The following is a 56102-nucleotide window of genomic DNA, read 5'->3' as shown; positions in this document are numbered from 1 at the left end:
ATAATCATTGAGCGCCTCTGGCGGTCCCTGAAGTGTGAGTGCGTCTAGCTGCACGCTTGGGAGACCGGCTCGCAAGCCAAGGCCGGCGCCGGCCGATGGATCACCTTCCACAACAACCAACGGCCCCACGCCGCCCATGGCGAACAGCCGCCCGCCGTGGTCAACTTCAACCAGATCGAAATCGGCCAGCAGAGGCAGAGAGTAGCTTAAATAACCCCGGAAACTGTCCAGGTGATGGGGAGGAGCTTAGAACGGCTTGATGCCGCGCTGATCAGTGACGGGGCGACGACCGCGATACTGGACCAGATGTAGACCCGAAAAGAGCTTCACGACATCGCCCCCCTCTAACCGCAGGGCTTCATGATGTGTATCCTTCGCAGACAGCGTTCTTCAACAACGCCCATCACAATGCCGATTGCGTTTATACCAGTATTGAACCGTATGCCAGATTGTTCCCCCCAAGGGAAAATGTAGGGCTGTCACGCGAGATCAGCGATGGATGGGAGCACGGTGATGACGAGTATGGGATCAGGTTCAAGATCCAGGCAACTGGCCCGCGTGGTGCTTGTCGTGTCGGCACTGATGGTCTCTACGGCTGATATGGTGGTGGCACAGGCCTGCGTGGCAGATCCCGCCGCGGTCACGGCCTACCCGGTGACCGCGGCCATGACCACCACGCCATTGCCCGATGCCATGGCCAGCAAACTTGACGCCGCCGTTCGCGCGTCGCTGGGCCAGGCCGCCGCGCCGGGCATCATCGCGGGCGTCCTCACGCCCGACGGATACTGGACGGGGGCCTGGGGTGTGGCCGATCCGGACACCGGCGCGCCGATGGAGGTGGGCATGCATACCCGCATCGGTTCCGTCACCAAGACCTTCACGGTCACTTCGCTGTTGCAGCTTGTGGAAGAGGGGAAAGTGTCGCTCGAAGACACGATCGACCAGTATGTTGACGGCGTGCCCAACGGCGATCGCGTGACCCTGCGCCAGCTTGCGAACATGACCAGCGGCGTCCTGAGCTATACCGCGTCGGAAGAGTTCTTCATGCGCTACCTGGAACAACCTGGTCTTGTCTACACGCCTGAGGATCTGCTGGGCTTCGCTCTGCCGGGCTCTCCCATCTTCGAGCCGGGTGCGGAGTATGACTATTCCAACACCAACACCATTTTGCTGGGCCTCGTGATCGAGAAGGTGACCGGCCAGAGCATTGCCGACGTCTTCGCGGACCGGATCTTCCAGCCGCTGGGCATGGACAACACCTCGTGGCCGGGCACAAGTACGGAGATGCCGGAACCGTTTCCTCAGGGCATCACCCTGCAGGGCAACGCGGATGCGTCTGCTGCGCCTGTCGTCACGACGCACTGGAACCCGTCCGGGCTGGGGGCTGCGGGTGCGCTGATTTCGAACATGGGTGACTTGATGACCTATGGGCGGGCCTATGGGACAGGGCAGGGTCTGCTGAAGCCCGAGACACAGGAAATCCGCCTGACGTCCTTCGCCGAACCTGCAGGCTATGGGCTTGGCATGCGCTGTGCGGAGGGCTGGGTCGGCCATACCGGGGATCTGCCCGGCTTCAACACGGCCGTGTTCTACGATACGGAGTCGGACTTCACGGTTGTCGTGCAGGCCAACAGTGACATCAAGTCGGGCGATTGCAGCGGTGCTCCCGTGCTGCCAGACAATCCGACGGGCATCAGTTGCGCTTTGCCGGCCAGACGCGTCTTCGGCGCCATTGCCGAAGCACTCGGGCGCGGGTTCTCCGGGCCGCTGCCGCGATAGAATGATCTGGACCTGTGCACATGTCAGCCAGCCCTGTCTGACGGACGGGCGCCGGACCCAGCCGGGCACCACTTCAGGCGACAGCTGGTGCAGCCCGATCGGCGAAGGATCGGGACCGAAGGGGGCCCGGCGCAGCTGGGGAACGGTGGCGGTTTCCTCGAAGACATATGTGCCCCAATGGGAGGCGGTACGCACAAGGACCTTCATGTCGCTGCCGTCGTGGATGATCGCGACCAGGTCCCGGGGGTCGAGAGCTTCCCAACGACCCAGAAAGGCCAGCCGGACGCCGAACCTGAAGATTGCCGCCTGACGTCAAACCGATGCGATGGCTTGGCCCGGCGGCAGATTGGTCGAAAATCCGGGACCGCCTCTCAAGTCCCCGCGTCATGAGGGGTTCGAGCGAAAGCTGCGAGTTTGAATGTCTGCCGGCCGGCCGACTTGGTGTTCCCGCAAAGTCCCTGCGAACGTCGATGCGCCCTCCGCTCAGGTCGAACCGGGTTCGGCGGCATCAACCTGGCGGAATGTTCATTCCATTTTCTGGAAGGGCTGCGTTCGCACGTGCCAAGAGGGTCCGGAATCCGCCCATGCAGACAGGTGCTCACGACTTGCCGGTCACGTCCTTGCGAGACCTGGCCGTGTCGAAGCTGACGGTCATCCAGCAGCGCGCCGGAAAGAAAGGCTACCACGATCTGCATGCCAGGATCCACCAGGCGGACATGACGCTCGAAGCCATGCTGGTCGACGCCCACGAGGCCCATGGCACGCGCCATACGCCCATTGCCGCGCTGCAGGCGCTTGCCCGTTTCGACGATGGCGACGTGCAGACACTGCCGGAGGCGATCATGCCGCCAACTTGCAATCGCGCATGGTTTTCATCATCCCTGTCACAGCCAGACGCCTTGGGGGCGCAGCCGCAATGCCGGGCACCCCAGGGAGATACCTCATGATCAATGCCACGCTGCGTCAGGCGCCGGTCGGCCCGCGAACGGGCTCGTGATCCAGGACCCGACCCTAAAGTCGCTGTTCCAGATCAGCTAGCATCGCGGTCTTCATCGAGGCCAGCGGCATGGACCGCATCGAAAGGCCGTACATATGACCGCACCGCTCCCAAATCACCATCGGCTGAGAAAGCTCTTGCCATGCGGGCCGTTCCACATATGTCGCGCGGCACTGCAGAAATGGCAACCGGGCCCGAACCTTGACCGGCAGGCGCCGGGACGCACCCGGCACTACTTGACCGTGGATCTGCTGCGGCTGCGCGAGGAACTGCGCCGGATCGGCCAGTTGGACATGCGCCCAGGCGCCAACTGCGGTTCCCGTTCCAGTTCGTCGAACATCCATTCCGTGAAGGCATTCACCACCGGCACCTGCCGGACCTCGCTTCGGCAGGCGATGTAAAAGACATTGGCCGCCGGCACGGACATCCTGAATGGCGCCACCAGTTGCCCCCGTGCAAGAAGATCCGCCGTGGAGATCGAATCCCCCATGGCAATACCGTGCCCGTGGACAGCGGCCTCGATCGCGAGGCGCGCGTCACCCATGGCATGTTCGGCATGCAGAGGCAGCGACAGTGCGTCCGCCGACGCCAGCCATTGACGCCACTCCCGCCCTTCGTCGGCATGAAGGATAACCTGTTTGCCAAGGTCTCCGACGGTCCGGATGGGCTGGTTGTTCATCAGCGTCGGGCTTACCACGGGAAAGAGCGCAAGATCCGACAACCGTCGGAACCAGTACCCGGTCCAGTTCCTTTCGCCGTAGACGATCTGGATATCGGCACCGCCGTTCCAGCGTTGTTCCTGGTCGCTTGCGGAATCGAATGTCAAGCGTATCCCGGGATAGCGCGACGTGAATTCGCCAAGCCTCGGCATGATCCAGAAGGACAGCAAGGCCGGCATGCAGGCGATCGACAATTTGCCGGAGTTGACAGGCCGCCCCATACGTTCCGTTGCCGACGTGATCGCCTCGAACGCATGGGTGACAGCTGGCAGGAGATCGAGCCCCTGGCTGGTCAGTTTCAACCGGCGCCCCACACGATCGAACAGGCGGACGCCAAGCGCATCTTCAAGGGTCGTGATCTGGTGGCTGACCGCGCTGTGGGTCACGTGAAGTTCCTGCGCGGCACGGGTCATGGAACCCTGTCGGGCGGTCACCTCGAAAACCCGCAAGGCTTTCAATGGCGGCAGCCTGCTCATTTCCCAGCTCCTTATATGTCAAAAAAACTTACAATAACCCGTGAAACTATATCAATTGTTTTTTCATGTTCAACGGCGCAATCTTTCCCGAACCGGGACAACAATCGGCCCTGCCCCAAGCGTGCCGAAGCGGCTCAAGGATCTGATAACATGCCTATTTCCAAGGATGCGCTTGCGGCGCTCCGGTCCCGTTTCGGCGATGCGCAAGGCGGTGACATCTTCCGGCCGGACTTCCGCGCGGTTGCAGATCACATTTTCTCGGAAGGTGGCAAACGCCCCGCCCCCTGGAGCGGTGTGCCAACCTTACTTGGCGCCCCGTACCAGCTCATCGACTGGACCGATCCCGACTTCAGGGACCTGCAGGTCGCGCTCCTCGGCGTGCCGATGGATCTGGGCGTGACCAACCGGTCCGGTGCCCGGTTCGGACCCCGGGCGCTGCGTATGATCGAACGGATCGGGCCTTACAACCACGTGTTGCGCTGCGCCCCCCTTCACCAGACCAAGGTGGCCGACATCGGCGATGTCCCGTTCCGCAGCCGCTACGAGCTGGAACTGAGCCACCAGGATATCGAGGCTCATGTGAACCTGATCGTCGATGCCGGGGTGCTTCCACTGTCGGTCGGCGGCGACCACTCCGTCAGCTATCCCATCCTGAAGGCCGTCGGCCGCACGGCGCCGGTCGGGATGATCCATATCGACGCGCATTGCGACACCGGCGGCGCCTATGACCTGACCCGCTTTCACCACGGCGGTCCGTTCCGGAACGCGGTGTTGGATGGCGTGCTGGATCCGACCCGGACGATCCAGATCGGAATCCGGGGTGCGGCGGACTATCTTTGGGAATTCTCGACCGAGTCCGGGATGACCGTGATCCATGCCGAGGACATGCCGTCGCTTGGCACGGCCGAGATCATCCGCCGCGCGCGGGAGGTGGTGGGCGACGGACCGACCTACCTGTCCTTCGACATCGACAGCCTTGATCCGGCCTTTGCCCCCGGGACCGGCACCCCCGAGATCGGCGGTCCGTCGACCCGGGACATCCTTGAACTCCTGCGCGGGCTCAAGGGCATCAACCTCGTGGGTGGAGACGTGGTCGAGGTAGCGCCTCAGTACGACCCGACCTCCAATACCGCCCAGGCCGGAGCCCAGGTGTTGTTCGAAATCCTTAGCCTGATGCAGTTCAGCCCCTCGCTGCCCTGCAGGGACACGTGAAGACCAAGAAAAACCAGACCCCAATCCCACAGCGGAGAAACGACATGAAGAAGACGATCCTAGCAGCCACCCTGGCGTCGATCATTGCCGGCGCCGCATCGGCCGACTGGCGCGACGCCCACGACAGCCTGACCATCGGCGTACCGCCGATCGAGAACGCCGAGGAAGGCCAGGCCCGCTATGCCCCGTTGGCCGAGTACCTGTCCGACGTGCTGGGGGTGCCGGTGACCCTGCGCATGGCCAGTGCCTATAGCGGGATCATTCAGGCCATGGACGCTGAAGAGGTGGACATGGCCATGTTCGGTGCGGCCGCCTTTGCTGCTGCCGACGACGTGCTGGGCGGCGATCTGGAGCCCTTGGCCCACGCGGTGTCGTCCGCTGGCAACCGTGGCTACTATGCCGTGATCATCGTAGGCGCCGACAGCGATATCGAAAAGCTGGAGGACCTTAAAGGCAAGACACTTGCCTATGCCGACCCGAACTCGGCGTCGGGCTATCTTGTTCCCAGCTTCTATTTGGGCAAACTGGGCATGGGCGACGGGTTCTTCGCCTCGACGGGCTTCTCGGGCGGGCACGAGAACAGCATCCTTGCCGTCGTGCGCGGGACCTATGACGCCGCTGCCACCTGGCACTATTCCGAAGCCAGCGGCGCCGTGCAGCGGATGGCCGATCGCGGCGAGATCGAACCCGGAGCGACCAAGGTCATATGGGAAAGCCCGCTGATCCCGTCGGACGCGTGGTCGGTGCGCGCTTCGATGCCGGACGACCTGAAAGCCGCCCTGTCGGATGCCATGACCGGCTTCGCGGAAGCCAACCCGGAGTCCTTCGCGGTTGTCAGCGCCGGTTCGTGGTCGGATATCGTGCCGGTCGGGCGGGACGCTTACGAAGACAGCATCGAGATGCGCAAGGCGATGCTGAAGACCCGCGGCAGCAACTGACGACTGCGACCGACACGTGACCGACGCAAAGACCCCGCAGGAGCCATGCAGATGAGTGGCAGGCCGATACTCTCCCGATCCGAATGGCCATTGCGCCGCGTCGCGTTGCCCGCCGGCATATCCGGCGGGCTGTGGCTGACCGAAATGCCGGGACGGTTCGCGCTCATGTCGGATTTCGTGTCGGCCGCGACCGAGGTCGGGATTTCGGGGCTGGTCTGTCTTGTCGATCCCGATCACCTGCCGGAAGCGTCACCCGACTATGCCGCGGCGCGGGCCGATGGCAGGCTGGCGATGGAGTTGCTGGACTTCGCCATCCCCGACTACGGAACACCTGGCGATCCGGCGGCCTTTGCCGCCTTCACGAAGAACCTGGCCGACCGTCTGGGACGCGCCGAAAGGCTGGCGATCCACTGCGCCGCAGGGGTCGGGCGCACCGGCCTGGCTGCCGTGATGGTGATGCGGGACCTGGGCCTGGCGCCCGATGCCGCGCTGGCCACGATCCGCGCGGCCGGGTCCAAGCCCGAGAACCCCGAACAGATGCAATACGTACTGGATCCCACCCATGCTTGAGCTTTGCTCTCTCAGTCGAAGCTTCGCCGATGTCCGGGCGGTAGACGCGGTGTCGCTGTCGGTCGCCCCCGGGGAATTCGTGGGCGTCATCGGCCGGTCCGGCGCCGGCAAGTCGACGCTTCTGAGGCTGATCAACCGGCTTGTCGAACCGACCGGGGGAGAAATCCGTTTCGACGGTGAAACGGTCAGCGGCCTGCGCGGACGGTCACTGCGCGACTGGCGGCGGCGGTCGGCCATGATCTTCCAGCAGTTCAACCTGATCGATCGGCTCAGCGTTCTCGACAACGTGCTGGTCGGGCGGGCCGCGTCGCTGCCCCGCTGGCGTAGCTGGACCATGGCCTGGCCCCCGGCCGATCGTGCCGTCGCGATCGAGGCGCTGGACAGGCTGGGCATTGCCGACCTTGCCCTGAAGCGGGCCGACCAGCTTTCGGGCGGCCAGCAGCAGCGCGTCGCCATTGCCCGGGCGCTGGTACAGAACCCGCAACTGATCCTTGCCGACGAACCCGTTGCCTCGCTCGATCCGCACAGCACGAAGCTGGTCATGGACTCGCTGGCCCGCATCAACCGCGAGGACGGGCTGACAGTCCTGGTCAACCTGCACCATCTGGAACTGGCCCGCGAATATTGCCGCCGTGTCGTAGGCGTGGCTGCGGGCCGGGTGGTCTTCGACGGGGCGATCGACGATCTGGACGCCGAAGCGATCCGGACCATCTACGGCGCGGCGCCGCAATGACTGCGGCGTCCGGAACCGTCGCCCGGATCGAGGCCCTGCGCAGCGCCGAAATGCGCCGCAAGCGCGGCTGGACGCTGCTGTTCGGCGCAATTCTGGCCCTACTGGTCGCGCTGTCCGCATACCAGGGCGAAGTGTCGTGGTCCAAGCTGGTCAACGGGTTGCCGCGGCTGGGGACCTATATCGGCCGTATCCTGCCCGACCTGTCCCTTCGCAGTCTCGGCCCGGACCTCGCCGACTGGATGTGGAACCTGCCGACATGGCTCTCGCTGCTTTTCGACACGCTGCTCATCGCATTCGTGTCCACCGTGATGGGCGCCGTGATCGGTTTCTTCCTGTCGTTCCCGGCCACGCGGAACCTCGGATTCGGCCCGGTGACGGCCCAAGTGGTACGACGGTTCCTGGAACTTCTGCGCACCGTGCCCGAACTGGTCTTCGCGCTGTTCTTCGTCTTCGCCTTCGGGCTGGGGCCGATGGCCGGCGTGCTGGCGATCACGCTGCATACCGCCGGGGTCCTCGGCAAGATGTTCGCCGAGATCAACGAGACGGTCAGCGACCGTTCGCTGGAAGGCATCGTCGCGGCCGGTGCCACGCGCGACCAGGTGATCCGACTTGGCGTCGTGCCACAGGTTGCCCCTGCCTTCATCAGCTACGTCCTGCTGCGTTTTGAAATCAATGTCCGCGCGGCATCTGTCATCGGTTTCGTCGGCGCAGGCGGGATCGGGCAGGAGCTGATGTTCGTCATCAACCAGTTCATCTACCACGATATCAGCGCGATCCTTGCCCTGCTGATCCTGACCGTCGCGCTGGTCGATATCGTCAGCGAAGCCATCCGTCACCGCATCATTTCCTCCGAGGTCGCCCATGTCCCCGCTGCCGCAAGCCAGGCTTGAAGCGCTCCATGCCCGCTACAGGGGCACTGTCTATCCACTGCCGGGCCCGTTGTGGCGCGGCCGCCTGTTCTGGATCGGCTTCACAGCCTGTTTCCTGGCCGCGTCCGCCCATCTCGGGCTGTCCCCATTGCGGTTCTGGGCTGGACTGGGCGATCTTGGAATCATCGCCGGCCAGATGTGGCCGCCGACGCACAAGGGGTTCCTGCCCGAATACCTGGGCGCCCTGGGCGAAACGCTGGCCATCGCGTTTCTCGGCACGCTGGCCGCCAGCCTGATCTCGCTGCCGCTGGGCTTTCTGGGCGCGCGCAACGTGATTCCGAACTGGCTGATCCATTTCAGCCTCCGGCGGGGGCTCGATGTCGTCCGCGGGGTGGACGTGCTGGTCTGGGCGCTGATCTTCGTGTCGGTGGTCGGGCTGGGCCCCTTCGCCGGTATCCTTGCCATCGCCTTCAACGACACTGGCGTTCTTGCCAAGATCTATGCCGAAGCGATCGAGAACGCCGACCGCAAGGCAAGCGAGGCTGTCCGCGCCGCAGGAGGGGACGAGGCCGATGTCGCCCGCCTGGCAATCCTGCCGCAGGTGTTCCCGGTGCTGATTTCCAACAGTCTCTATTTCTTCGAGGCAAACACGCGTTCGGCCACCATCCTGGGCGTCGTCGGCGCAGGGGGCATCGGCTATTTCCTGGCTGACAGGATCCGCGTCAGCGCCTGGAGCGACGCGGCCTTCATCATCCTTCTGATCCTGCCGACAGTTGCCATGATCGATGTTCTGTCGCGCTGGCTTCGCCGCCTCGCCCTGGGCCGCTGAGCCGCTGCCATGCGGAAGTCGGCCGGCGGGTATTGGCGTCGGGTCTGCGGCAGGTCGGCCTGGCAAGATCGGGTCAAGCCCTGGGCCAAGTTGGGAAGGACACACCTGCTCTGGTCATGAGTGCGCGGGCACAGCAGTTGCCACCCGACCTATGCGTTCGCGAGGAAGCGCGGCCCGATCAGTTGCAGACCGAAAGGGAATCCTGCCGGGGTTTTGCCGAAGGGCACCTGCAATGCGGGCAGGCCCATCAGCGTCACGGCATAGGTCGGGGCGATCCAGTCCACGTCGTCGTCCAACTCGGTGCCGGCAACGGTGCAGGGCCAGCCCTGGGTGATCGGGAACGGGTCGACCGGCACAGTCGGCGTGATCAGCACGTCGAACCGGGCGAACAGGTCCTGCCACCGGTGCCATAGAGCGGCACGCGTTGCGTGGGCTTTGGCGATCTGGTCGCCGGTCAGGCTGCGTCCAGCGGCGATATTGCGGGACAGGGCCGGTGCAAGCGTGTGGCCCCGGTCGAAAAGATCGCGGTACTGCACCGCCATCCAGAGCGCCCGCGCGACGCGATATGCATCGCGGGTTTCAGGCACGAAGAATCCGGAGTCTTCCGTCCGAACCAGGGCGCTGATGCGCTCCATTGCCAGCGCAAAGGCCCGGGCGGGGCCCGGATCGATCCCGATACCCGTGATGTCCGCCGCGAAGCCGATCCGAAGCGCCTCTGCCGGGGGCGTACCCGGATCTGCGTGGTGATCTGCGTGGTCGGGCACGGCGATGGCGCTTTCAGATGCGGGGCCCCGCATTGCGTCAAGGGCCAGCGCGATGTCGCCGGGGGTCCGAGCGATCGGCCCGTGTACCCTGCCGGTGTCCCAGGGATCGGGCACGGGATGGCTGGGGATCAGGCCGACCGTGGGGCGCAGGCCGTAGACGCCGCAGAAGGCGGCCGGCACCCGAAGGGAGCCGCCGAAATCCGTGCCCTCGGCCAAGGCAATCATGCCGGTCGCCGCGCCAACCGCGCCGCCGCCGGTAGAGCCGCCGGCCGACAGGCCGTGCTGGTATGGATTGTGCGTCGCTCCGAACACCTTGTTCACCGTGTTGGCGCCGGCGGCGAACTCGGGCGAGTTGGTCTTTCCGATCACGATCGCCCCCGCAGCCTCGAGCCGCCGGACGACCAGCGCGCTTTCGCTCGGGACGTGATCGGCGAAAAGCGGCGATCCGTAGGTGGTGCGCATGTTGCGCACCGGGGTCACGTCCTTGATCCTCGTGACCACCCCGGCAAGCGGACCCAGAGGCAGACCAGCTGCATGCGCGCTGTCGATGGCCCCTGCCCTTGCAATTGCCTGATCGGCAGCCAGGGTGCAGATGGCGTTGAGCGACGGGTTTCGGGCCGAGATTCGGTCCAGATGCGCCTCCACCAGGGCTGTCGCAGTCACCTGACCGGATCGCACCGCGGCCGTCTGTCCCCCGGCGCTGCTGTCGCACCAGGATGTCATTGCGGCTTGTCCTGGTCTGCGCCAGGCAGAATAAGACCCGACAGGTCGTCGAGCGTGCCGCGTGCAAGGCTGGCAAGGGGCCGTGGCGTGTCCCAACTGGGTCGCCGCCGCCAGACTTGAGGCGTAGTGATTTTTGATTATATTGAATACACGTCACGCACGAGGATCCTGCCATGTCCCGCACCACAACCATGACCGTCCGCCTCAGCGGTGCGCTCAGCGATTTCGTGGCGGCCAACGTCGGCGAGAACGGCTCTTACGAGAACATCAGCGAATACGTGCGCGACCTGATCCGGCGGGACAAGGAGCGGGCCGAGCAGGAGGCGTTCGATCGGCTGAAGGCCGAGCTGACCCGCGCTTTCGCCGCGCCCGAAACCAGCTACAAGCCGCTGACGGCGGCCGAGATTATCGCCCGCAACCGCGCCTGACCGGATGGCGATCCGGGTTCAGGAGGCGGCCGCGCTCCGCCTCGATGACATCTACCGCTATACGCGCGACCGATGGGGCGAAGCCCAGGCTGATCGCTATGTCACCGGCTTGTTCGAGGCGTTCGAACGGATCGAGGCCCATGGCGTCGCCTCGAAGCCTGTCCCGGCAGAATTCGGCGTCGACGGGTTCTTCTTCAGGTACGAGCACCACGTCGTCTATTGGCGCCGGCTGTCCGACGGCGATATCGGCATCGTCGCGATCCTCCATGAGCGCATGCATCAGATCGACAGGTTCAGGGAAGATTTTCGGTAAGCGCCCGGTAGCTACCGCGGCGGCAGGTCCTTGACACGTGCGATGATCTCGGGGTCGTCAACGAAGGTCTCCGGAAAGCCATGCAAATCCACGACCGACACCCGGGCATACATCGGCATATCCCTGAGTTCATCGCTCCCATCGTCCGTGAGTTCCGTGTGGTAGTCGCCATACCTGACCTGAACTCTGACAATACTGCCGCAGGACATGTTGTCGTCGTCGCCAGCGATGGGTTCGAGGGGGTCCAGATCCTCTTCAAGCAGGCTGACATCGTGACTGTGCAAGCAGTCATGGATTGTCTCAGCCATCTGGCCGCCTCGCTCTCTGGCTGGCTTCTCGGCTGGCCTTGGAACGGGATTGCCGGTTTCAGCCGGCAAGCTTCCGAACGCTTGTCCCGGAGAGGCCGGTGCAGCCGGACACATAAACGCGGGATGCGCCCTTCCGAACAGGGCAGCCCGAAAGATATTCCTTGCCGGCCTGCCCCTGGGCGAGAGGGGGCTAGCCAGGGCGCACAGCGGCAGCAGAGCCACGCGCAGTATGCTTGCATGCAAGCACCCCTTTGACCGTGCGAGGGCGGAGCCCTGAGCGATTTCGCAGTTCCAGGAAATTGGAATGAAGAATTCAAACCGCGTGCATTCTTTTTCAATTATCGGGCGCCGAAAAACGCTCCTTCAGCCTCTCGCCCGAGCATGCGCTGATCATTGATCAGCAGGTCGCGACCGGCTCCCATGCCTCGGCCAGCGACGTTGTATGCGTCGGTCTGCATGCGCTTCAGCATCGCAACCAGGCTGCCGTACCCTGGCTGCGCAAGAAGGTCGTGCCGGTCTATGACGTCATGCAGCCGACCCGGAGCGCGCCGTTCCGGCCAAGGACGTGTTCGATGGCGGCACGCTGCAGACCTCAAGGGGGACGTGTGACGGCGCCTGTGCACCTGAAGCAAAGGCCGACTTGGACGATCTGTATCGCTACATCGCCACGGCATCCCACCGGAGTTCTGCCCTTGCCCGAACTCAATCTTTGACAGCCCCCGCTGAACGCCTGAATGGCCCGGACCCGGTTTTTTGTTGCCGCGCGTCATGTTCTGAACGGACAGACCTCCGGCTCATGTTTTCCCGCTCCGGGACATGAAGGCGGTCCGGGCCGCGACATGTTCGGGCGAATTCAGCAGGGCCAGATAGGACGACATTTCCCGCGCCAGCAATGCATCCAGATCGCCGGCCGCCGCCGTGACCAAGGCCTTCACATGTGCCTTGGATTCCTGTCCGAAGCCCGCCAAGTCGCGCGCCGCGGCGCGGGCCCTGTCCAGAAGGTCATCGGGTTGGGTCAGATCGTCGACGATCCCGGCCTTAGCCGCTTCGGCAGCGTCCAAAATGGTCGACGACAGCAGCATGCGCCGGGCAATGCCATCCCCGGTGCGACGCGGCAGCGTGAAGGACAGGGCCAGATCGGGCGGCAGGCCGACCCGGCCGAACGAAGCCGAGAACCGTGCACTCGTATCCGCGACGACCTGATCGCAGCACAGCGCCAGCGAGAAACCGGCACCGAAAGCCACCCCGCCGACGGCGGCGACCGTGGGCTTGGTGCCCGCGATCAGAAGCTTCACGACGTCATGCAGAACCTGCATCCGCCGCTGCGCGATCTCCGGATCGCCGGTCATGGCCGCGATGTCACCGCCCGAACAGAACGCCCCGCCCGCGCCCGAAATCAGGATCGCCCGCACCCCCGCGTCGGTCTGGGCCCGCAAAGTCGCATCGCGGAAGGCCGCGCGCAGGTCATCGGTCAGGGCGTTCTTCTTTTCGGGAACATTGAGAACAAGGTGGAGGATGCCGTCATCCTCCAGCATTTCGATCAGGCAGCTCATGTCCTATCCTTCCAGCTTGAGATCGGTCGCAGAGGCATTCCGCGCCAGGATGGACCGCGCACGTGCAAGGACCGGCGCATCGATCATCATGCCGTCGACGGCCACCGCCTCGCCGGCGCTGGCCGCCAGGACGCGCCCGGCCCAGGCCACCATTTCGGACGACGGGGCGAAGCCCTGCAGCGCGGGCGGAATCTGAAACGGATGGATCAGAAGCTTGCCCCCCATGCCCAACCCGGCGGCATGCGCGGCATCATCGCGGATCAGGTCCGGATCCTTCAGGGCGGTGGTCACTCCGTCGACGGGCGCCGGCAGGCCGGCGAGGCGCGAGGCAATGACCAGATCCTGCCGCGGCCTCAGCAGCAGCGGGCGATCAAGGTCGCAGCCCAGATCGGCGCAGAAATCCACCGACCCGAAGACCAACCGACCCGCAGAGCGTGCTATGGCCGCCGCATGGACCAGTCCGGCCGCCGTTTCGATCAGCGCCAGCAGCGTCCGGCCCGGTGGAAGCGCTGCCGCCAGGGCCGTCATGTCATCCGCGCGTTCAGCCTTGGGCAGCATGACGCCGGCAAGATCCAGATCCGCGCACAAGGCGACATCGTCGCTATGCCATGGCGTGTCACGCGCGTTGATCCGCACGAAACATGCCCTGCCCTGCCGGGCGATCCCCGGAAAATGATCCGCCAGGGCATCCCGCGCCCTGGTCTTGGCATCGGCCGCCACTGCATCCTCAAGGTCGAAGATCACCGCGTCATGGGCTGCGGTCAGCGCCTTTTCGAACCGTTCCGGCCGGGAAGCCGGGACGAACAGCGGGAAATCACACGGGGTCAGGGGCGTCATTCCGGACCGCCAAGCCGCAGCGTGCCTTTCAGCACCTGGGTTCCGTCGTCCTGGTGCACCCAAACCGACCACCCGTCCCCCGCCGGTACGCCTCCGGTCGTGATCCGCTCGCCCACTTTCACGGGCGCGGTAAAGCGAATGTCCAGATGCTGACGGCCAGAGGTGCCGAACGTGGCTTCTATGGCGTTCAACAGCAGGTCCAGCGCCATCGCACCGTGGGCCACGGGTGCCCCGAACGGGGTCTTCGCCGCGAAGACGGCATCGACATGCAGCGGGTTGAAGTCGTTCGACAGGTCCGCATAGGCCGCCGTAACGTCGGGACTGGTTTCCAGCGAAAGTTCGCGAAGTTTCATGCCCCTGACCTCAGGCTGCCCAGATGGACCGGATCGTGCCGGTCATGATGACGCGGCCGGCGGTTCTGGCGACGATGCCGAAACGGACCCAGAAGCGGCCGTTGCGCTCTTCCTTCCCGGCGCAGTTGACCTCGATCGCGACGGTATCGCCCCAGACCACAGCGCCCTCCCGGAAATCGAGTTCCTGCGAGGCATGGATATTTCCGTCGGGGCGCGGCTGGATCGCGCGGATATAGGCCTCCATCATCGCAGTCACCAGCATACCCCGGGGCAACCGGTCTCCGGTCGGCCCGAAGATACGTTCCCAACTGGCGTGGCGTTCTGCATCCATTTCCACCTCGACCGTACCGAAGTCCTGGCCGGCTTCGAACCGTGCGAAGGTCCAGACGTCGCGATCTGCCGTGCCTGTCCCGGCCGCCTGATATGTCACTGCCATCCTCCTTCCGGGTCTGTCTCGCGCTTTATTTAAGCGGTACGTCCGGTTTATAAACGCCGAAGTACTGTGAAGCCAATAGGTGCGACCGGGCAACACCTAATTTTTCACAATAATCTGTCCTCTCTCACTGGGACAGGGGGCCTGCAAAACCGACCAACCGCGCCTTGCTTATCCCAAACGTCCGTCTTATTTAAACTCAGAACAAGGAGGAATCCCGTGCTGAAAGATAAAGTTGTCATCGTCACCGGCGCCGGTGGCGGCATCGGCAAGGCGCTTGCCGTCGAATGCGCCCAGGCCGGTGCGGCCGTCGTGGTCAATGACATCGGCGTGTCGCTGTCGGGCGAAACGGATGACCTTGGCGCCGCAGAAAAGGTCGTTCGCGAGATCAAGGACGCGGGCGGACGGGCCATTGCTTCGAACCACAGCGTGTCCGATCCGGGCGAAGCGCAGGCCATCGTTCAGACGGCCATCGGCACGTTCGGCAGGATTGATGGCGTGATCAACAACGCGGGCATCCTGCGCGACGGCTTCTTCCACAAGATGAGCTTCGAAAACTTCGATTCCGTGCTGAAAGTCCATCTCTATGGCAGTTTCAATGTCAGTCGCGCCGCCGCCCTGCATTTCAAGGAACAGGGATCAGGCGCCTTCGTGCACATGACGTCGACATCGGCCCTGATCGGCAACTTCGGGCAGGCCAACTACATGGCCGCCAAGATGGGCATCGCGGCGCTGTCGAAGTCGATCGCGCTGGACATGGAACGTTTCGGCGTCAAATCGAACTGCATCGCCCCCTTCGCATGGAGCCGGATGACCAGTTCGCTGCCCACCGACACGCCTGAACAGATCGCCCGCGTCGAAAAGTTCAAACAAATGGTCCCGGAAAAGATCGCGCCGCTTGCGATCTCGCTTCTGTCGGGCGACGCACGCGTGCCCTCCGGCCAGATCTTCTGCGTCCGCAACAACGAGATCATGCTGATGAGCCAGCCGCGCCCGGTCCGGTCCGTCCATTCCGGCGACGGTTGGACGGCGGACAGCGTGCTGGACCACGCCCTGCCGGCGATGGCGGCGCAGTTCTGTCCGTTGGAGCGGTCCGAGCATGTGTTCACTTGGGACCCGGTCTGACCGCCCCCGCAGCCGACAGGACATCCGATGAGCGACGACTACGACATGATCCGGGACGAAGTGCGCAAGCTTTGTGCCAATTACCCGGATGAATACTGGCGGACACTGGACGCCGAACGGAAATATCCGTCGGAATTCGTGGATGCGCTGACCAAAGCGGGCTATCTGTCCGTTCTGATCCCCGAGGAGTACGGCGGCACCGGCCTTGGCCTGTCTGCGGCCGCGGCGATCCTTGAGACCGTTCAGGAAATGGGCTGCAACGGCGCCGCCTGCCACGCCCAGCTTTACGTCATGGGCACGATCCTGCGCCACGGCTCGGACGCGCAGAAGCAGAAGTACCTGCCCGGGATCGCCTCGGGCGACCTGCGCCTGCAGGCCTTCGGGGTGACGGAACCGACCAGCGGCACCGACACGACCTCGATCCGGACCTTCGCGGCAAGGGACGGCGACAGCTATGTCGTGAACGGCCAGAAGGTCTGGACCAGCCGGGCCGAACATTCGGACCTGATGATCCTGCTGGCGCGGACCACGAAGAAGGACGAGGTATCGAAGAAGACCGACGGCATATCCACCTTCATCGTCGACATGCGGGACATCCCGGAGGACCAGCTGGAAATCCGGCCGATCCGCACGATGATGAACCACAACTCGACCGAAATCTTCATCAAGGACATGCGGATTCCCGCCAGCGCCCTGATCGGCGAGGAAGGCAAGGGTTTCAAGTACATCCTGACCGGCATGAATGCCGAACGGCTGCTGATCGCGTCGGAATGCGTGGGCGATGCCAAGTGGTTCATCAAGCGCGGTGTCGATTACGCCAAGGATCGCCATGTCTTCGGCCGTGCCATCGGCCAGAACCAGGGCATCCAGTTCCCCATCGCCAAGTCCTATGCCGCCATGCGCGCGGCCGAACTGATGGTGCGTGAAGGCATTCGCAGGTACGAGGCCGGCGAAAACTGCGGAGCCGAGGCCAACATCGCCAAGATGCTGGCCGCCGATGCCTCGTGGGAGGCGGCGAATGCCTGCATCCAGACCCATGGCGGCTTCGGTTTTGCCGAGGAATACGACGTCGAACGGAAGTTCCGGGAAACAAGGCTGTATCAAGTCGCCCCGATTTCGACCAACCTGATCCTGTCCTTCATCGCCGAGCACGTGCTGGGCATGCCACGCAGCTACTAAGGAGCCTGCCATGACCCGACGCGCCGCCATCGTGGCCCCCCTGCGCACGCCGATCGGCAGATTTGGCGGCGCATTCCGGGACCTTCCGGTCGAAGATCTGGGCGCCACGGTTGTGCGCGCCGTGGTCGAACGGACCGGGATCGATCCGATGCAGATCGAGGATCTGGTCTTTGCCCAGTCCTATGCCAACAGCGAAACCCCCTGCATCGGGCGCTGGCTGGCGCTGTCGGCCGGCCTGCCGATCGAGGTGCCTGGGATGCAGCTGGACCGGCGCTGCGGCGGCGGGCTTCAGTCCATTGCCACTGCGGCGATGATGGTCGAAACCGGGGCCTGCGACGTGGTGCTGGCCGGCGGTGTAGAAAGCATGAGCCGGATCGAACATTACACGACCGACATGCGCTGGGGCAAACGGGCCGGGTCGAGCACGCTGCACGACCGGCTGGACCGCGGCCGCGAACGGTCGCAGCCGGTGGACCGGTTCGGCGTGATCTCGGGCATGGTGGAAACGGCGGAAAACCTGGCCCGCGACTATGCCATCAGCCGCGAGGACTGCGACCGCTTCGCGGCCGCAAGTCACGTGAAGGCCGCTGCCGCCTGGTCGGACGGGCGCTTCGCGCAGGAGGTCGTGCCGGTATCGGTGCCCCAACGGCGCGGCGAGGACGTCATGGTGACCGGGGACGAAGGCATCCGCGCGGACACGACGCCCGAAAGCCTGGGCAAGCTGCGCGCGATCATGAAGGACGGCGTTGTCACGGCCGGCAATGCCAGCCAGCAGAACGATGCCGCCGCCGCCTGCCTGATCGTGGCCGAAGACCGGCTGGCCGATCTGGGCCTGACGCCTTCGGCCTTCCTTGTGGGCTGGGCCGCGGCCGGCTGCGCGCCGTCGCATATGGGCATCGGCCCGGTGCCGGCGACGGCAAGGGTGATGGCACGGACCGGGCTGAGCCTTGACCGGATGGACCTGATCGAAGTGAACGAGGCTTTCGCCTGCCAGGTCCTGTCGGTCCTGCAGGAATGGGGCATGGGTCACGACGATCCGCGGCTGAACGTCAACGGATCCGGGATCTCGCTGGGCCATCCCATCGGCGCCACCGGCAGCCGGATCATGACGACGCTGCTGCACGAGATGGGCCGCCGCAAGGCGCGCTTTGGCCTGGAAACGATGTGCATCGGCGGCGGACAAGGCATGGCCGCAATCTTCGAGGCCGCGTGATGCCGCGGGTCGTCGAACCCGGGGCGCTGGACCTCTCCGGGCTGATCCTCCCGGACGAGACGATCTGCTGGGGACAGGCCTCGGCCGAACCCCTGACGCTGACCCGCGCGTTGATGGCGCAACGCCATGCGCTTGGCGGGGTCGAGGCCTTTGTCGGCGTCAGCTGGAACGACACGGTGGACCCGTCCCATGCCGATGCCATCCGGTTCCGGTCCTATTGCGGGGCCGGCCGCACGCGAAGCCTCCATGGCGCTGGCAAGCTGGATATCCTGCCGGTGCACTATTCGGATTTCGGCCGCTATCTGACGCCGCGGATCGATGTCCTGTTCCTGCAACTTGGGCCCGGGCGCAGAAACGGAACCTACAGCTTCGGCCTGGCTTGCGAATACCTGTGGCCGCTGGTCCGTTCTGCCCGGCTGGTGATCGCCGAAGTGAACGACCGGGCGCCATCGACCCCCGGGCTGGTCCAGATCGACGAGGCCGACATCGACATCGTCGTCCCCAGTTCGGTCGAGATTCCGGTGCCACCCGCGGCCGAGGTGACCGACCAGCATCGCGCCATGGCCCGGATCATCGCCGATCAGGTCCCGGACGGGGCAACGCTGCAAGTGGGGCTTGGCGCCATCCCGGCCGCGATCCTCGATGCGCTGGAAGGGCACCGGGCGCTTGGCATACATACCGGGCTTTATGTCGACGGCTTCACCCGGCTGATCCAGGCCGGCGCCGTCGACAACAGCCGCAAGGGCATGGATGCAGGCTATTCCGTGGCCGGTCTGATCACCGGCACGGCCGACACCTTGCGGATGTGCCGCGACACAGACCTGATCCGGCTGGCGCCCACGTCCCATACCCATGCGCTTGATCACCTGGCCCGGCTGAATGCCTTCGTGTCGGTCAACTCTGCCATCGAGGTGGATCTGACCGGCCAAACCAATGCCGAAGTCGCGGGATCGTCCTATGTCGGCGCCGTCGGCGGCGGCCCGGATTTCGCACGGGGTGCCGCCATGTCGCCCGGCGGTCTGCCGATCTGCGCCCTGCCCGCCGCGCGGCAGACGCGCGGGGGCGGTTTGATCTCGTCCATCGTGCCGGCACTGTCCGGCCCCGTCAGCCTGTCGCGCGCGGATGCAGGGATTATCGTCACCGAATTCGGCATGGCGGACCTGCGCGGCCGGACCCTGCGGGAACGGGTGCGCGCCATGGTGGACATCGCCCATCCCGACCTGCGCGAGGATCTGGCCCGCCAGGCGCACGACCTGGGCCTTGCGACCGACTAGGATCGCAGGAGCTGCCGTCCAGGACAGGCGCGCGCGTTGCCATTCGCACCCCGCCCCGGCCTTCAGGATACTGCCATCGCGGGACCGCAGGTCCAGACCACTGGGCTCATCGACCTGGGTGCAAAACCTGTGGCCGGGCTGAATTATTATTGGACCGGATAACCGGTTTATGTAATGACCGAAGACGCGAGGAGGACCACGATGCAGATCACAACACGCGTAACCAGAGCTTCTGGGGATCGAAGCGCCGATCGTCATGGGCGGGCTGACATTCTATGGGCGTGCGGAATTGGCAGCCGCGGTATCGAATGCGGGTGGTCTGGGGATGCTGACGGCCGGTTCGCCCGAAGCACTGTCGCGCGAGATCAAGCGCTGCCGGGACCTGACGGACCGGCCCTTGGGGTGAACCTGTCGATCCTGCCGACGATCAATCCAGTACCTTATGACGACTGTCGCCGCGCAATCATCGACGGCGGCATCGTCTGGGGAGGTCAGGTCATGGGCCTGATCCACGATCTGCCGACCTGCGCAGACCTGATCGGCCGCATGGTGGCAGAGGTCGTCGCACGCCATCGGGCGGTCGCCGGCATGCTGGCATGACAAATATTTGACCATCTGGCCGGATTTTCTATGAAAACCGACATAACATTCAGGCCATCGCGCGACGGGTGCTTGATGATCGGCGGGCACGCTGATACCCCTATCGCAATCCGTCCGAACGGTTCGAGAATTCATGGCCCGCACGCAGTCGAAGCTTTACCCGGAAATCCGACAGGGCATCCTGAAATCGGCAGCCGAACTTTTTGCGCGCAAGGGCTTTTCGACGACCACCATCGTCGACCTGGCCGAGGCCTGCAATTCCTCGCGCGGGGCGCTTTACCACTACTTCGCCTCGAAAGAGGAAATCCTGACGCGGATCCTGGAAGAGCATGTCTCGACCATGTTGACCGTGCTCGTGGACGTCGGCGAACAGCGGCTGGAGCCCAAGGACCATCTGCGGACCGTCGCCCGGACGATCATGCGGATGAATTCGGAAAACCAATCCGAACAGATCGTCTTGCTGAACGACTGGAACCAGCTGGAAGAAAAGAAGCGGCAGGAAATCGGTGCGATGCAACGCCGGATCGTCGCGCTCATCCGGGACATTCTTTCGCGGCTGGACCACGAACACCGCATGACCCCGCGCTTTGCCACAAGCTATGCGATGTCGCTTCTGGGATCGCTGAACTATACCTACGCGTGGTTCGATCCCAAGGGCCCGGTTTCGGCCGAGGATTATGCAGATCAGGTGATCGACGTCTTTCTGAACGGGTTCCTGTCCGCACCGCACTGATCCGGCCGATCAGAAGGACATTCCCCACATGACAACAGAACAGATGGATGCGGTCCGTGACCGCATCGCGGCGACGATTGGCGACTGGGGCCGCGGCACCACGCTGGAAGAGATGCGCGCAGGCTTCGCCGAGCTCGTCTCGGCCGGGCGGCGGCCTGCACAGACGGCGGTCGATGCCGGCGGCATTCCCGGGGCCTGGTTCGGCGGTCCGCCCGAACCGGGGGACACGGTGATCTTCTATTGCCATGGCGGCGGCTATCAGATGGGGTCCATCCTCTCGCACGGACCGCTTATGGCGGATCTGGCAGAAGGTTCAGGCGCACGGGTCCTGGGCTTCGATTATCGCGTTGCGCCCGAGCACAGGTATCCGGCGGCGCTGGACGATACGCTGGCCGTCTATCGCTGGGTATTGGATCAGGGAATCGAACCGTCCCGCATGGCCATCGCCGGCGACAGCGCGGGCGCAGGGCTGGCGCTGGCGGCAATGCTGCGGATGCGCGACCAGGATCTGCCCCTGCCGGCGGCGGCGGTGTTCCTGTCGCCCTGGCTGGACATGCAGGCACGATCCGACAGTTACGACACGAAGGCCCCGCTGGATCCGCTGACCCAGCGGGGCAAGGTCGCGGCCATGGTCCGGACCTATCTGGGCCGGGACGGCGATCCGACGGATTCCTTCGCCTCGCCCATCGATGGCGACATGACCGGGCTTCCGCCGATCCTGGTCCATGTCGGCGGGCACGAAACCGTGCTGGGCGACAGCGAGTTGTTGGCGGACCGGGCCGCGGCCGCAGGGACCAGCGTCGAGGTCGTGGTCTGGGACGGCATGATCCATCACTTCCAGGTCTTCCCGGAACTGGACGAGGCCCGCGCCTCGCTGGACGGGATCGGGGCCTGGCTGCGCAGGCGGTTGGGATAGGCAGGCCGTGCCGCGGGTCAGCCCGCGGCGACGCCCATGCCACCCGAGACGCCCAGAACCTCGCCCGTGACATAACCGGCCTCGCGCGAGGCCAGGAAGGCCACAGCGGCAGCGACATCGTCTGGCGTGCCAAGACGGCCCAGAAGGGTTGCGCCCTCCATCGCCTTCAGAAGGCCCTCGCCGCCCTTGTCCACCGCGGACCGTAGCAGGGGCGTATCGATCGGGCCCGGCATGACGCAATTGGCGGTGATCCCGAAGCGGGCGTTCTCGATCGAGATGGACTTGGTGAAGGCCACCACGCCACCCTTGGCCGCGGCATAGACGGCCCCGCCGCGCGATCCCAGGCGCGCGGCTTCAGAGGCAATGTTGACGATCCGCCCGAACCCGGCCGCCTGCATGCCGGGCAGCACGGCATGGGTCACGGCAAAGACCGCTTCGAGGTTGATCGCCAGAAGCCGGCGCCAGTCGTCGGGCGTGGTTCGGGTGAAGAAGGCGTGCTGGTCGACACCGGCATTGTTCACCGCGATGTCGACGGGGCCATGATCGGCAATCACCGAGTTCACGGCCCCAAGGTCGGTCAGATCGACGGCCGCCACCGACACGAGGTGGCCGCACTCGGCCGCCAGATCCTGCGCGGCGTTCGCGTCCAGATCCAGGATCAGGACGTGCGTCCCTTCCCTGGCCAGCCGCCGGACTATGCCCGCACCGATACCCTTCGCACCGCCGGTGACCACCGCGCGCAGGCCGTCCAACCTGTCGTCCAGCCCGGTCATGCGTTGCGGAACACGGGCTTGCGCTTTTCGATCACCGCGGCCAGCCCCTCCATGCTGTCGGCCGTGCCCGACAGGGCCGAGGTTTCGCGCGCCTCGTCCGGCAACGCAGCTTCGAACCCGCGGCTTAGACCGTTCCACATCAGCCGCTTGGCCGCCGACTGCGCCCTTGGCGCCCCGGCCGCGAAAAGCCGCGCATAGTCCAGGACGACGGCATCCAGATCCTCGTCCGGAACCGCCCGCGTGACCAGGCCGATGCGCTCGGCCTCTTCCGCGTCGACGATCCGGTTGGTCAGCACCAGGTCCATCGCCCGGCGAAAGCCCACGATCTTCGACAGCGTTGCCGTGGCCCCGCCGTCGGGCGCCATGCCGACCCGCGTCGCGCCCGCCATGAAGCGCGCGCTGTGCCCGCAGACGACGATGTCGGACGAACAGACAAGCCCCATCCCCGCCCCGCCCGCGGCAAAGCCGTGCACGCGCGAGATCACCGGCACTTCAAGGTTCACCAGACCCGAAACGCAGATCTGCAGATAGGCCGTGGCCATCCGCAGGTAATGCGGAAGCCCGTCGCCCTTGGACGCGAAATCCTTCACGTTGCCGCCGCCGGTGAAGATCTTGCCGTTGCCGGACAGGATCACCGCCCGGACCCGGGCATCGCCGTGGACCTGCATGATGACACCCTGCAGCGCGGTCATCAGGCCCACGTCGAAACCGTTACCGGTCGACGGGCTGTTCAGCTGGATGTTGGCGATCCCTTCGCCATAGGTCAGCAGGACCGGCCCTTCGCCGACCAGCATTTCTTCGCCCTGGAACACGTTTTCCCCCTTCCGGTCCTCAGACGAGGAACGACAGCGTATAGATCGCCTTGTTGTTGTTGATCAGGACGACCTTCTTGTAGGCTATCTTCAGCTCGCCATCGACGCGCCGCAGCGAGTATTCATTGCGCGAGGACCACATCGTGTCGCCGCGCAGGTTGGTCTCGAAGATCTGGGCGTTGCACATCACCTTGATGTCGTCGGCCTCGGACTTCAGGAACTCGAAATTCGAGACCACGCGCGCCAGTTGGGACGGCGGGGTCTGTGAATGCCTGCGGCCGGTCTTCAGCTGCCGGATCCGCAACGCGATGCGGGACCGGTTGTCATAGATCAGCGACATCTGGCGTTCAGGATCCGTATCCGTGCCGTTGGCCGGCACCCAGTACAGCGCATCGTCGGTCCACAGATCTTCCCAGGCGTCATAGTCGTGGATATCCTGCAGCCGCGCCTCGCGAAAAATGAACTGCTGGACCTCGTGATACAGCTCGGGATTGAAGGACTTTTCATAAGTGCGGGTCTTGCCGACCCATTCCTTCAGGATGTCCGGACCTTCGATTTCGGCGGTGTCGGTGCTCATTTGGCTTCCATCATCTTGCGGTAGTGTTTCCAGATTTCCCGGGACGGCATGTCGTCGGTGGAATGGGCGATCAGGAAACCGTCCTCGTCCCGCCGTTCGCGAAAGTCCCCGCGCTTGAGATAGAGATATTCCGGTTGCCGGATCTCCAGGCCGCGCTGGTTGCGCTCGTACATCTCGGTGTCATCCGCCAGAAGGAACCCGGCGGGACCGACCGATCCCATGGTCTGCTGGCGCAGGCGGCGGTTGATGTCCGGCGCGCCCTTGAACTGGATCGCGGTAGAATGCTGGATCGATTCATTGGCCGATACCGGCTGAATCACGAAGATCTGGATTTCCGCGATGAACAGGTTCGGAAAGATCATCGTGTGCGGCGACCCGTCGATCATGATCTGACGGGCCCGTTCCTCGCCATAGGCCGCATTCATCTGGGCAACATAGTCGGGCAGCTTCTCGGCTGAGGTGCCGAACCAGCTCATCGGCTTGTCGCGGCGGCGGAATTCGGGCCGCGGGTCGACCTCGACATGGCCATTGCCGAAGCTGCGCGTCACTGCGACGGCATCATTGCCGTACAGATCGCCGATCGCGCTGTCGGCGACCGAAAAGATCGACGAATGCACGAAGGCCGGGTGATAGCCGTCGCATTCGTTTTCCAGGATGAACTTCCAGTTGGCCCGGGTCCGGTGCTTGAGGAAGCCGGCCGAAATCTCGATCTCGCCGGTCGGAGAGTTGTCGCACAGCTGGTCGATGCAGCGCTTCGCCCCCCCAAGGTGCTCTTCCAGCGTCGGGCCCTCGGCGGCCATCGACCCGAAGACGAAGCCGCGATAGCTGGCCGTGCGGGTGACCTTGCCCAGGCCCAGCCCGGACTTGTCGGTGCCCTTGTAGCCTTCGGGGAAAGCATAGTTGATCAGATCGCCCGTGTTCGAGAAGGTCCAGGAATGATAGGGGCAGGTGAACCGCGCCCGGTTGCCCCTCTCCTGCACGCAGACCGCGTTCCCGCGGTGCGGGCAGCGGTTCAGCAGCAGCTGGATTTCACCGTTGCTGTCGCGGACCATCAGGACCGGCATCGGCCCGATCGACTTGGTGACGAAGTCGTTCCTGTCCGGGATTTCGCTTTCGTGGCCGATATAGACCCAGGTCGTGAACCAGATCTTCTCGACCTCTTCCTTGAAGATCGCGTCGTCATAGTAAAGCGACCCGTGGACCATGCCGGGCTGGATCAGCTCGTCCCACTTCGATTTGAAATTTCCGTCCATGACATGCTCCCTCGCTGGGTCGGTGGCCTGGATCGCAGGACGGGTTTCCGTCGCAATCTAAAACCGGACAGTCATCTTTTTAATTTGCCCAGGGCGCGCTGTCAAACCCGACGTGGCGCGGTCCGGCGTCATTGGCCGCGAAAGTTCGGCTGACGTCCGGCGATGAAGGCGTCGATCCCTTCGGACGCGTCTGCAGTGGCGAAAACTTCGTCCTGAAGGCGCGCTTCTTCGTTGAAGCCGACCTCGGCCGAGGGGGCGGTGCGCAGGATCCGCTTCGACCGGATCATCGCCTGCGTCGGTCCAGAGGCGAGCCGACTCACCAGCGATTCGACCTCGGCGTCAAAGGCATCGGAGGGCAGGAGCATTGCACACAAGCCCATGGCCTGGGCTTCGGCGGCAGACAGGATCCTGCCCGACATGATCAGGTAGGCGGCACGTTGATAGCCGATCGCGTCCCGCAGGAAGACATGCAGGCCGGCATCGGCCATGATGCCGATATTCACGTACGGCGCACCAAACCGGGCGCGTTCGCTGGCCATGACGATGTCGCAGGCGGCGGCTATGCCCAGGCCGCCGCCGACGCAGGCGCCGTCGACCGCAGCGATGGTTGGCACCGGAATGTCGCGAACCGCCCGCAGCGCAGGGTTCACGCTGCGGTCGATCAGATCCAGGGCGTCGATCTTGCCGGGCTCGATTTCCGAAATGTCGAAGCCCGCGGAAAACGCGCCTCCCGCCCCCTGCAACAGCACCGCCCGCGCGGTGCTGCGTGCCGCCCGACGCGCCGCGGCGCAAAGGTCAAGCCAGTCCCCTGCCGTCAGGGCGTTCCGCCGATCCGGCCGGTTCAGCGTGATCCGCACCAGCCCCCCGTCTTCTGCATATTCCACACCTGCCATGGCGGTCTCCAAATAATTAACCGGCTGTCCGATTGTTTAATCTAGCCTTCCCCCGAAGCCCGTGCAATCCTGCCCGAAGACATCAGGAATGATCCCGGGAGGAACCGATGAACATCAATTCCACAATCGACGCGGGGAACGCCGGCTTCCGTCTCAACGACCCCGAGTCCGTGACCGAAGACCTTGTACTGCTGCGCGAACAGGTCCGCCGCTTCGTCGAACGCGAGGTCGTGCCCGTCGCCGACGCCTGGGAAGCCCAAGGCAAGATCCCGCGCGAGATGTTCCTGAAGCTGGGCGAAATGGGCCTTCTGGGCATGCAGCACGAAGAGGCCCATGGCGGCACCCAGATGGGCGCGCTGGCGTCGGTCGTGTTCGGGGAAGAGCTTTCGCGCTCGACCTATGGCGGCTTCACCTCGTCCGTGACGGTACATACCGACATGTCGGCCAGCCACATCACCCGGGTCGGGACCGAAGAACAGAAGGCCCGGTGGCTGCCGGACATGATCGCGGGCCGGACCGTTTGCTGCATCGGCGTGACCGAGGCAGGCGCAGGATCCGACGTGGCCGGCATCCGGACGAAGGCGGTCAGGGACGGGGACGACTGGGTGATCAACGGCACCAAGATGTTCATCACCAATGCCGTCTACGGCGACGTCGTGATCCTTGGCGCGCGCACCGATGCGCCGGAGACGGGGTCGCGGGGGATCACCCTGTTCATCGTCCCCACGGATACGCCAGGCTTCAAGGTGGCCTCGAAGCTGGAAAAGCATGGCTGGCTGTGTTCCGACACGGCAGAGCTGGTGTTCGAGGACATGCGCGTCCCGCATGCCAACCTGCTGGGCGAGGAAAATCGCGGCTTTCACGCCATCATGCGCGGGTTCGAGCAGGAGCGGCTGATGATCGGCGCCTTCTGCGCGGGCGAGGGCGCCAAGGCCATCGAGCTGACGCTGGATTACGTCCGCACGCGCCGCGCCTTCGGCAAGACGTTGTGGGACCAGCAGGCCACGCGCCTGCGTCTGGCAGACCTTGCGTCCAAGGTCGCGATGATCCGGGCGCTGACCTATCAGACCGCCGCCGCCAAGGATGCCGGCCAGCCCGTCAGCCGAGAGACGGCGATGATCAAGTCGGTCGGCCCCGAGATCCTGCACGAGGTCGTCCATGGCTGCCTGCAGCTGCATGGCGGCACCGGCTACATGCGCGGCACCCCGATCGAGCGGATGGCCCGCGACGCGCGGATCCTGCGTATTGGCGGCGGCGCGACCGAGGTCATGCTGGAGGAGGTCGCCAAGAGGATGTAGCGCCTCTGGTCCTGCCTGCCCCCGTCCGGGGGGACCGTCGCATCGGCCCGGGCGCGGCACTGACGCCCGGCAGCCGAAACCGCAGGATAGCAGGACCCCACATGGACCATGCCGAAGTCGAGACGAGCGTGGACGAAGCGGGCATCTACACCATCACGCTGAACGGGCCGGCCAGCATGAACGGGTTGGCGCCCTTGACGATGAACGCGCTGGCAGCCGCCTTCGACGATGCCGTCGCCTGTGGCGCGCGCGTGCTTCTGCTGACCGGTGCCGGCCGGGCGTTCTGTGGCGGTGCTGACCTGCGTCATGCCCACACTTTCGACGAGATAGCACGGCGCGAGCATGGCACCACGATGCTGCAGGCCTATTGCCACCCGATGCTGCGGGCGATGCGAAACTGCCCGCTGCCAACGGGTCCCGGCCGTTCGGACGGCCGGGACGAAGCTTCAGTAGGGCAGCGCCGAAAACAGGATCAGGTGCGCCGGGCGGCGGCCCGGCAGATGTCTTCTGCCAGTCCGCAGCCATGATGTAGCAGCACATCGGCCAGCGGAACCTTCAGATCGAAGGGATGGATGTCGTCCGGACCCGGAACCTGGTTGTCCGGATCGGGCACCATGTCAGGCGCTCTGCGCTTCGGGGTCGGCCAGTGCGACCTTGTCCGCCTGGCCCACCCGAAAGCCCGAACCGTCCAGCAGTTTTGCATAGACGTCACGGGACAACGCGAAGCGTTCGCCATAGCGTTCGGCCAGTTCATCCGCGCGCTTGGCGAAGGTCTCGACCCCCACGAAGCGGACATAGTGCAGCGCGCCGCCGGTCCAGGCCGGGAAACCGATACCGAAGATCGACCCGATATTGGCCTCGACCTCGGACCGCAGGACGCCTTCGTCCATGCAGCGCAGGGCCTCGATCACCTGCCGATAGAGGATGCGGTCCATCGCGTCCTCCATTCCCACGCGGCTGTTGCCCCGGGCATAATCCTTCAGCCCCGGCCACAGCGTCCGCTGGCCGTCGGCGGCATAGTCATAGAACCCGCCCCCGTACTGGCGCCCGCCACGGCCCTGTTCGATCATGTCGAAGGCGATGGACTCGGAATAGGCGTTCTTGGTCTTGTAGAGGTTGTCCGGCAGCCGCCTGTCCAGATCCATATTCGTGTCATGGGCCTTCCTGATCAGGATCAGCGAAACCTCGTCCATGACCTGCAGCGGTCCGACCGGCATGCCGACCATCCAGGCCGCCCGTTCGACCGCCGCAGGCGCCATGCCGTCATGCACCAGCGCCTGCCCCTCGTCGAGGAAGGTTGAAAACACCCGGCTGGTGAAGAACCCGCGGCTGTCGTTGATGACCATCGGGATCTTGCCGATCTGGACACAGTAGTCACAGGCCTTGCGCACCGTCTCTTCCGAGGTCTTCTCGCCCACGATCAGCTCGACCAGCTGCATCTTGTCGACGGGCGAAAAGAAGTGGATGCCGATGAAGCGCGACGGATCGGGCGCGGCCTTCGCCAGTTCGGTGATCGGCAGGGTCGATGTATTGGTGCCATAGATCCCGTCGGTCCCGATCAGGCCGAAGGTGTCGGCGATGACCTTTTCCTTCAGGGCGATGTCCTCGAACACCGCCTCGACCAGGATGTCGACGCCGGCAAAGTCGTTCCTGTCGGTGGGCGTGATCGCGGCCAGCAGCCTGGCCCCGGCCTCCTCGGTCATGCTCCCCCGGGCGGTCTGCCTGGCGACCAGAGCCTCGGAATAGGCCCTGCCCTTCTCGGCATTCGCCAGCGACATGTCCTTCAGGCTGACCGGCAGGCCGTGCGCGGCATGGGACCAGGCGATCCCCGCCCCCATCATGCCCGCGCCCAGCACGGCCGAGGACGTCGCCGCCCACTTGGCGCCTTCGGGACGGAACTTGCCCGACTTGATCCCGTTCATGCCCAGGAAGAAGGTCGTGATCGCGGCCTTCGCCTGTGGCGATACGACCAGCGGCAGGAAGCGGCGGGATTCCATGTCCAGCGCCGCATCGAACCCCATCCGGGTCGAGTTGACGGCCACGTCCAGCACCGCCTCGGGCGCGGGAAGCCGGCCACGGGTCCTGTTGAACAGCATCACCGGGGCCCCGGCGATCATCATCCGGTTGGCGGGCGTTTCGGAATTGCCGCCCGGATAGGTGAAGCCCTTGCGATCCCAGGGCTGGACATGCGCGTCCGGGTTGGCCCTGATCCAGGTCTTGGCGGCCTCGACCAGCATGGCCCCATTGTCGACAAGCGCGTCGACAAGACCCAGCTCCAGCGCCTTTGCGGGCCTCGCGGGCTTGCCTTCCAGAACGAAGGGAAGACCCTTTTCCAGACCGATCAGCGCGATGGTGCGGACGATGCCACCGGCGGCCGGCAAGAGGCCCAGCGTCACCTCGGGCAGGCCCACGGTTCCCGCGCTTGCATCCGCGATCCGGTGGTTGCAGGCCAGACAGATCTCGAACCCGCCCCCCATGGCGGCACCGTTGATGGCGGCCACGACCGGGACCGGCAGCCGTTCAAGGCGGCGCAGCTGGCCCTTGTTTTCCGTCAGGAAGTCCAGATAGCCGGCGTCCGCCTCTTCCGTCGCCAGGATCGCCTTCAGGTCGCCGCCGGCAAAGAACGTGTGCTTGGCCGAGGCGATGACGACGCCGGTCAGGCCCTCTTCGGCCTCCAGCCGGTCGACGGTGCCGCGCATCAGGGTGACGAAGTCCGGCCCCATCGTGTTCGCCGGACCGTCCATGTCCATGATGACCGTTACGATGCCCTGCGCATCCTTGTCGTAGTGGAACGTCATGTCAGACCCTTTCGATGATCGAGGCGATGCCCATGCCGCCGCCGACGCACATGCAGATCAGCGCGCGCTTCAGGTTGCGCCGCTCCAGTTCGTCCAGCATCGTGCCGACCAGCATGCCGCCGGTGGCGCCGATCGGGTGGCCCATGGCGATGGCCCCGCCCACGACGTTCAGCTTTTCGTCCGGGACATCCAGATCCTGCTGCAGACGCAATACGACCGAGGCGAAGGCCTCGTTGATCTCGACCAGATCGATGTCGTCCATGGACAGGCCGGCCTTCTTCAGCGCCAGCTTCGACGCCGGACCCGGACCCGTCAGCATGATCGTGGGTTCGGTCGCGGTCAGCGCGGTCGACACGACCCGCCCGCGGGGCGTCAGACCCAGGTCCTTGCCGGCAGCTTCACTGCCCAGCATCACAAGCGAGGCGCCGTCGACGATGCCCGACGAATTGCCCGGCGTGTGGACATGGTCGATCCGGGCCACCTCCGGGTACTTGGTCAGGGCGAACTGGTCGAAGCCCATGGATCCCATCCGGGCGAAACTGGACGGCAGCGCGCCCAGGGTCTGGATGTCGGTGCCGGGCTTCAGGAAGTCGTCGCGCACCAGGATCGGCAGTCCGGTATCGTCGCGGACCGGGACAACCGAGCGGTCGAACCAGCCCGCATCCCGCGCCCGCGCCGCCTTGGCCTGCGATTGGACCGCGACTTCGTCGCAGGTCTCGCGGTCCCAGCCGCCGATGGTGGCGATCAGGTCCGCCGAAATGCCCTGCGGCACCGACACGGTCTTCAGCACCGTCTCCGGATCGTCCGCCAGGGGCCCGGTCGCGCTGTCGATGGGCACGTGGCTCATGCTTTCATAGCCGCCGGCGCAGACCAGGTGATCCCAGCCCGACGCCACCTTGGCCGCCGCCATGTTGAACGTGTCGAGCCCCGAGGCGCAGAACCGGTTGACCTGGGCCGAAGGCACGTTTTCCGCCCAGTCGGCCATGGCCAGCGCGCTTTTCGACATCACGCTGCCCTGTTCCTTCAGGGGATTGCCGCAGCCCATGATCACGTCGTCCACCCGCGCGGTGTCCAGATCGTGGCGGGACTGCATTTCCCGCAACAGCGTCACCACGAGGTCGATCGGCTTGACCTGGTTCAGCGACCCGTCCGGCTTGCCCTTCGACCGGGGCGTTCTGAGCGCATCATAGATAAAGGCAGCCTCTGCCATCGGCATTCTCCGTTTTCGGGACCGGTCCTGAAAGGTTCAGCCCAGGGATTTCTCGTAACGTTTGCGGAAGGCGGCGGGCCCGCCGTAGGCTTCGTTCACGGTCATGGCGCGCTTGAAGAAATGGCCCACCATCAACTCGTCGGTGATGCCCATGCCGCCATGCAGCTGCACCGCCTGCTGACTGACGAAGCGCAGCGCCTCGGCCACCTTCACCTTCATGCCGGTGACCGCCCGTTCGAACCCGTCGCGGTCGCCCTGATCGGCCAGCACGGTCTGGAACAGCATCGACCGCGCGTCTTCCAGATGCAGGACCATGTCCGCCAGCCGGTGCTGCAGCACCTGGAACGCGGCCAGTTTCTGGCCGAACTGGCTGCGGCCCTGAAGATAGTCCACCGTCGTGCGGATCAGGGTTTCCATCATGCCCACGGCTTCGGCCGAATGGGCGACGGTGGCGATGTCGGCAGCCCTGCGATGCAGGTCCGGCCCGGCACCTGCGGCACCAATCCGCATGTCGGCCCCCACCGCGACCCCGCCCAACGTCAGTTCGGACGAAGGCTGGCCGTCGATCATGTTGAAATCCTGCCGCGCGATCCCCGGGGCATCGTTCGGCACCAGGTACAGCGAATAGGCGGTCTGCCCCGGCTCCATCGCCGAGACGATCACATGGCTGGCCAGTTGTGCGCCTGCCACCATGACCTTGACGCCAGTCAACCCCGTGTCGGTGACCGTCGTGGCCACGGCCCGCCCGTCCGGCAGCAGTCCGGTTTCGGCATGGGCCAGCGCAAGCACCATTGCCCCGGACGCGATGGTTTCCAGCCGGGCCAGGTCACCGGTCGCCGTGAAAAGGTTGCCGCCATAAGCCACGGTCGGGATGAACCCGTCCAGCGCCAGGCACCGGCCAAGCTCCTGTGCCACGACCATGATGTCGTCCAGGCCGCCACCCGAACCGCCTGCCCGCTCGGGCACGGCGATGGCCATCAGGCCCAGTTCGCCGGCAATGCCGTCCCACAGCGCCTTCCGGGCCGGAACGCCGCCCTGGTTGTGCCGCTGCTGGTCCCAGTGGTGGGACAGATAGCCCGCCAGCGCGTCCCGCAGGATCACCTGCTCTTCCGACAGATCGAAGTTCATGGTCTTGGCTTTCCTTGGGGCAGGACGTCAGATCGCGCGGTCCTTGTCGCCGCCATCGGCCGCATCCCGTCGATCAGGTCGGTGGTCTGCATCGGTTTCCCCTTCAATGACCCGTCATCGGCCCGACCGGTCCCCTAGGGGATCCGGCCGTCGGCAATGAAGCGGAACAGGATGTTGCGCTGGATCTCGTTCGAGCCGCCGTAGATCGACGCCGCCCGCCCGTTCAGATGCCGCGCCGTGGGCTGCAGGGCGCCTTCGGGCCCGATCGGCGGCGTGTTCGACCCGGGCCGCAACGCCTCGCGCTGGTCGGCCATGCCGAACGCGCCAAGCGAAGTGACCGACACCTCGAAACTTGCCTGCTGCGCCTCGGTTCCGCGGACCTTCAGGATCGACGCCAGCGCATCGCCCGCGTTCTTCCCGGAACTCAGGGCCGAGATCACGCGCTTTTCGGTCCAGCTTTGCGCGGTGACACGCAGCTGTGCGTCTGCATAATCGCGTCGGAAACAGGGATCGTCCCATAGACGCTCGCCCGTCACCGGGTCGGGGATCCGGGCGTTTCTCCGGGCGATGTCCAGATAGCTCTGGGACAGGGCCGCATAGGCGCCGGATCGTTCGAACTCCAACAGGTACTTGGCGATGTCCCAGCCCTGCCCTTCCGCGCCGATCCGGTAGCGGACCGGGATACGGACGTTGTCGAAGAAGACCTGGTTGGTCTCGTGCTCGCCCGACATAGAGATGATGGGCTGCACGGTGATCCCCGGCGCATCGGCGGGGGTCACCATGAAGGTGATGCCGTCGCGCTTGTTCGCGGTCTTTTCCGTGCGGACCAGCAGGAAGATCCAGTTCGCCCAGTGCGCATGCGACGTCCAGATCTTGGTCCCGCTGACGACATAGTCGTCGCCGTCGCGCACCGCCGGCATCTGCAGCGATGCCAGGTCCGAGCCGGAGCCCGGTTCCGAAAAGCCCTGCGCCCAGTAATGTTCGCTGTCCAGGATGCGGGGCAGGAAGAAGGCCTTCTGCTCTGACGTGCCGAAGCGCATGACGACGGGGCCCAGCAACTGCAGGCCCGAAACCCAGACCGAAGGTGCGCCGGCACGAATGCACTCTTCGTCGAAGATCTGGCGTTGGGCCGCATCCCATCCGGTGCCGCCATATTCCTTCGGCCAGGCCGGGGCGCCCCAACCATGCGCGTTCAGCTTCTTCTGCCAGGCCACACCCACCGACGGATCGGCCGCAATCCCGGCCTGCCGCCGGGCGCCTTCGCGGATGTCCCCGGTCAGTTCCCGGTCCAGAAAGGCACGCACTTCCTGCCGGAAGCGCACGTGTGTATCCCCCAGCCTGGCATCCATGAGATTTGTTCCTGTTGTCGTGACAAGGGCCGCACCGGGCGCCCGTCGAAAGCCCGATTCCGGTCCCGGCAGAATAATTATCCGTTCATTCATTTTAAGTCCCCGAACATGGGGACAGCACGACCTTGCGGCCATTTCTGGCATCGAATTCTGTCACGGCTCGGTCGTAAGGCCGCGTCATCGCCCCAAAATTTAGAACAAATACATTAGCCTAGAAGATTTGACCGATAAAATTAAACTATTATACATTATTTTGTTGATAATCAGACCGACCGTCCGCATTATTGCTGCGGGAGGACTTCGACATGCTTGACGACTCGGAATTCCGCAACTCCAGAACACCCGACTGGCGGGCAGCGCCCCTGGCTGCCATCGCGTCGGCGGTGCAGAAGATCGGAACACCGGATTTCGCCAACTGCGTCCTGTCTTCGCTGGGATCGGTGATCGAAGTCGACGCCTGCAAGATCGTTTATGAAGATCGCGGAAGGCTGTGCCTGGCAGGGCAGTCAGGGCCGGACGACGTCCCGGACCGGCTGTTTACGCCAATGCGCCTGAAAGCCTTGTTGAACGATACCGAACCGGGTGCCGTCGTCCTGTCTTCGCCCGACGATACTGCACCAAGCCGCGAGCGGCTGCATCACGTGACCATCGTCGGCCGCTCGGGCGGGGTTCTCAGCGCCTTGCACATCCTGCGCGCGCACGAGCGAAGGAAGCTGCGGCAAGTCGAAATCAGTGAATTGCGGCATCTTTCGGCGGTGTTCCATTCGCTGGTCGCGCGCCATGTCGAACTGGCCCACAAACGCCACCAAAGCGTGGCGCCGCTGGAGGCGCTGGACCAGATCGAAGCCTGCATTGCCGCCAGCGGGGAACTGACGGCCCGCGAAAGCCAGGTCTGCGCGCGGATCCTTTACGGCATGTCGACCTGCGGCATCTCTCTGGATCTGGGGATCGGCAAGGAAAGCGTCGTGACCTATCGCAAACGCGCCTATCGCCGCCTGGTCATCAGCAGCCAGCGCGAGCTGCTGATCTGGTATCTGGATTGCTATGACGCGCAGCTGATGCGCCCGGCCGCCTGATCGCAGCCGCCGATCCGGCGCGCCTTCAGGGGCGTATTCCGGTCAGGACGATTTCCGCCAGGAATTCGGCATATTGCTGCCGCAGGGTATCTGTCATGTCCGGGATCGCGAACAGCGCGGGCAGCATGCGCCGGCGTGCAAAGATGTAATCCGACGCACCCACCAGCATCATGTAGAAGAGCGGCGGCGAAATCGGGCGAAACGTGCCCTCTGAAACACCCTGCGCAATTACAACTTCATAGAAGTCCGCCAAGGGCCGCGCAAATTCGCGAAAGACGGCCTCGCCCTCCTCGGCCGGGACGCCTTCGGACAGGTGACGCATCAGCATGTTGACATAGGGCGCCTCGTAATAGGCCTTGATCAAGCCCCGGATGTGATACCGCAGCTTGCGGTCCGCGGACATTTCCATCTGCGCTAGATCGGCCAGCTGGGTGACCGCGCGATCCGTGCCACGTTTCAGCAGGGCGTGCAGAAGCCCTTCCTTGCCGCCGAAGTGATACTGCACGACGGCCGGGCTCTGGCCTGCGCGATCCGCGATCTCATGGATCGAGACGTCGATGGAATCCTTTGCGATCATCGCGTCATGGGCCGCGCTCAGCAGGATCTCCCTGATGTCGCCGCGACGTTCCTGTTCGACTTTCGACGGACGGCCGCGCCGGGTGCGGGGCGCCTTGGTGCGGGTTCTGTTCGGTTCTGGTGCCACTGAAGTCCCTGGGCCACTGCGTCGGAAGCGTCTGCCGATGCCCGTCCGGATCAATGCATCAGCCTGCAGGGCAAGCCTATACCGCTTCGGCGCGGGCTCCTGTCCCCAGAGAGTGTGACCCTGGGAGCAATTCGTCCCGCAAGCCGGGAACAATCGCACGCACAGGCAGCAGAGCGGTCATTCAGGGATGAATAGGGCGCCCCGGCCGGCAGGGATGGGAGAAGGGGCAGGCCGGGGCGCAGACAGAAGATCGGGGGCGGCAGGAGCCGCCAGTCCAATCGTCTGCCGGGAGGTGTCGGCAGGGCTTGCCTGCCAACACGTTCCGGGTCCGGCCGCCGGCTTCGGACGGCAACCGGAAGGTCATCGGGGTCAGCCGGCCTGAGCAGCCGCAGCTTGCGCATCCAGCGCGGCGTCGACGGCGATCCTGGCCGACACGGCACAGGCCTGCGTGCCGCCGTTGCCATAGTCCTTGACCGCATCGCCCACGCACCAGAGGCCGGCAACCGGGGTCGCGACATCCATGTCATAGCCGGCGCCGGTCCGCTGTGCCGGCCAGTCGTCGCGCATGACCCGGATCGACAGCATCTTCACCTTGTCGTCGAACCCCGGGAACTGGTCGCGCAGATCCTCGTGCGACAGCGCCACTTCGGCATCGCTGTCGAAGTCGCCGATGGCCGGGTGCGGCACGGCATAGCCGACATATTGGTGCCAGCCTTCCGGCGCGATTTCGGGGCAGGTCGCCGTCAGGTTGGCCATGTTGCACAGCCGGCCGTGTTTCGTCTTGCCGAAGGTCATGATGCCCGGAACCCCCGGCATCAGGTCCTCGCGCGAGGCGAAGTTGAACACGATATTGGCAGAGGGCTTCAGGATCTCGGCGGTCTGGCGCACATAATCGGCGCCCAGAGCGTCCTCGCCGACAAGACCGACCAGCGCCTTCGGGCCGCCGTTGAAGATGATCGTCCGGGCCTCGACCCTGACGACATCGCCGCCGTTGCGACGGATCAGGACGGCCCGCGCGCGGCCGCCCGACACCTCGATCTTCTCGGCCGGGCTGGACAGCCAGACCTCGCCACCCAGACGCTCGACCGCGCCGGCCAGCGCGGTCCAGGCGCCCATGGTGCCTTCGGGATGGAAGCCGAACCGCTTGAAGGCGCCCTTCTGGGTGAAATAGGTCAGGAAGGCCCGCGCCGGGATCTCGTTCGAATTCATCGCGAAGATCGCCGCGCAGAGGTTGCGGAAGACGGCATGGACCGTTTCGTTCTTGGTGTATCGCTGCAGCCAGTCCTCGGTGGATTCCCTTCCATCCGGCATGTTTCCGGTCCGCGCCTTGGCGAACTGGTCCAGCACGCGCGAAGCCTGCTTGGTCAGCCCGTTCAACAGGAAGCCAAGCCCGCCCTTGCGCACATCGACTACCTTTCGGTCGATGAAGAACACCGCCGCCGGCGACGGCTCGCGGATGTCCAGCTTTGCGCCGCACAGCTCGAAGGTGTCCTCGAACGCGCCGCCCGGTTCCAGCGCGATGGCCCCAATGTTCACCCGGTGACCGTCGATGATCTCGGTCCCGGCCCGACCGCCAAGATAGTCGTGATCGTCGACAAGCAGCGTGTGCTGCCCCGCCGCCGCAAGGCGCGCCGCCGCATGGCAGCCACCTGCACCGGCGCCGATGACGATCGCGTCGAATTTCAGAGTATCGGTCATGTGGTCTGAACCCTCTTCATTGAGATCTGTAGGAAAATAAATCGGGACGGCTGGTTTTCTAATCCCAAGCCGGGGGGACGTTGCTTGTCTGCGGGCCCTGTCGCCCGCATCAGGTCAGGGTCCCGTCCGCTTTCATCGAAGCAATTTCGTCCGCCGAGTATCCGGCCGCAGCCAGAACGGCGTCCGAATCTGCCCCCGGCGCGACCGGGGCACGGACCGGCCCTGGGGCAGACCGATCGAACCGCGGCGCCGGGCTGGGCTGCAGAATGCCGTCCTGACGGAAGAAGATCCCGCGGTCCGCGTTGTGGGGATGGCTCTCGACCTCGTCCAGCGTCAGCACTGGGGCCACGCAGGCATCGCTGTCGACAAAGACCGCGGTCCATTCGTCCCGAGTCTTGGTGCGAAATACCCGGGCATAGTCCTGGCACAGCCGGGGCCAGTTCGCCTTGTCGACCTGATCGTGCGGCCCGACATGTTCCAGTCCGGCCTTCTGGCAGAGTTCGGCAAAGAACTGCGGCTCGATCGGCCCGACCGAGATCCACTTGCCATCCGACGTCTCGTAGCAGCGATAGTAGGGGGCGCCGCCGTCCAGCATGTTGTGTTCGCGCTGCGTGTCCCAGATGCCAGCCTGCATGAGATGGAAGAAGACCCCCATCATCGCCGGGACGCCGTCGACGATGGCGGCATCCACGACCTGACCGCGGCCGGACACCTGTCGTTCCAGCAGTGCGCTGAGGACCCCGAAGATCAGGAACATCGAACCGCCGCCGTAATCCGCCACCAGGTTCAGGGGCGGCCTCGGCACGCTGTCCCGGGGCCCCATCGCCGCAAGCGCCCCCGATAGCGACATGTAGTTGATGTCATGGCCCGCACGTTTCGACAGCGGCCCCGTCTGCCCCCAGCCCGTCATGCGGCCGAAGACCAGTCCAGGATTGCGTGCCTGACAGACCGCCGGTCCCAGTCCCAACTTTTCCATCACGCCCGGACGGAACCCTTCGATGACGGCATCGGCCCGCCCGATCAACCGCAGCGCCGCTTCGCGGCCCGCCTCGGACTTCAGGTTCAGCGCCACCGACTTCTTGTTGCGCCGGTTGATCTCGGCCGGGTCCCGCGACCCCGAGGCGCGGTCGATGACGATGACCTCGGCCCCCAGGTCGGCCATCAGCTGGCCGGCAAGGGGACAGGGGCCAAGCCCCGCCATCTCGACGATCTTCAAATGGGAAAGTGGTCCGCTTGCCGTCATTTTATCCTCCCTGCCGGCCGAAGCCGACATCCTAAGTAAAGCCGTCTGTCCGGTTTTATTATTAGGCTTCGTCGCGATGCAATCCGAATCGTGACCTGTGTTGACTGGTCCTTACCCCATACGAATGTCCGGTTCATTTTCGGCGCCGCGCAGCACGCCAATCGACAAGAAGCAGCCCGAACCCCCGCATGAAAAGCAGAACTACTGATAAAACCGTTAGAATTTTCCGATACCGACCCGTTCCGCTCCGGCCCTGCAAGTATCGAACATCTAAAACCGGTTATCCAGTCTGCTTTGACACGAAACGTCTTGCAAAGGTAGATCTAATCGGCAACTATATATAAACCGGTCAACTGGACTGTGATTATTCCGCGAGAGGACGCGGCCATTCACAAGGGTCCCGACCGACAATGAGAGGAGCCTGGCAATGCAAGCCTGTAGCCGCACCGCGGCGCCCCGATCAGCGGGGCGCGCGTGCTGATGCCGTCAGCTATGCCCGATACGGCAGCGCAGATCGCCGCCACCCTGCTGGAACTGCGCAATGTGCAGATCGTCTATGACAACGCCGTCGAGGCGGTGCGCGACGTATCGCTTTCGGTCCCCGAAGGCAGTGTCGTGGCGCTGCTGGGATCGAACGGGGCGGGCAAGTCCACGCTGCTGAAAGCGGTCACCGGATCGCTTCACCGCGAAGAGGGCGAAATCGAGAAGGGCACGATTCATTATGGCGGCCGTGACATCGGTCATGCCCGGACCGAGGACATCGTCCGCGCCGGCCTGATCCTGGTGCCCGAGGGGCGGCGCCTGTTCGCCAACCTGACGGTCGACGAGAACCTGACCATGGGCGCACATCTGAAGGACACCGCGCGGATGAAATTCCAGCGCGATGCGGTCTTCGACCTGTTCCCCAAGCTGAAGGACCGGCGTCACCAGATCTCGGGCTATCTGTCAGGGGGCGAACAACAGATGGTGGCGGTTGGACGCGCGCTGATGGCCGAACCGCGGCTTCTGGCGCTGGACGAACCGTCGCTGGGCCTGGCGCCGCTGATCATCGACGGGATTTACGACACCATTGCCCGGATGCGGCGCGAGCTGAACATGACCATCCTTCTGGTCGAACAGAACGCCACCCAGGCGATGGAAATCGCCGACTATGTCTACATCATGGAAAACGGCCGCGTCGTGCTGGACGGTCCGGCCGAAAAGACGCGGTCGAACCTCGACGTTCAGGAATACTATCTCGGGTTTTCGGGCGGCGGCGAGCATCGGAAGAGCTTTCGCGACATCAAGCACTACAAGCGCCGCAAGAGGTGGCTGTCATGACCCGGCACCTACTTCAGCTGGAGAACGTCACGAAGAAGTTCGGCGGCATCTCGGCCGTGAACGGCGTCTCACTGCATGTCGACAAGGGCGAGATCGTGTCGATCATCGGTCCCAACGGCGCCGGCAAGACGACGCTGTTCAACCTGATCTCTGGCGTACTGCCGGTGTCGTCGGGACAGATCTCGATTGAAGGGCAGGACCTGGCGCGGGTGCCCGGGCACCGCTATGCCCAGCTGGGCATCGGACGCACCTTCCAGAATCTGGCCCTTTTCAAGCACGGCACCGTGGTCGACAACCTGCTGGTCGGCTGCCACTGGCGGATGAAGACGTCGGTCCTGGAGGCCGCCTTTCATTTCGGCCGGGCCCGGCGCGAGGAAATCGCGTTCCGGCACACGGTCGAAAAGATCATCGACTTCCTGGAAATCGAACATATCCGCGACAAGACCGTGGGCACCCTGCCCTATGGCCTGCAGAAGCGGGTCGAACTGGGCCGGGCGCTGGCAACCTCGCCCAAGGTGCTGCTGCTGGATGAAATCGTGGCCGGCATGAACCAGGAAGAGACCGAGGACATCGCCCGGTTCATCCTGGACACGCGCGACGACCTGGGCGTCTCGATCCTGCTGATAGAACACGACATGCATCTGGTGATGGACATTTCCGACCGGGTCCATGCGCTGAACTTCGGCAGCACGATTACCGAAGGTCTGCCGCACGAGGTGCAAAGCCACGCCGGCGTCATCGAGGCCTATCTGGGCCATGGCTCGGGCGAAGGCCCGGCCGCCGCTGCCCCGATCCAGACCGGAGCCGTCGCATGAACGATCTCGCCTCTCCTCCGACCATCGAACTGGCCACGCTGTTCGACGACGCCGCGGCGCGCCTGCCGGCGCGGTTCGACCCGTTCGATCCCGCCAACCTGAAGGCCGGCACGGGTACGTTGCCGCGGCTTCTGCGCGAACATGCGCGCCGGCATCCGACCGGGCTGGCCTTGCGCGAAAAGGATCTGGGCGTCTGGCGACGTCACGACTGGGCCCATTACTACCGTCAGGCGAAACGTTTTGCCTTCGCGCTTCTGTCCGCGGGCATCAAGCGGGGCGACCGGATCATCATCGCTTCCGAGAACTCGCCCGAGTGGTATTTCTCGGATTTGGGCGCCGAACTGATCGGTGCGGTCCCGGTGGGCATCTATCCCACGAACCCCTGGCCGGAACTTCAGTACATCGTCCGTCATTCCGCCGCGCGGCTGGCCGTCTGCGGCGACCAGGAGCAGACCGACAAGGTGCTGGACGCGCAGGTCAATGCCGGCGGCCTGCCCGACCTGGAAAGCGTGGTCTGCGTCGACATGAAAGGCATGCGCGACTATGCCCAGCCCTACCTGTCTTCGTTCGAGGACTTTCTGGCAAGGGGCGATGCCTGGGCCGCCAGCCAGCCCGACGCGGAAGCGGTCATCGACGCGCTGATCGAGGATACCTCGCCCGACGATGTCGCGCTGATGGTCTATACCTCGGGGACCACGGGTCCGCCCAAGGGGGCGATGATGACCCATCGCAACATCATCTATTCCACCTACAACTATGCCCGCGCGGTCGGCGCCGATACGCGCCGGATCGATGCAGTCGGCTACCTGCCGCTCTGCCATGCGGCGGAACGGTGCTATTCCATGGCGATGCTGCTCTGTGTCGGCGGCACGGTCAGCTTTGCCGAAAGCATCGACACGGTGAACGAGAACGTGCGCGAGATCGCCCCGACCTTCATGGTCGGCGTTCCCCGGATCTGGGAAAAGATGAAGGAAGGCTTCGAATTCCGGCTGAAGGAATCCGGACCGATCCAGAAGCGGGTGGCGGGCTGGCTGCTGAAAAAGGGCCGGGCGCTGGACGACCTGCGCCAGGCCAATGACGGCCGGCTGCCGGCCGGGCGCAGGCTTCAGGCCTGGCTGCTGCACTGGCTTCTGTTCCGCAACATCCAGCGCTTCATGGGGCTGGACCGGACCTATCACCGCCTGTGTGCCGGTGCGGCGGTGTCGCCCGAAACGATCCGGTTCTTCTCTGTCATCGGCCTGCCGCTGAGCCAGGGCTATGGCATGACCGAAGTCGCGGGCTGCGTGTTCATCCAGACCCCGGGCCATTTCCGGCTGGGCGGCTGCGGCCTGCCGCTGGAGGGCACGACCTATGACGTCGCCCCTGACGGCGAAATCCTGATCGGCAGCCCCGCGATCTTCAAGGGGTACTTCCGCGATCCGGAGGCAACGCAGAAGACGATGCAGGACGGCATGCTGCTGTCGGGCGACATCGTCACCGTCTTCGACAATGGCGAAATCTCGGTCGTCGACCGCAAGAAGGCGATCATCATCACCTCGGGCGGCAAGAACATCGCGCCCTCGGAAATCGAGAACGCCCTGAAGGACAGCCCATACATCAAGGAGGTCATCGTCACAGGTGACGGCCGCAAGTACCTGGGCGCGCTGATCGTGATCGACTTCGACAATGTCGGGCTCTGGGCCTCGGACAGGTCGCTGTCCTACACGACCTACAAGTCCCTGTCGCAGCTGCCCGAAGTGCGGGACCTGGTGCAGGACATCGTCGACGAGGCCAACCAGCGGTTCGCCCGGGTCGAGAACATCCGCAAGTTCGTGATCCTGGAAAAGGAACTGGACCACGACGATGGCGAGTTGACCGCCACCCAGAAGGTGCGCCGGTCGGTGATCGACAAGAAGTTCGCCCGCGAACTGGAACTGATCTACGGAAAGGCCCCGGCATGAGCTATCTTGTGAACCTGCTGGCCTCGGGACTGGCCGTTGGCGCCGTCTACGGCCTGATCGCGATGAGTTTCGCGATCATCTACAAGTCGACGGGCCTTCTGAATTTCGCCCAGGGCGAGATGGCGATGATCACGGCCTATGTGGCCTGGTCGATCTCGACCTCGGTCGACGGCAATCCGTTCATCGTCGCGGCGGGGTCGATCCTGTTCGCCATCGTCTTCGCGCTGGCGGTCGAACGGATCGCGATCCGGCCGATGATGAACGAACCGATCCTGTCGCAGATCATGGTGACGATCGGTCTGTCGGTGATCTTCCGATCGCTGGTGATCCTGGTCTGGGACGGCCTGCCCCACGGCATGGGCATTCCCGCCGGCGACGCGCTGGTGACCCTTGGCGACGTCCGCGTCCGGGTCGCCCAGATCGGCGTGATCCTGTTCCTGTTCGCCGCCATCGTCGCGATGTGGGCCTTCTTCCGCTACTCGCGCTTCGGCGTGGCGATGCGGGCAGTGGCCTCGGACGACGGCACCGCACAGCTGATGGGCGTGAACAGCGGCAAGGTCCAGATGGCGGCCTGGGGCGCGGCGGCCGTGCTGTCCGGCGTGGCCGGGGTGCTTTTCGCCATCGGCGCGGAACTGTCCCCCAGCCTTTATGCCCTGGGCCTGAAGGCCTTCCCGGCCACCATCCTGGGGGGGCTGGACGCGATCATCGGGTCCGCCGTCGGCGGGCTGGTCGTGGGCATCACCGAAAACCTGGTCGGCGGCTACCTGAGCTCCGGCCTGAAGGAAGTCGCAGGTTTCGTGATCATCATCCTGATCCTGATGATCCGTCCCTATGGCCTCTTTGGCGAAAAACGCATCGAAAGGCTCTGACATGCGCAGCGGATACTACAAGGAAACCATCGCCCGGCATGTCGACCTGACCGATGCGCTGTCGCAGCGGGTCTGGATCGCCATCGCCCTGGCCGCCCTGGCGCTCGCGCCGCTCTACTTCGACTATTACGGGCTGTCGCTGATCACCCTCATGGCCATCACCGCGGTCGGAGCGATGGGCCTGAACGTGCTGACCGGCTGGACCGGCCTGATCTCGCTGGGGCAGACCGCCTTCATGGTGCTGGGCGCCTATTCCTATGCGATTTCGACCGAAAGCTGGGGGTGGCCGCCGCTGGCTGGCCTTGCGCTGGCCGGGATCGTGCCGGCACTGGCCAGCGTGGTGGTGGGTATCCCGTCACTGCGGCTGACCGGGCTTTATCTGGCGATCACGACCATGGCCTCGGCCTTCATCGTCAACCACCTGGTGCTGGAATTCGACGGGCTGACCAACGGGTCGTCGGGCATCTTCGTGAACCGGCCCACGATCCTGGGCTTTGCCTTCGATACCGATCAGAAGTTCTATTACCTCTGCATCGGCGTGGCGTTGCTGACGGTTCTGGCCTGCCTGAACCTGCGCCGGTCGCGCATCGGCCGCGCGCTGGTCGCCATCCGTGACAACGACAACGCCGCGCGGGTGATGGGCATCGACCTGCGGTCCTACAAGATCTACGCCTTCATGACGAGCTCGTTCATCGTCGGCATCTCGGGCGCGCTTTACGGGATCTTCCTCAGCTTCGTGACGGTCGACGGCTTCCCGTTCCTGCTGGCGATCGAGGCACTGGCGATCCTGATCGTGGGCGGCATCGGCAGCATCGCCGGCGCCATCCTGGGCGCGATCTTCCTGGTCGGCCTGCCCGAGGTCACGTCGATGATCTTCTCGCTTCTGGGCGACGGGGCACAGGGCCTGCTGTCGACCAGCGCCCATGAAATCAAGGGGCTTCTCTACGGTCTGGTGATCATCCTGTTCCTCAGGCTGCAGCCGCACGGGCTGATGGGGCTATGGCAGGATGCCCGGCGCGTGTGGACGCTGTGGCCCCTGCGCTACTGACACCAACATCATCGACGAGGGAGGAAACCATGAAGTTGATGAACGCGCTTGCAGCCCTGACGCTGCTGACCGCGCCCGGCGCGCTGTACGCCGCCGACCAGGGCGTGACGGACAATGAAATCCTTCTGGGCGAGGTCGAGCCCCTGACCGGCCCCCCTGCCCTGCTGGGCGTGGCCCACAACCTGGGTGTGCGGCTGGCCCTGGCCGAGGTGAACGCCAATGGCGGCATCGGCGGCCGGCAGGTGAAGCTGGTCGCGGAAGACGACGGCTATGTCACCTCTCGCACGATCCAGTCGGTCCGCAAGCTGGTGGGCGTCGACAAGGTGTTCGCGCTGACCGCCCTGTCGGGATCGGGCCAGGCGTTGGCGGCAATGCCCGTGGTCAAGGGGATCGGCATTCCCGCCATGGTCCCGATCGGCCCGCTGCCGCCGCTTTACGAGCCGCCGAACAACAACATCTTCGTCGTCGGCCAGTCCTATACCGAAGGCATGCGCCAGCTGGCGCTCTACCTGGCCAAGACCTATCCGGGCAAGAAATGGGGCGTCATCCTGCAGGACGACGACTATGGCAAATCGCTGGCCACCGGCCTGGCCGAGGCCGGGAAAGAGGCACAGATCGATGTCGTCTATGAAACCAAGTATGCCCGCGGCCAGAAGGATTTCGCGTCCGAGATGCTGCGGGTCAAGGATGCCGGTGTCGAGGTCCTGATCGCCGGCGGCATCATCTCGGAAAACATCGCCATGGTGAAGGAGGCCGAGAAGCTGGGCATCGATCCGGTCATCGCCACCTTCTGGCCCGGCCGCGTGCCCGAGGTGCTGAAGGCCATCGGCCCGGCCAGCGACGGCATCTACAGCGTCGACTATGTCGTCCCGCTGCAGTCGGAGGCCGGCAAGGCGTTCCTGGAACTGGCGTCCAAGTACCTGACCGAGGACGAGGTCAAGCGCGTCAACCGCTACACGATGACGGGCTATTCCTCGACCGTGGCGCTGCTGGACGCGATGAAGAACTGTGCCGAGGACCTGACCTGGGCCTGCACCATCGAGAAGATGCAGAACGATGCAGCGGTGGATACCGGTGTCATGTCGCCGATCAAGTTCGGGCCGGACAACCGGTTCTCGAACTCGAAGGTGACGGTCATGCGCGCCGATTACGACACGCTCAGCTACGTCCCTGTCGATTGATCGACGGGCACCGGGCCGGTCCCTTGCGGGGCCGGCCCGACCAGTTTCAAGACTGCCAGCAATATCGGAGACCCGTCATGGCGGACGCCTATATCGTCGATCACTGCCGCACGCCCCGCGGCTTGGGAAGGATCGGCAAGGGGGCCCTGTCCGGGCTTCACCCGCAGGAACTGGGCGCCACCGTGCTGCGCGCCCTGAAGGACCGGACCGATCTGCCGACCGACAGGGTCGACGACATCGTCTGGGGGTGTTCGAACCAGCAGAACCTGCAGGGCAACGATCTGGGCCGGATGACGGCGCTGGCGGCGGGTTATGACGTCAAGGCGTCCGGCGTCACGCTGGACCGGTTCTGCGGATCGGCCCTGACCGCCATCCACTTCGGCGCCGCCTCGGTCATGTCGGGGATGGAGGACATCGTGATCTCGGGCGGGTCCGAGATGATGTCGTTCAACTATGGCAACCAGAAGGCCGCGCGGACGAAGCTCTTCGATTCCGACAACATGAACCTGCGCCGCCTGCATCCGCAGGTCGCGCAGGGCATCTGTGCCGATGCGATAGCGTCGATGGAGGGCATCTCGCGCCGCGCGACCGAGGAACTGGCGGTCGAAAGCCAGCGCCGCGCGGATGCGGCGATCAAGGCCGGGCTTTTCGCGCGCTCCACCATCGTCGTGCGGGACGCGGACGGTCAGGTCCTGCTGGATCACGAGGAATATCCGCGGCCGTCCACCACGCTGGAGACACTGGCCGGGTTGAAGCCGGTCTTCGAGGGCATCGCCCATTCCCCGGTCGACGAGGACGGGACCACGCAGCTGGACCTGATCCGGCGTGTGCTGCCCGATCTGGACATCGACTTCATCCACCATGCCGGAACGTCGTCCGGTGTGGTCGACGGCGCGGCGGCGATGCTGCTGGCGTCGAAACGGGCCTGCGCCGAAAACGGATGGACGCCCCGCGCCCGGATCGTGGCCATGGCCAATGTCGGCGACAGTCCCGAACTGATGCTGAACGGCCCCATCCCCGCCGCCCGCAAGGTGCTGGCCCGGGCCGGCATGACGTTGGACCAGATCGACCTGTTCGAAATCAACGAAGCCTTCGCCGTCGTGGCCGAGAAATTCATCCGCGACCTGAAGCTGGACCGCGACAGGGTCAACGTGAACGGCGGCGCCATCGCCCTGGGTCACCCGATCGGCGCCACCGGCGCCATGCTGGTCGGCACGTTGCTGGACGAACTGGAACGCCGCGATCTGAAGACCGGCCTAGTGACCATGTGCGCCGCCGGCGGCATGGCGCCGGCGATCATCATCGAACGGGTCTGAAACGCGACCCCGACCGGCGCTAGCCGCAGCGCCGGTTCACCAGCCTGCCGCCTTCCTTGACGGTCTCGACCTCGCCCCGGCGCACCAGGCGGTTCACGTGGGCCAACGTCTCGGTGAAGGCAAAGCTCATCTGGTGCGGGTCGAGCGTCCGCGGGAACAGGACCGGCACCAGGTCCGCCACCGTCTGCGGTCCCACAGCACAGGCGGTGCGGATCATGTCGCAGCGTTCCTCGTGATGCGCCTCCAGTTCGGCACAGCGTTCCTGCAGGCCGAAGAACGGCCGGCGGTGGCCCGGCAGGACCAGCACGTCGTTCGGGATCTCGGCGCTGAGGAACCGCAGCGACCGCAGGAAATGCCCCAGGGGATCGCCGTTCGGTTCATCCGCGAAGACGCTGACATTGGGCGTGATCTTCTCGATCACCTGATCGGCGGCGAACAGAAGCCTTTCGTCCTCGCAATAAAGCAGCACCTGCTCGTGGGCATGACCGTCGCCGGTCAGGACCCGGAAGGTGCGCCCGCCGATCTCCAGAATGTCGGGCATCAGCAGACGCAGGAACGCATCCGGCAGCTCGCCCACGCGGCGCAGATAGTCGTTGCCCTGGATCGCCACGACACCCGCCCCTTCCGGCGTCATCCCGTGACTGACATAGAAGTCGAAATGGGTCCGGGTCTGGCGCTCGTTCGAGCCGAACGAGATCACCTTGCTGCCCATGTACGCGGAATAGCTGGTCAGAAGCGGGGCATCGAACCGTTCGCACAGCCACCCAGCCAGCCCGATATGGTCGGGGTGGTGATGGGTGACGATCACCCGCGACAGCACGGTGCCCGCCAGCGCCCCCGAAAGCAGATCGTCCCAGGCCGCCATGGCCTGATCGGTCTTGATGCCGGTATCGATCACCGCCCACCCGTCAGTGTCGCGGATCAGGTAGATGTTCACGTGATCCAGCCGGTAGGGAAGCGGAATGCGCAACCAGCGGATGCCGTCCGCGATCTCGACCACCTCGCCGAACTCCGGCATCGTTTCGAACGGAAATTGCAGGCTGGAACTGTGGTCCATGGCGTTACCCCGTCATTGTCCTATGCGTGCACCGCCAGGCAGGCGCATCATTTCCGATCCGGGTGCCCAGCTCAAGGGCCCGCACCGGCCGGCACCGCGATGAGCGGGTTCAGACCGCCTGTTCGTCGGGGATCCGCACCAACAGCCCGTCCATGCTGTCATCGACCTTGATCTGACAGGACAGTCGGGACGTTTCGAGATCGGGATCGACGGCAAGTCCAGCATGTCGGCCTCCATCGAGGCCTTCTGGGGCAGGCGGTCGACCCAGTCCGCGTCGACATGGACGTGACAGCTCGAACAGGCGCAGGCGCCGCCGCAGTCGGCGACGATACCGGGCACATTGTTGTCCCGCGCACCCTCCATCACCGTCCTGCCGACGGCGACATCGACGACATGTTCGTTTCCGTCGGGCGAGATATAGGTAATGTGCGGCATCAGTCCTGCCTTGCTGTCTTGTCCGGGCCTGCCCGGACATATCCCAGCAATTTCAAGCTTCTTCTGTCCCACGGCGTGGGGACATGCTCCCGCGCGCGGGCAGAGTTGCGACCGCCAGTCTTGTTCTCTAGGCTCGGCGGGTCCGGATCTATCAGGAGCAGGCCCTGCACATGAGCGACCAAGTCCCCCGGGTCGTACGCACCGTGACCGGGCCGCAAAAGCGCCCGAAGGCGAAACGCGGTCGTCCCACGCTGGCAGAACTCTCCCTGCGGCCGGACACGAGGTCGATGCTTCTGGCGGCCGCCAACGATCTGATGATCGAGAAGGACACGGTCGAGATTTCGATGAACGAGGTCGCGGAGCGTACAGGCCAGGCGGCGGCCCTGGTCCAATACCATTTCGGAAGCAAGGAAGGGCTGTTGATGGCGCTGGCGGAAAAACAGGCGACACGAGCCGTCGAGGCCAGCGTCGCGTTGATGAAACGCGACCTGCCCGCCACGGAGAAGCTGCGCCACCATGTCCACGGCATGGTGAACACCTTCTACGAAGCCCCCTATCTGAACCGGCTTCTGGATGCCCTGATGCGGGACGGCCAGACCCAGACGGCCAACCAGATCGGCCGCGTCATCGTGCGCCCTGTCGTGGGGTTCTACAACGATCTGCTGAAACAGGGCCGGGAAGAGGGCGTATTCCGCGATATCGACCCGATGGCCTTCTATTTCCTGCTGGTCGGGGCCTGCGACCACCTTTTCGCTCGGCGAAGCGCCCTGTCCGCCGCCTTTGGCATCGACAGGGTATCGCCGGAGCTGAAGCAGAATTATGCCAGTTTCGTCTACGATCTGGTGGTGAGCGGGATCCGGCGCTGACCGCCAAAACACCGCACAGGCAGGAACAGGCCGTTCGGTGGCACACCTCTGCCGGCATTGGCCGACCCGCCGGGACGGCCGCCCTTATCTGAACCGCGGCGACGCCGGAGCCGCGTTCGGGCCGGCGGTCGCGTCCTGCCGACTTGCGGTCCGGCCACAACCGGAAGAACGGGACGCGTGGACCCGCCGCGCCCCGGAAAGGCTCAGTTCTGGCCCAGCGTCTTGTACGCGCCGTTTTCGACCACGGTCAGGAAGATCGCCTCGGACCCGATATGACGCTCGGGCGCATAGTTGACATCGATGCCGACGATGTCGTCGCGATAGTTCAGCGACTCCATCCCCGAACGCAGGCTTTCCGGCGTCAGGTCCGGACCCGCCGCTTCCAGCGCACGGACCAGCGTGTCGATGCCGACATGGCCCAGCATCGCGGCCATGCCGGGCTGCTCGTTGTCGTAAAGGCCCGTGAAGGCATCATACCAGGCCTTTACCTCGGGCAGGTCCATCCGTTCGGTGTACATCGTCACCGGAGAGGCAACATAAAGCCCGTCCGTCACGCCGACCTGCGCCGCGACCGCCTCGTGATAGGACGGCGCGCCGGCCAGGAACTTCACGTCGGTCCAGCCGATCTTCTTGGCGGTGCCCAGCGTTATGATCAGCTGCCGGACGCTGAGCGCCGTCGCCACCACGTCACAGTCGGCATCCTTCAGCTTGGACAGGGCGCCCACGAACTCGCTTTCGTCCGGCTTGTGGGTGGACTGCGCCACCAGCGTCATGCCGGTCTCCTCTGCCCCAAGCGTGGCACCTTCCAGCACCTCGGTGCCGTAATCGTTGGGAATGTACATCGCGCACAGCTTGTCGCCGGCGCCCAGTTCCTCGCGCAGGTAGTGGATGCCCTTGTTGATCTGGTCCAGATAGGGCGGATACGAGGTGTACTTGAACTCCAGGTCCCCTTCCAGCATCGGAACCGCGGTCGACAGGGGCGAGATATTGGCCACTTGGCGCGCTTCCATCATCTTGAAGCCCGGAATGACCTGCGAGGTCCCCAGGTTCAGGATCATGGCAAAGACCTTGTCCGAATTGATCAGCTTGTTGAAGTTGGCCATGGACTTCGGCACCTGATAGCCGTGGTCCTCGACGATATAGCGGATCTTGCGCCCGTTGATGCCGCCGGCGTCGTTTACCTGGTCCACCCGCATCTGCACGGCCTTCACGGCCTGAATGAAGAAGGGGGCGAAGGGACCGGACAGGTCGCCGTTCGATCCGATGACGATCTCGTCATCGCTCACGCCCTGCTGGGCCGCGGCGCCGGTTGCAATCGCAGCGCCGAAGGCGGCAACGGTCAGCATCGTCTTCACTGTGTGTTTCATGGGTCTCCTCCCCAAGGTTTACCTGTCAGGCCGGCCGATACATCTGCTCGATCATGTCGCGGTGCTTCTTTTCCATGACCCCACGCTTCAGCTTCATCGTCGGCGTCAGCTCCTCGTCCTCGGCCGTCATCAGGATGTCGATCATCCGGAAGTCCTTGATCTGCTCGACCCGGGCGAACTGTCCGTTAACCTCCCCGACCTCATGGCGGATCAGCTCCACCACCTCGCGTGCGTTGCACAGCGAACGGAAATCGCTGAACGGGATCCGCTTGTCCTGTGCGAAGCGTTCGACGTTTTCCTGGTCGATCATGATCAGGCAGGTCAGGTACTTGCGGCGGTCGCCGATCACCAGCGCGTCGGCGATATAGGGCGAGAACTTCAGCGCGTTCTCGATCTCGGCGGGCGAGATGTTCTTGCCCCCGGCGGTGATGATGATGTCCTTCAGCCGGCCCGAGATCCACAGGAACCCGTCCTCGTCGATCCGCCCGGTATCGCCGGTGCGCAGCCAGCCGTCCTGGGTAAAGGTTTCGGCCGTGGCCTCGGGCCTGCCCCAGTAGCCGACGAAATTGGTGGCGCTCAGGGTCTGGATCTCGCCGTCTTCGGCGATGCGCATCCGGCAGCCGGGCACGGCGGGGCCCACGCTGCCTATGCGGCTGCGCCCGGCCCCGCAGATCGAGATGACGCCGCCGCTTTCGGTCATCCCGTAGCCTTCATAGACCTTCACCCCGATGGCATGGAACCACTTCAGCAGGCTGGCCGAAATCGGCGCCGCCCCGGATCCGGCCCGGCGGATCCGGTCCAGCCCCAGCATGCGGCGCAGATTGGCCAGCACCAGCCAATCCAGAAGCCGGTATTCCAGCCCCTTCAGAACGCCAAAGGACCGGCCCCGTTCCGCCATATCCTGCCGGTCCAGTCCCAGCCTGACCGCCCGGGCCAGCAGCGCCTGCTGCAGCCGCGGCGCGTCGTCCGACATCATGCGGACACGGGAATACAGCTTTTCCCAGACCCGCGGCACGAAGATGATCGTGTGCGGGCTGATCTCCTGGATGTCCGAAAACACGGTCTCGGGGCTTTCGACGAAGTTGACCGTCGCCCGCGCGGCCAGTGGCGCCACGACCGAAAACAGCCTTTCCAGAACGTGGCACAGCGGCAGGAAGCAGAACTGGTCGTCGTCGGGGTGGATCTCGGTCACCTGCAGCATCGACGATGCTGCAGCGATCAGGTTCTGCTGGCTGAGAAGCGCGCCCTTCGGCCGGCCCGTCGTTCCCGAGGTATAGACCAGGATCGCCCCGTCCGACCCCGACCCGGCCGCGATGGCCCGGTCGAAGGCGCCGGAATCCGCGGCAAGCCGTTCGGCGCCAAGGGCATAGAGATCGTCCAGGAACAGGACCTGGTCGTCCTTCAGCCCATGCAGGCCCTCGGGATCGTAGACGATGACCTTGTCGACCGCCGGCATCTGGGCCCGGGCGGAAAAGAACTTGTCCAGCTGTTCGTCGTTTTCCAGGAACAGGAAGCGGCTGCCGCTGTCCTCGACCAGATAGGTCAGCTGGCTGGCGCTGTCGGTGGTATAGACGCCGGACACGATGGCCCCCATCGCCTGAGCGCCGAGGTCGGTGTAAAGCCATTCCTTGTGGGCCTCGGACAGGATCGAGATCCGGTCGCCGCGTACAAGACCCAGGGCCTGAAGCCCCAGCCCGATCAGCCGCGCCTTTTCGTAATAGTCCCGCCACGAAGCCGACCGCCAGATGCCCAGGATCTTCTCGCGGTGGGCGACGCGATCCTTCAGTTCGCGGGCGCGGGCCTGCAGGATCTTGGGCAGGGTGTCGTGGCCGTCGATCAGGAAGGGACCGACCGTCAGATCGCCGTTCACGGCCACGCCGTTCACGTCGATGCAGGGCTTCAGCTCGCTTGCAAAGTTCACCGTGTCGCTCCCCGTCAGCGCCATGTCTTCTTGGTTTTCCAGCGCTTCTGGTCGCGCTGCGTTTCGCCGTGCTGGCCCAGATAGAATTCCTGCACGTCCCTGGACTGCGACAGCTTCTCGGACGTGCCGTCCATGACAATCCGGCCCAAGTCGAGGACATAGCCCAGGTCCGCCAGCCCCAGCGCCATCCGGGCGTTCTGTTCCACCAGAAGCACGGTCAGGCCCTGTTCTCGGTTCAGACGGCGGATGATCGCGAAGATCTCCTTGATCAGGCGGGGCGCCAGTCCAAGGCTGGGTTCGTCCAGCAGCATCAGCGACGGCCGCGCCATCAGCGCCCGGCCGATGGCCAGCATCTGTTGCTGGCCGCCCGACAGGGTCCCGGCCATCTGGTGGCGCTTCTCACGCAGGATCGGGAAATAGTCATAGACCATCTCGCGGTCCTGCCGGACCGCCGCCGGATCCCGGCGGACATAGGCGCCAAGGGCGATGTTCTCCTCGACCGTCAGCAGCGGAAAGACCTCCCGCCCTTCGGGCACATGGGTCAGACCCGAACGCACGATCAGGTTCGGCTCCCGCCCGGTGATGTCCAGATCGCCCAGCACGACGCGGCCCTTGGCCGGGGTCATCGCGCCGGAAATCGTCTTCATCAGCGTGGTCTTGCCGGCACCGTTGGCGCCCAGAACGGTCACGATCCGCCCTTTCGGCACCACCAGCGACACGCCGCGCAACGCCATGATCGGACCGTAGTAGGTCTCAAGACTGGCAACCGTCAGCAATGCGTCCTGACCGGACAGGGAAGGGTGCGATATCATGTTCATGCGGCCGCATCCTCGTCGGCGCCCAGATAGGCCTCAATCACCTTCGGATGGGACTGGACCTCCGGCGGGGTGCCCAGGGCCAGCTGGCGTCCGTCGGCCAGCGCCAGCACCCGGTCGGACACGGTGGACACCAGGTGCATGTCGTGTTCGACCATGATCACCGTCATGCCCAGGTGATCGCGCATGTCCTGAACCCAGAACACCAGGTCCTGCGTCTCTTCCGGCGACAGGCCCGAAGACGGTTCGTCCAGCATGATCAGCCGCGGCTCCATCGCCACGGCGCGGGCCAGTTCCACGACCTTGCGCACGCCATAGGCCAGGGACGAGATCCGCGAATGCCGGTAGGGCTGGAGGTTCAGGAAGTCGATGGCACGTTCCACCGCCTCGCGATGGACCCTTTCCGACCGCCGCAGCGACGGCAGGAACAGCAGCTCCGACAAGAGCGACGGCGCGCCGAAGCGATGGCGGCCGACCAGCAGGTTTTCCAGCACGGTCGCCTGCTCGAACAGCTCGATGTTCTGGAAGGTGCGGGCGATGCCCAGCTTGGCCACCGCATCCGGCCCCCGTGCCAGAAGGTCGGTCCCGTCGAAGGTGATCCGCCCTTCGGCCGGATCATAGAGCCGCGAGATCAGGTTGAACGCCGTCGACTTTCCGGCCCCGTTGGGACCGACGATGGCGAAAACCTCGCCCTCTTCCACCGAAAAGGACAGCCGGTCGATGGCAGTGACGCCGCCGAAGCGCAGCGTGACGTTGTCGAATTCCAGAAGGCTCAATGGACGCGCTCCGACTTGGCATAGCTGGTCTGGCGCTTGAACGTGTCGCGCCGGTACAGGGGAAGCAGGTCGATCCAGGTGTAGACCTTCAGCCAGATCCCGTAGATTCCGCGCGGTTCGAACAGGATGAACAGGATCATGCAGGCCCCGAAAAGCGCGCTGTCCAGCCCGGGAATGGCGATGGATCCCAGCCCCAGCATGTCGGTCACCCCGCTGCGGGCGGCGCTGACGACCTGCGGCAAAAGCACGATCACCGCCGCTCCGATGAAGGCTCCGTGGATCGATCCCAACCCTCCGACTACGATCTGCATCAGCAGCATGATCGAGGTGATGATGGTAAAGGTCTCGAACGACACGATGCCGGTGAAATGCGCCATCAGCGCCCCGGCGAGCCCGGTCACGAAGGTCGAGATGCCGAAGGCCATGGCCCGGTAACGGGCGACCCTGATCCCCATGGCGCTGGCCGACACCTGGCTGTCGCGGATCGCGGCAAAGGCGCGGCCCCGGGGCGACCGCAGCAGGTTGCGATAGCCCAGCGTCGCCAGCACGGTGCACAGCAGCACCAGCCAATAGAACCGCCCGGGCGACACATAGCGGTCGATCTCGACCCCCAGGATGGTGATCGTGGGCGCAAAGACCCCGGCCGCGCCGCCGGTCAGGCCGGGAAACAGCAGGAGGATGTCCTCGAACATGATCGCCACGGCCATGGTCGCGATGGCCAGGTAGATGCCGCGCAGCTTCATCGTGGGCAGCGCCAGAAGGATCCCGGCGCCCGCGCAGATCAGCCCGGCCAGCGGAAAGGCCACAAGGAACGGCAGGCCGGCCCGGTCCTCCAGCAGCACCACGGCATAGGCCCCCAGCGCCATGAAGGCCGCATGCCCCAGCGAGATCTGGCCGGTCTGCCCCACCAGCAGCATCAGCCCCAGCCCGGCCATGGCCCAGATCAGAAGACTTGTCAGCTCGCCCAGCAGATAGGGGCCCAGAAGGACGGGCATGGCGACCAGCGCGCACAGGAACAGGGCATAGAGGATGCGCTGGCCGGGCCCGTCGAACAGGTCGATGTCGCGGTCATAGGAAGTGCGGAAATGGATGCGCATCGGATCAGACCTTCTTGGCCATGGTCGTCGACAAAAGCCCGTCGGGCCGCAGGACCAGAACCAGGAACATCATCAGGTAGGGCACGATCTGGCTGTAGCCGGCGGCGACATAGCGCCCGGCCAGCGGTTCCAGCCCGCCGATCAGAAGCCCGCCCAGGATGGCGCCGGGCAGGCTGCCCATGCCGCCGATGACGGCCGCGGCAAAGGCCTTGATCCCCAGGAACCCGATCGACGGGTCGATGGATCCCTTCGAGGCATAGAGGATCCCCGCAACCGCCGCGGTCATGCCGGCAGCCCCCCAGATCAGCGACTGGATCGTCTTGACCGGGATCCCCATGTAATAGGCCGCCAGCGCGTTCTGCGACGATCCCTGCATCGCCAGACCCAGCCGGGTGAAGCGGAAGAACAGGTAGAAGATGCCGGTCAGCAGCAGCGTAGACCCGATGATCGCCAGATCGATCACGCCGATTGCGCCGACCGCGGCGCTGCCGATGTCGATCTCGCCCGAGTTCAGGGGCGATTGCAGCACCTGCGGTTCATAGCCCCAGATCGTGCCCACGGCGAAGCGCAGGATGAAGCCCAGGGCGATGGTCA

Annotated in this window: 55 protein-coding genes and 2 pseudogenes (1 of these 57 running past the window's edge); 30 read left to right on the top strand and 27 right to left on the bottom strand. The window is 64.8% G+C overall.

Annotated elements, in window-relative coordinates:
• The 3 genes and pseudogenes from FQK05_RS26200 to FQK05_RS18810 form a co-directional block, all read left to right on the top strand.
• Window positions 1-210, top strand: a pseudogene (locus tag FQK05_RS26200) (integrase core domain-containing protein); its annotated part reaches 30 nt to the left of the window's first position; the annotation flags it as partial.
• A gap of 360 nt (window positions 211-570) precedes the next feature.
• Window positions 571-1779, top strand: coding sequence for a serine hydrolase domain-containing protein (locus tag FQK05_RS18815; RefSeq protein ID WP_233270574.1), 1209 nt, complete (start codon window positions 571-573; stop codon window positions 1777-1779).
• A 584-nt stretch (window positions 1780-2363) separates the two neighbouring features.
• A complete protein-coding gene (locus FQK05_RS18810) occupies window positions 2364-2726 on the top strand; it encodes a hypothetical protein (protein ID WP_158969771.1) in 363 nt (120 codons plus the stop codon).
• 282 nt (window positions 2727-3008) lie between these two features.
• On the opposite strand, the gene FQK05_RS18805 is transcribed toward FQK05_RS18810, so the two are convergent.
• Complete coding sequence (locus FQK05_RS18805) at window positions 3009-3971, bottom strand: LysR substrate-binding domain-containing protein (protein WP_158969769.1); 963 nt, start codon at window positions 3969-3971, stop codon at window positions 3009-3011.
• 150 nt (window positions 3972-4121) lie between these two features.
• Between FQK05_RS18805 and speB the strand changes: the two genes are divergently transcribed.
• The 6 genes from speB to phnE (FQK05_RS18775) are packed head-to-tail and all read left to right on the top strand — an operon-like array spanning window position 4122 to window position 9122.
• Window positions 4122-5183 carry an agmatinase gene (speB, locus tag FQK05_RS18800; RefSeq protein ID WP_158969767.1) on the top strand — a complete coding sequence of 354 codons (1062 nt, stop codon included), beginning with the start codon at window positions 4122-4124 and terminating at the stop codon, window positions 5181-5183.
• A gap of 44 nt (window positions 5184-5227) precedes the next feature.
• On the top strand, window positions 5228-6121 hold the full coding sequence (gene phnD, locus FQK05_RS18795) for a phosphate/phosphite/phosphonate ABC transporter substrate-binding protein (RefSeq protein ID WP_158969765.1): 894 nt from the start codon (window positions 5228-5230) through the stop codon (window positions 6119-6121).
• Window positions 6122-6172: 51 nt separating this feature from the next.
• Window positions 6173-6691 (top strand): protein-tyrosine phosphatase family protein, encoded by a 519-nt coding sequence (locus FQK05_RS18790; protein WP_158969763.1) that lies wholly within the window; start codon window positions 6173-6175, stop codon window positions 6689-6691.
• Window positions 6684-7424, top strand: coding sequence for a phosphonate ABC transporter ATP-binding protein (gene phnC / locus FQK05_RS18785; RefSeq protein ID WP_158969760.1), 741 nt, complete (start codon window positions 6684-6686; stop codon window positions 7422-7424). Before FQK05_RS18790 ends, phnC begins: the two co-directional genes overlap by 8 nt.
• Window positions 7421-8314 carry a phosphonate ABC transporter, permease protein PhnE gene (phnE, locus tag FQK05_RS18780; protein ID WP_158969758.1) on the top strand — a complete coding sequence of 298 codons (894 nt, stop codon included), beginning with the start codon at window positions 7421-7423 and terminating at the stop codon, window positions 8312-8314. The genes phnC and phnE (FQK05_RS18780) overlap by 4 nt, the downstream gene beginning before the upstream one ends.
• Window positions 8286-9122, top strand: a complete 837-nt coding sequence (gene phnE / locus FQK05_RS18775) for a phosphonate ABC transporter, permease protein PhnE (RefSeq protein WP_158969756.1) — start codon at window positions 8286-8288, stop codon at window positions 9120-9122. Before phnE (FQK05_RS18780) ends, phnE (FQK05_RS18775) begins: the two co-directional genes overlap by 29 nt.
• A 149-nt stretch (window positions 9123-9271) precedes the next feature.
• Here phnE (FQK05_RS18775) and FQK05_RS18770 read toward each other — a convergent pair whose 3' ends face one another.
• Entirely contained in the window at window positions 9272-10609 is a 1338-nt protein-coding gene (locus FQK05_RS18770; protein ID WP_158969754.1) for an amidase, read from the bottom strand.
• 173 nt (window positions 10610-10782) lie between these two features.
• Between FQK05_RS18770 and FQK05_RS18765 the strand changes: the two genes are divergently transcribed.
• Together FQK05_RS18765 and FQK05_RS18760 are read left to right on the top strand one after the other, a co-directional pair.
• Window positions 10783-11037: a ribbon-helix-helix domain-containing protein gene (locus FQK05_RS18765; RefSeq protein ID WP_158969752.1), complete on the top strand. Its 255-nt coding sequence runs from the start codon at window positions 10783-10785 to the stop codon at window positions 11035-11037.
• Window positions 11038-11041: 4 nt separating this feature from the next.
• Window positions 11042-11350 (top strand): type II toxin-antitoxin system RelE/ParE family toxin, encoded by a 309-nt coding sequence (locus FQK05_RS18760; protein WP_158969750.1) that lies wholly within the window; start codon window positions 11042-11044, stop codon window positions 11348-11350.
• An 11-nt stretch (window positions 11351-11361) separates the two neighbouring features.
• Here FQK05_RS18760 and FQK05_RS18755 read toward each other — a convergent pair whose 3' ends face one another.
• The 5 genes from FQK05_RS18755 to FQK05_RS18735 all read right to left on the bottom strand — a co-directional run bounded on the left by FQK05_RS18755 (window position 11362) and on the right by FQK05_RS18735 (window position 14831).
• Window positions 11362-11658 (bottom strand): hypothetical protein, encoded by a 297-nt coding sequence (locus FQK05_RS18755; RefSeq protein WP_158969748.1) that lies wholly within the window; start codon window positions 11656-11658, stop codon window positions 11362-11364.
• A 794-nt stretch (window positions 11659-12452) separates the two neighbouring features.
• Complete coding sequence (locus tag FQK05_RS18750; RefSeq protein WP_158969747.1) at window positions 12453-13211, bottom strand: enoyl-CoA hydratase/isomerase family protein; 759 nt, start codon at window positions 13209-13211, stop codon at window positions 12453-12455.
• Window positions 13212-13214: 3 nt separating this feature from the next.
• Window positions 13215-14048 (bottom strand): HpcH/HpaI aldolase/citrate lyase family protein, encoded by an 834-nt coding sequence (locus FQK05_RS18745; protein ID WP_158969745.1) that lies wholly within the window; start codon window positions 14046-14048, stop codon window positions 13215-13217.
• Window positions 14045-14401: a MaoC family dehydratase gene (locus FQK05_RS18740; protein WP_158969743.1), complete on the bottom strand. Its 357-nt coding sequence runs from the start codon at window positions 14399-14401 to the stop codon at window positions 14045-14047. Before FQK05_RS18740 ends, FQK05_RS18745 begins: the two co-directional genes overlap by 4 nt.
• Window positions 14402-14411: 10 nt before the next feature.
• The gene (locus FQK05_RS18735; RefSeq protein WP_158969741.1) at window positions 14412-14831 is read right to left on the bottom strand and encodes a hypothetical protein; all 420 of its coding nucleotides are present in this window, start codon (window positions 14829-14831) and stop codon (window positions 14412-14414) included.
• A gap of 222 nt (window positions 14832-15053) precedes the next feature.
• On the opposite strand from FQK05_RS18735, the gene FQK05_RS18730 reads away from it, so the two are divergent.
• The 8 genes from FQK05_RS18730 (at window position 15054) to FQK05_RS18700 (ending at window position 21874) form a co-directional block, all read left to right on the top strand.
• Window positions 15054-15959: an SDR family NAD(P)-dependent oxidoreductase gene (locus tag FQK05_RS18730; RefSeq protein WP_158969739.1), complete on the top strand. Its 906-nt coding sequence runs from the start codon at window positions 15054-15056 to the stop codon at window positions 15957-15959.
• A 27-nt stretch (window positions 15960-15986) separates the two neighbouring features.
• Window positions 15987-17138 (top strand): acyl-CoA dehydrogenase family protein, encoded by a 1152-nt coding sequence (locus FQK05_RS18725; protein ID WP_158969737.1) that lies wholly within the window; start codon window positions 15987-15989, stop codon window positions 17136-17138.
• Window positions 17139-17148: 10 nt separating this feature from the next.
• Entirely contained in the window at window positions 17149-18351 is a 1203-nt protein-coding gene (locus tag FQK05_RS18720) for an acetyl-CoA C-acetyltransferase (protein ID WP_158969735.1), read from the top strand.
• Window positions 18351-19625, top strand: coding sequence for an acetyl-CoA hydrolase/transferase family protein (locus FQK05_RS18715; RefSeq protein WP_158969733.1), 1275 nt, complete (start codon window positions 18351-18353; stop codon window positions 19623-19625). The genes FQK05_RS18720 and FQK05_RS18715 overlap by 1 nt, the downstream gene beginning before the upstream one ends.
• Before the next feature lie 256 nt (window positions 19626-19881).
• Entirely contained in the window at window positions 19882-20031 is a 150-nt protein-coding gene (locus FQK05_RS26195) for a nitronate monooxygenase (protein ID WP_325063906.1), read from the top strand.
• On the top strand, window positions 20028-20225 hold the full coding sequence (locus tag FQK05_RS26420) for a hypothetical protein (protein ID WP_325063905.1): 198 nt from the start codon (window positions 20028-20030) through the stop codon (window positions 20223-20225). The genes FQK05_RS26195 and FQK05_RS26420 overlap by 4 nt, the downstream gene beginning before the upstream one ends.
• 133 nt (window positions 20226-20358) lie before the next feature.
• Window positions 20359-20958: a TetR/AcrR family transcriptional regulator gene (locus tag FQK05_RS18705; RefSeq protein ID WP_158969731.1), complete on the top strand. Its 600-nt coding sequence runs from the start codon at window positions 20359-20361 to the stop codon at window positions 20956-20958.
• A 28-nt stretch (window positions 20959-20986) separates the two neighbouring features.
• Entirely contained in the window at window positions 20987-21874 is an 888-nt protein-coding gene (locus tag FQK05_RS18700) for an alpha/beta hydrolase (RefSeq protein WP_158969729.1), read from the top strand.
• Between the two features lie 17 nt (window positions 21875-21891).
• On the opposite strand, the gene FQK05_RS18695 is transcribed toward FQK05_RS18700, so the two are convergent.
• From FQK05_RS18695 to FQK05_RS18675, 5 genes are all read right to left on the bottom strand, one after another.
• Window positions 21892-22647: an SDR family NAD(P)-dependent oxidoreductase gene (locus FQK05_RS18695; RefSeq protein ID WP_158969727.1), complete on the bottom strand. Its 756-nt coding sequence runs from the start codon at window positions 22645-22647 to the stop codon at window positions 21892-21894.
• On the bottom strand, window positions 22644-23459 hold the full coding sequence (locus tag FQK05_RS18690; protein WP_199252709.1) for an enoyl-CoA hydratase/isomerase family protein: 816 nt from the start codon (window positions 23457-23459) through the stop codon (window positions 22644-22646). The genes FQK05_RS18695 and FQK05_RS18690 overlap by 4 nt, the downstream gene beginning before the upstream one ends.
• A gap of 19 nt (window positions 23460-23478) precedes the next feature.
• The gene (locus tag FQK05_RS18685; RefSeq protein WP_158969725.1) at window positions 23479-24036 is read right to left on the bottom strand and encodes an aromatic-ring-hydroxylating dioxygenase subunit beta; all 558 of its coding nucleotides are present in this window, start codon (window positions 24034-24036) and stop codon (window positions 23479-23481) included.
• Window positions 24033-25289 carry an aromatic ring-hydroxylating oxygenase subunit alpha gene (locus FQK05_RS18680; protein WP_158969723.1) on the bottom strand — a complete coding sequence of 419 codons (1257 nt, stop codon included), beginning with the start codon at window positions 25287-25289 and terminating at the stop codon, window positions 24033-24035. Before FQK05_RS18680 ends, FQK05_RS18685 begins: the two co-directional genes overlap by 4 nt.
• A gap of 128 nt (window positions 25290-25417) precedes the next feature.
• Entirely contained in the window at window positions 25418-26182 is a 765-nt protein-coding gene (locus FQK05_RS18675) for an enoyl-CoA hydratase/isomerase family protein (RefSeq protein WP_158969721.1), read from the bottom strand.
• Window positions 26183-26289: 107 nt separating this feature from the next.
• Here FQK05_RS18675 and FQK05_RS18670 point away from each other — a divergent pair, with 107 nt between their 5' ends.
• Window positions 26290-27480, top strand: a complete 1191-nt coding sequence (locus FQK05_RS18670; RefSeq protein ID WP_158969719.1) for an acyl-CoA dehydrogenase family protein — start codon at window positions 26290-26292, stop codon at window positions 27478-27480.
• 101 nt (window positions 27481-27581) lie between these two features.
• Entirely contained in the window at window positions 27582-28007 is a 426-nt protein-coding gene (locus FQK05_RS18665; RefSeq protein ID WP_158969717.1) for an enoyl-CoA hydratase/isomerase family protein, read from the top strand.
• 90 nt (window positions 28008-28097) lie between these two features.
• Here FQK05_RS18665 and FQK05_RS18660 read toward each other — a convergent pair whose 3' ends face one another.
• From FQK05_RS18660 to FQK05_RS18645, 4 genes are all read right to left on the bottom strand, one after another.
• Window positions 28098-30278: a 3-hydroxyacyl-CoA dehydrogenase NAD-binding domain-containing protein gene (locus FQK05_RS18660; RefSeq protein WP_158969715.1), complete on the bottom strand. Its 2181-nt coding sequence runs from the start codon at window positions 30276-30278 to the stop codon at window positions 28098-28100.
• 1 nt (window position 30279) lies between these two features.
• On the bottom strand, window positions 30280-31488 hold the full coding sequence (locus tag FQK05_RS18655) for an acetyl-CoA C-acetyltransferase (RefSeq protein ID WP_158969713.1): 1209 nt from the start codon (window positions 31486-31488) through the stop codon (window positions 30280-30282).
• Window positions 31489-31524: 36 nt separating this feature from the next.
• Window positions 31525-32616, bottom strand: coding sequence for an acyl-CoA dehydrogenase family protein (locus tag FQK05_RS18650; RefSeq protein ID WP_158969711.1), 1092 nt, complete (start codon window positions 32614-32616; stop codon window positions 31525-31527).
• Window positions 32617-32750: 134 nt separating this feature from the next.
• Window positions 32751-33965 (bottom strand): acyl-CoA dehydrogenase family protein, encoded by a 1215-nt coding sequence (locus FQK05_RS18645; RefSeq protein WP_158969709.1) that lies wholly within the window; start codon window positions 33963-33965, stop codon window positions 32751-32753.
• Window positions 33966-34270: 305 nt separating this feature from the next.
• Between FQK05_RS18645 and FQK05_RS18640 the strand changes: the two genes are divergently transcribed.
• A complete protein-coding gene (locus FQK05_RS18640) occupies window positions 34271-35041 on the top strand; it encodes a helix-turn-helix transcriptional regulator (protein ID WP_158969707.1) in 771 nt (256 codons plus the stop codon).
• Window positions 35042-35066: 25 nt separating this feature from the next.
• On the opposite strand, the gene FQK05_RS18635 is transcribed toward FQK05_RS18640, so the two are convergent.
• The 3 genes from FQK05_RS18635 to FQK05_RS18625 all read right to left on the bottom strand — a co-directional run bounded on the left by FQK05_RS18635 (window position 35067) and on the right by FQK05_RS18625 (window position 38685).
• Window positions 35067-35744: a TetR family transcriptional regulator gene (locus tag FQK05_RS18635; protein WP_158969705.1), complete on the bottom strand. Its 678-nt coding sequence runs from the start codon at window positions 35742-35744 to the stop codon at window positions 35067-35069.
• Window positions 35745-36113: 369 nt separating this feature from the next.
• Entirely contained in the window at window positions 36114-37442 is a 1329-nt protein-coding gene (locus tag FQK05_RS18630; RefSeq protein WP_158969703.1) for a phytoene desaturase family protein, read from the bottom strand.
• A 109-nt stretch (window positions 37443-37551) separates the two neighbouring features.
• The gene (locus FQK05_RS18625; protein ID WP_158969701.1) at window positions 37552-38685 is read right to left on the bottom strand and encodes a CaiB/BaiF CoA transferase family protein; all 1134 of its coding nucleotides are present in this window, start codon (window positions 38683-38685) and stop codon (window positions 37552-37554) included.
• A gap of 492 nt (window positions 38686-39177) precedes the next feature.
• Between FQK05_RS18625 and FQK05_RS18620 the strand changes: the two genes are divergently transcribed.
• From FQK05_RS18620 to FQK05_RS18590, 7 genes are all read left to right on the top strand, one after another.
• Window positions 39178-40005, top strand: a complete 828-nt coding sequence (locus FQK05_RS18620; protein WP_158969699.1) for an ABC transporter ATP-binding protein — start codon at window positions 39178-39180, stop codon at window positions 40003-40005.
• On the top strand, window positions 40002-40820 hold the full coding sequence (locus FQK05_RS18615) for an ABC transporter ATP-binding protein (protein WP_158969697.1): 819 nt from the start codon (window positions 40002-40004) through the stop codon (window positions 40818-40820). The genes FQK05_RS18620 and FQK05_RS18615 overlap by 4 nt, the downstream gene beginning before the upstream one ends.
• On the top strand, window positions 40817-42760 hold the full coding sequence (locus tag FQK05_RS18610; protein WP_158969695.1) for an AMP-dependent synthetase/ligase: 1944 nt from the start codon (window positions 40817-40819) through the stop codon (window positions 42758-42760). The genes FQK05_RS18615 and FQK05_RS18610 overlap by 4 nt, the downstream gene beginning before the upstream one ends.
• Window positions 42757-43629 carry a branched-chain amino acid ABC transporter permease gene (locus FQK05_RS18605; protein ID WP_158969694.1) on the top strand — a complete coding sequence of 291 codons (873 nt, stop codon included), beginning with the start codon at window positions 42757-42759 and terminating at the stop codon, window positions 43627-43629. Before FQK05_RS18610 ends, FQK05_RS18605 begins: the two co-directional genes overlap by 4 nt.
• Window position 43630: 1 nt before the next feature.
• A complete protein-coding gene (locus tag FQK05_RS18600; RefSeq protein WP_158969692.1) occupies window positions 43631-44677 on the top strand; it encodes a branched-chain amino acid ABC transporter permease in 1047 nt (348 codons plus the stop codon).
• 29 nt (window positions 44678-44706) lie between these two features.
• Window positions 44707-45858, top strand: a complete 1152-nt coding sequence (locus FQK05_RS18595; protein WP_158969690.1) for an ABC transporter substrate-binding protein — start codon at window positions 44707-44709, stop codon at window positions 45856-45858.
• 77 nt (window positions 45859-45935) lie between these two features.
• Window positions 45936-47174, top strand: coding sequence for an acetyl-CoA C-acetyltransferase (locus tag FQK05_RS18590; protein WP_158969688.1), 1239 nt, complete (start codon window positions 45936-45938; stop codon window positions 47172-47174).
• A 19-nt stretch (window positions 47175-47193) separates the two neighbouring features.
• On the opposite strand, the gene FQK05_RS18585 is transcribed toward FQK05_RS18590, so the two are convergent.
• Entirely contained in the window at window positions 47194-48231 is a 1038-nt protein-coding gene (locus FQK05_RS18585; protein ID WP_158969686.1) for an MBL fold metallo-hydrolase, read from the bottom strand.
• Between the two features lie 109 nt (window positions 48232-48340).
• Window positions 48341-48666: pseudogene (locus FQK05_RS18580) on the bottom strand (2Fe-2S iron-sulfur cluster-binding protein).
• A gap of 170 nt (window positions 48667-48836) precedes the next feature.
• On the opposite strand from FQK05_RS18580, the gene FQK05_RS18575 reads away from it, so the two are divergent.
• Window positions 48837-49532, top strand: a complete 696-nt coding sequence (locus tag FQK05_RS18575; RefSeq protein ID WP_158969684.1) for a TetR family transcriptional regulator — start codon at window positions 48837-48839, stop codon at window positions 49530-49532.
• Between the two features lie 203 nt (window positions 49533-49735).
• Here the strand turns inward: FQK05_RS18575 and FQK05_RS18570 are convergent, their stop codons facing one another.
• The 6 genes from FQK05_RS18570 to FQK05_RS18545 all read right to left on the bottom strand — a co-directional run.
• A complete protein-coding gene (locus FQK05_RS18570) occupies window positions 49736-50899 on the bottom strand; it encodes an ABC transporter substrate-binding protein (RefSeq protein WP_158969682.1) in 1164 nt (387 codons plus the stop codon).
• A gap of 25 nt (window positions 50900-50924) precedes the next feature.
• Entirely contained in the window at window positions 50925-52820 is a 1896-nt protein-coding gene (locus FQK05_RS18565; protein ID WP_233270573.1) for an AMP-dependent synthetase/ligase, read from the bottom strand.
• A 14-nt stretch (window positions 52821-52834) separates the two neighbouring features.
• The gene (locus FQK05_RS18560; protein ID WP_158969678.1) at window positions 52835-53638 is read right to left on the bottom strand and encodes an ABC transporter ATP-binding protein; all 804 of its coding nucleotides are present in this window, start codon (window positions 53636-53638) and stop codon (window positions 52835-52837) included.
• Complete coding sequence (locus FQK05_RS18555) at window positions 53635-54411, bottom strand: ABC transporter ATP-binding protein (RefSeq protein ID WP_158969676.1); 777 nt, start codon at window positions 54409-54411, stop codon at window positions 53635-53637. The genes FQK05_RS18560 and FQK05_RS18555 overlap by 4 nt, the downstream gene beginning before the upstream one ends.
• The gene (locus tag FQK05_RS18550; protein ID WP_158969674.1) at window positions 54408-55508 is read right to left on the bottom strand and encodes a branched-chain amino acid ABC transporter permease; all 1101 of its coding nucleotides are present in this window, start codon (window positions 55506-55508) and stop codon (window positions 54408-54410) included. Before FQK05_RS18550 ends, FQK05_RS18555 begins: the two co-directional genes overlap by 4 nt.
• Window positions 55509-55512: 4 nt before the next feature.
• On the bottom strand, window positions 55513-56102 hold a 590-nt coding region (locus tag FQK05_RS18545), incomplete at its 5' end, for a branched-chain amino acid ABC transporter permease (RefSeq protein WP_158969672.1).

This window comes from Chachezhania sediminis, assembly GCF_009765275.1.
Classification (GTDB): domain Bacteria; phylum Pseudomonadota; class Alphaproteobacteria; order Rhodobacterales; family Rhodobacteraceae; genus Chachezhania; species Chachezhania sediminis.
This window is presented reverse-complemented; position numbering and strand designations above follow the sequence as displayed.

What these genes read in the sequence shown, in the direction of transcription:
- FQK05_RS18805 (WP_158969769.1), bottom strand. Translation starts at nt 3,971, where the DNA reads ATGAGCAGGCTGCCGCCATTGAAAGCCTTGCGGGTTTTCGAGGTGACC.
- phnC (WP_158969760.1), top strand. Translation starts at nt 6,684, where the DNA reads ATGCTTGAGCTTTGCTCTCTCAGTCGAAGCTTCGCCGATGTCCGGGCG.
- FQK05_RS18645 (WP_158969709.1), bottom strand. Translation starts at nt 33,965, where the DNA reads ATGGATGCCAGGCTGGGGGATACACACGTGCGCTTCCGGCAGGAAGTG.
- FQK05_RS18630 (WP_158969703.1), bottom strand. Translation starts at nt 37,442, where the DNA reads ATGACCGATACTCTGAAATTCGACGCGATCGTCATCGGCGCCGGTGCA.
- FQK05_RS18770 (WP_158969754.1), bottom strand. Translation starts at nt 10,609, where the DNA reads ATGACATCCTGGTGCGACAGCAGCGCCGGGGGACAGACGGCCGCGGTG.
- FQK05_RS18575 (WP_158969684.1), top strand. Translation starts at nt 48,837, where the DNA reads ATGAGCGACCAAGTCCCCCGGGTCGTACGCACCGTGACCGGGCCGCAA.
- FQK05_RS18810 (WP_158969771.1), top strand. Translation starts at nt 2,364, where the DNA reads ATGCAGACAGGTGCTCACGACTTGCCGGTCACGTCCTTGCGAGACCTG.
- FQK05_RS18585 (WP_158969686.1), bottom strand. Translation starts at nt 48,231, where the DNA reads ATGGACCACAGTTCCAGCCTGCAATTTCCGTTCGAAACGATGCCGGAG.
- FQK05_RS18725 (WP_158969737.1), top strand. Translation starts at nt 15,987, where the DNA reads ATGAGCGACGACTACGACATGATCCGGGACGAAGTGCGCAAGCTTTGT.
- FQK05_RS18595 (WP_158969690.1), top strand. Translation starts at nt 44,707, where the DNA reads ATGAAGTTGATGAACGCGCTTGCAGCCCTGACGCTGCTGACCGCGCCC.
- FQK05_RS18620 (WP_158969699.1), top strand. Translation starts at nt 39,178, where the DNA reads ATGCCCGATACGGCAGCGCAGATCGCCGCCACCCTGCTGGAACTGCGC.
- FQK05_RS18650 (WP_158969711.1), bottom strand. Translation starts at nt 32,616, where the DNA reads ATGAACTTCGATCTGTCGGAAGAGCAGGTGATCCTGCGGGACGCGCTG.
- FQK05_RS18610 (WP_158969695.1), top strand. Translation starts at nt 40,817, where the DNA reads ATGAACGATCTCGCCTCTCCTCCGACCATCGAACTGGCCACGCTGTTC.
- phnE (WP_158969758.1), top strand. Translation starts at nt 7,421, where the DNA reads ATGACTGCGGCGTCCGGAACCGTCGCCCGGATCGAGGCCCTGCGCAGC.
- FQK05_RS18755 (WP_158969748.1), bottom strand. Translation starts at nt 11,658, where the DNA reads ATGGCTGAGACAATCCATGACTGCTTGCACAGTCACGATGTCAGCCTG.
- FQK05_RS18675 (WP_158969721.1), bottom strand. Translation starts at nt 26,182, where the DNA reads ATGGCAGGTGTGGAATATGCAGAAGACGGGGGGCTGGTGCGGATCACG.
- FQK05_RS18655 (WP_158969713.1), bottom strand. Translation starts at nt 31,488, where the DNA reads ATGGCAGAGGCTGCCTTTATCTATGATGCGCTCAGAACGCCCCGGTCG.
- FQK05_RS18600 (WP_158969692.1), top strand. Translation starts at nt 43,631, where the DNA reads ATGCGCAGCGGATACTACAAGGAAACCATCGCCCGGCATGTCGACCTG.
- phnE (WP_158969756.1), top strand. Translation starts at nt 8,286, where the DNA reads ATGTCCCCGCTGCCGCAAGCCAGGCTTGAAGCGCTCCATGCCCGCTAC.
- FQK05_RS18590 (WP_158969688.1), top strand. Translation starts at nt 45,936, where the DNA reads ATGGCGGACGCCTATATCGTCGATCACTGCCGCACGCCCCGCGGCTTG.
- FQK05_RS18705 (WP_158969731.1), top strand. Translation starts at nt 20,359, where the DNA reads ATGGCCCGCACGCAGTCGAAGCTTTACCCGGAAATCCGACAGGGCATC.
- FQK05_RS18790 (WP_158969763.1), top strand. Translation starts at nt 6,173, where the DNA reads ATGAGTGGCAGGCCGATACTCTCCCGATCCGAATGGCCATTGCGCCGC.
- FQK05_RS18695 (WP_158969727.1), bottom strand. Translation starts at nt 22,647, where the DNA reads ATGACCGGGCTGGACGACAGGTTGGACGGCCTGCGCGCGGTGGTCACC.
- FQK05_RS18680 (WP_158969723.1), bottom strand. Translation starts at nt 25,289, where the DNA reads ATGGACGGAAATTTCAAATCGAAGTGGGACGAGCTGATCCAGCCCGGC.
- FQK05_RS18750 (WP_158969747.1), bottom strand. Translation starts at nt 13,211, where the DNA reads ATGAGCTGCCTGATCGAAATGCTGGAGGATGACGGCATCCTCCACCTT.
- FQK05_RS18665 (WP_158969717.1), top strand. Translation starts at nt 27,582, where the DNA reads ATGGACCATGCCGAAGTCGAGACGAGCGTGGACGAAGCGGGCATCTAC.
- FQK05_RS18660 (WP_158969715.1), bottom strand. Translation starts at nt 30,278, where the DNA reads ATGACGTTCCACTACGACAAGGATGCGCAGGGCATCGTAACGGTCATC.
- FQK05_RS18670 (WP_158969719.1), top strand. Translation starts at nt 26,290, where the DNA reads ATGAACATCAATTCCACAATCGACGCGGGGAACGCCGGCTTCCGTCTC.
- FQK05_RS18720 (WP_158969735.1), top strand. Translation starts at nt 17,149, where the DNA reads ATGACCCGACGCGCCGCCATCGTGGCCCCCCTGCGCACGCCGATCGGC.
- FQK05_RS18745 (WP_158969745.1), bottom strand. Translation starts at nt 14,048, where the DNA reads ATGACGCCCCTGACCCCGTGTGATTTCCCGCTGTTCGTCCCGGCTTCC.
- FQK05_RS18760 (WP_158969750.1), top strand. Translation starts at nt 11,042, where the DNA reads ATGGCGATCCGGGTTCAGGAGGCGGCCGCGCTCCGCCTCGATGACATC.
- FQK05_RS18715 (WP_158969733.1), top strand. Translation starts at nt 18,351, where the DNA reads ATGCCGCGGGTCGTCGAACCCGGGGCGCTGGACCTCTCCGGGCTGATC.
- FQK05_RS18740 (WP_158969743.1), bottom strand. Translation starts at nt 14,401, where the DNA reads ATGAAACTTCGCGAACTTTCGCTGGAAACCAGTCCCGACGTTACGGCG.
- speB (WP_158969767.1), top strand. Translation starts at nt 4,122, where the DNA reads ATGCCTATTTCCAAGGATGCGCTTGCGGCGCTCCGGTCCCGTTTCGGC.
- FQK05_RS18605 (WP_158969694.1), top strand. Translation starts at nt 42,757, where the DNA reads ATGAGCTATCTTGTGAACCTGCTGGCCTCGGGACTGGCCGTTGGCGCC.
- FQK05_RS18550 (WP_158969674.1), bottom strand. Translation starts at nt 55,508, where the DNA reads ATGCGCATCCATTTCCGCACTTCCTATGACCGCGACATCGACCTGTTC.
- FQK05_RS26195 (WP_325063906.1), top strand. Translation starts at nt 19,882, where the DNA reads ATGGGCGGGCTGACATTCTATGGGCGTGCGGAATTGGCAGCCGCGGTA.
- FQK05_RS18700 (WP_158969729.1), top strand. Translation starts at nt 20,987, where the DNA reads ATGACAACAGAACAGATGGATGCGGTCCGTGACCGCATCGCGGCGACG.
- FQK05_RS18560 (WP_158969678.1), bottom strand. Translation starts at nt 53,638, where the DNA reads ATGAACATGATATCGCACCCTTCCCTGTCCGGTCAGGACGCATTGCTG.
- FQK05_RS18615 (WP_158969697.1), top strand. Translation starts at nt 40,002, where the DNA reads ATGACCCGGCACCTACTTCAGCTGGAGAACGTCACGAAGAAGTTCGGC.
- FQK05_RS18640 (WP_158969707.1), top strand. Translation starts at nt 34,271, where the DNA reads ATGCTTGACGACTCGGAATTCCGCAACTCCAGAACACCCGACTGGCGG.
- FQK05_RS18765 (WP_158969752.1), top strand. Translation starts at nt 10,783, where the DNA reads ATGTCCCGCACCACAACCATGACCGTCCGCCTCAGCGGTGCGCTCAGC.
- FQK05_RS18685 (WP_158969725.1), bottom strand. Translation starts at nt 24,036, where the DNA reads ATGAGCACCGACACCGCCGAAATCGAAGGTCCGGACATCCTGAAGGAA.
- FQK05_RS18570 (WP_158969682.1), bottom strand. Translation starts at nt 50,899, where the DNA reads ATGAAACACACAGTGAAGACGATGCTGACCGTTGCCGCCTTCGGCGCT.
- phnD (WP_158969765.1), top strand. Translation starts at nt 5,228, where the DNA reads ATGAAGAAGACGATCCTAGCAGCCACCCTGGCGTCGATCATTGCCGGC.
- FQK05_RS18625 (WP_158969701.1), bottom strand. Translation starts at nt 38,685, where the DNA reads ATGACGGCAAGCGGACCACTTTCCCATTTGAAGATCGTCGAGATGGCG.